At 58.5% G+C, this 57,671-nt stretch carries 54 protein-coding genes and 1 pseudogene (1 of these 55 only partly in view); 39 read left to right on the top strand and 16 right to left on the bottom strand.

The features are described 5' to 3' along the window. From katE to A4E19_14165, 8 genes and pseudogenes are all read left to right on the top strand, one after another. Positions 1-278, top strand: the 3' portion of a protein-coding gene (gene katE / locus A4E19_14200; protein OQW37355.1) for a catalase HPII. Its footprint begins 1,729 nt before the window's first position; the window shows 278 of its 2,007 coding nt (coding positions 1,730-2,007); its start codon lies off the left edge, out of view; it ends in the stop codon at positions 276-278. Positions 279-484: 206 nt separating this feature from the next. Then, positions 485-1,558 (top strand): annotated as a pseudogene (locus A4E19_14195) (hypothetical protein). A 137-nt stretch (positions 1,559-1,695) separates the two neighbouring features. After that, positions 1,696-2,214, top strand: a complete 519-nt coding sequence (locus A4E19_14190) for a hypothetical protein (protein ID OQW37306.1) — start codon at positions 1,696-1,698, stop codon at positions 2,212-2,214. 81 nt (positions 2,215-2,295) lie between these two features. Beyond that, entirely contained in the window at positions 2,296-2,544 is a 249-nt protein-coding gene (locus tag A4E19_14185; protein OQW37305.1) for a hypothetical protein, read from the top strand. 65 nt (positions 2,545-2,609) lie between these two features. After that, positions 2,610-3,059, top strand: coding sequence for a cyclase (locus tag A4E19_14180; GenBank protein OQW37354.1), 450 nt, complete (start codon positions 2,610-2,612; stop codon positions 3,057-3,059). Between the two features lie 8 nt (positions 3,060-3,067). Continuing rightward, positions 3,068-3,607, top strand: coding sequence for a hypothetical protein (locus A4E19_14175; GenBank protein OQW37304.1), 540 nt, complete (start codon positions 3,068-3,070; stop codon positions 3,605-3,607). 589 nt (positions 3,608-4,196) lie between these two features. Continuing rightward, a complete protein-coding gene (locus tag A4E19_14170) occupies positions 4,197-5,285 on the top strand; it encodes a hypothetical protein (protein ID OQW37303.1) in 1,089 nt (362 codons plus the stop codon). A gap of 265 nt (positions 5,286-5,550) precedes the next feature. Then, positions 5,551-7,830: a hypothetical protein gene (locus A4E19_14165; protein OQW37302.1), complete on the top strand. Its 2,280-nt coding sequence runs from the start codon at positions 5,551-5,553 to the stop codon at positions 7,828-7,830. 249 nt (positions 7,831-8,079) lie between these two features. Here the strand turns inward: A4E19_14165 and A4E19_14160 are convergent, their stop codons facing one another. The 3 genes from A4E19_14160 to A4E19_14150 form a co-directional block, all read right to left on the bottom strand. Then, entirely contained in the window at positions 8,080-8,463 is a 384-nt protein-coding gene (locus A4E19_14160; protein OQW37301.1) for a hypothetical protein, read from the bottom strand. A gap of 160 nt (positions 8,464-8,623) precedes the next feature. Then, positions 8,624-9,616: a hypothetical protein gene (locus A4E19_14155; protein ID OQW37300.1), complete on the bottom strand. Its 993-nt coding sequence runs from the start codon at positions 9,614-9,616 to the stop codon at positions 8,624-8,626. An 11-nt stretch (positions 9,617-9,627) separates the two neighbouring features. Then, a complete protein-coding gene (locus A4E19_14150; protein OQW37299.1) occupies positions 9,628-11,007 on the bottom strand; it encodes a hypothetical protein in 1,380 nt (459 codons plus the stop codon). Between the two features lie 534 nt (positions 11,008-11,541). Between A4E19_14150 and A4E19_14145 the strand changes: the two genes are divergently transcribed. The 21 genes from A4E19_14145 to A4E19_14045 all read left to right on the top strand — a co-directional run bounded on the left by A4E19_14145 (position 11,542) and on the right by A4E19_14045 (position 30,432). After that, positions 11,542-12,039, top strand: a complete 498-nt coding sequence (locus A4E19_14145) for a hypothetical protein (protein ID OQW37298.1) — start codon at positions 11,542-11,544, stop codon at positions 12,037-12,039. 145 nt (positions 12,040-12,184) lie between these two features. Then, positions 12,185-12,463 carry a hypothetical protein gene (locus A4E19_14140; protein OQW37353.1) on the top strand — a complete coding sequence of 93 codons (279 nt, stop codon included), beginning with the start codon at positions 12,185-12,187 and terminating at the stop codon, positions 12,461-12,463. Between the two features lie 100 nt (positions 12,464-12,563). Next, on the top strand, positions 12,564-12,770 hold the full coding sequence (locus A4E19_14135; protein ID OQW37297.1) for a hypothetical protein: 207 nt from the start codon (positions 12,564-12,566) through the stop codon (positions 12,768-12,770). 111 nt (positions 12,771-12,881) lie between these two features. Beyond that, entirely contained in the window at positions 12,882-13,400 is a 519-nt protein-coding gene (locus tag A4E19_14130) for a hypothetical protein (GenBank protein ID OQW37296.1), read from the top strand. 55 nt (positions 13,401-13,455) lie between these two features. Then, positions 13,456-13,941, top strand: coding sequence for a hypothetical protein (locus A4E19_14125; protein ID OQW37295.1), 486 nt, complete (start codon positions 13,456-13,458; stop codon positions 13,939-13,941). 18 nt (positions 13,942-13,959) lie between these two features. Next, on the top strand, positions 13,960-14,793 hold the full coding sequence (locus A4E19_14120; protein OQW37294.1) for an oxidoreductase: 834 nt from the start codon (positions 13,960-13,962) through the stop codon (positions 14,791-14,793). Continuing rightward, the gene (locus tag A4E19_14115; GenBank protein OQW37293.1) at positions 14,783-15,811 is read left to right on the top strand and encodes a hypothetical protein; all 1,029 of its coding nucleotides are present in this window, start codon (positions 14,783-14,785) and stop codon (positions 15,809-15,811) included. Before A4E19_14120 ends, A4E19_14115 begins: the two co-directional genes overlap by 11 nt. A gap of 88 nt (positions 15,812-15,899) precedes the next feature. Further along, a complete protein-coding gene (locus tag A4E19_14110) occupies positions 15,900-17,066 on the top strand; it encodes a glutathione-dependent formaldehyde dehydrogenase (GenBank protein ID OQW37292.1) in 1,167 nt (388 codons plus the stop codon). 265 nt (positions 17,067-17,331) lie between these two features. Beyond that, complete coding sequence (locus A4E19_14105) at positions 17,332-17,832, top strand: hypothetical protein (GenBank protein OQW37291.1); 501 nt, start codon at positions 17,332-17,334, stop codon at positions 17,830-17,832. Positions 17,833-17,916: 84 nt separating this feature from the next. After that, positions 17,917-18,444, top strand: a complete 528-nt coding sequence (locus A4E19_14100; protein ID OQW37290.1) for a hypothetical protein — start codon at positions 17,917-17,919, stop codon at positions 18,442-18,444. A 60-nt stretch (positions 18,445-18,504) separates the two neighbouring features. After that, positions 18,505-19,302, top strand: coding sequence for an oxidoreductase (locus A4E19_14095; protein OQW37289.1), 798 nt, complete (start codon positions 18,505-18,507; stop codon positions 19,300-19,302). An 83-nt stretch (positions 19,303-19,385) separates the two neighbouring features. After that, positions 19,386-19,814 carry a hypothetical protein gene (locus A4E19_14090; protein ID OQW37288.1) on the top strand — a complete coding sequence of 143 codons (429 nt, stop codon included), beginning with the start codon at positions 19,386-19,388 and terminating at the stop codon, positions 19,812-19,814. Between the two features lie 239 nt (positions 19,815-20,053). Continuing rightward, complete coding sequence (locus A4E19_14085) at positions 20,054-20,557, top strand: hypothetical protein (protein ID OQW37287.1); 504 nt, start codon at positions 20,054-20,056, stop codon at positions 20,555-20,557. Positions 20,558-20,671: 114 nt separating this feature from the next. Next, complete coding sequence (locus A4E19_14080; protein ID OQW37286.1) at positions 20,672-22,858, top strand: hypothetical protein; 2,187 nt, start codon at positions 20,672-20,674, stop codon at positions 22,856-22,858. A gap of 72 nt (positions 22,859-22,930) precedes the next feature. Further along, positions 22,931-23,638, top strand: coding sequence for a 4Fe-4S ferredoxin (locus A4E19_14075; GenBank protein OQW37285.1), 708 nt, complete (start codon positions 22,931-22,933; stop codon positions 23,636-23,638). 11 nt (positions 23,639-23,649) lie between these two features. Then, the gene (locus tag A4E19_14070; protein ID OQW37284.1) at positions 23,650-24,984 is read left to right on the top strand and encodes a hypothetical protein; all 1,335 of its coding nucleotides are present in this window, start codon (positions 23,650-23,652) and stop codon (positions 24,982-24,984) included. After that, positions 24,962-25,981, top strand: a complete 1,020-nt coding sequence (locus A4E19_14065) for a hypothetical protein (protein OQW37283.1) — start codon at positions 24,962-24,964, stop codon at positions 25,979-25,981. Before A4E19_14070 ends, A4E19_14065 begins: the two co-directional genes overlap by 23 nt. A 119-nt stretch (positions 25,982-26,100) precedes the next feature. After that, entirely contained in the window at positions 26,101-27,351 is a 1,251-nt protein-coding gene (locus tag A4E19_14060; GenBank protein OQW37282.1) for a hypothetical protein, read from the top strand. 37 nt (positions 27,352-27,388) lie between these two features. Next, positions 27,389-28,708, top strand: coding sequence for a hypothetical protein (locus tag A4E19_14055; GenBank protein OQW37281.1), 1,320 nt, complete (start codon positions 27,389-27,391; stop codon positions 28,706-28,708). 30 nt (positions 28,709-28,738) lie between these two features. Then, positions 28,739-28,933, top strand: coding sequence for a hypothetical protein (locus tag A4E19_14050; GenBank protein OQW37280.1), 195 nt, complete (start codon positions 28,739-28,741; stop codon positions 28,931-28,933). A gap of 200 nt (positions 28,934-29,133) precedes the next feature. Next, the gene (locus A4E19_14045; protein OQW37279.1) at positions 29,134-30,432 is read left to right on the top strand and encodes a hypothetical protein; all 1,299 of its coding nucleotides are present in this window, start codon (positions 29,134-29,136) and stop codon (positions 30,430-30,432) included. Between the two features lie 48 nt (positions 30,433-30,480). Here A4E19_14045 and A4E19_14040 read toward each other — a convergent pair whose 3' ends face one another. From A4E19_14040 to A4E19_14030, 3 genes are read right to left on the bottom strand one after another with little or no spacing between them, the layout of a single operon-like run. Beyond that, on the bottom strand, positions 30,481-33,606 hold the full coding sequence (locus tag A4E19_14040; GenBank protein ID OQW37278.1) for a cytochrome-c peroxidase: 3,126 nt from the start codon (positions 33,604-33,606) through the stop codon (positions 30,481-30,483). 3 nt (positions 33,607-33,609) lie between these two features. After that, positions 33,610-34,866 (bottom strand): hypothetical protein, encoded by a 1,257-nt coding sequence (locus A4E19_14035; GenBank protein OQW37277.1) that lies wholly within the window; start codon positions 34,864-34,866, stop codon positions 33,610-33,612. Next, on the bottom strand, positions 34,856-36,169 hold the full coding sequence (locus A4E19_14030) for a hypothetical protein (GenBank protein ID OQW37276.1): 1,314 nt from the start codon (positions 36,167-36,169) through the stop codon (positions 34,856-34,858). The genes A4E19_14035 and A4E19_14030 overlap by 11 nt, the downstream gene beginning before the upstream one ends. A 592-nt stretch (positions 36,170-36,761) precedes the next feature. Between A4E19_14030 and A4E19_14025 the strand changes: the two genes are divergently transcribed. Then, on the top strand, positions 36,762-37,889 hold the full coding sequence (locus tag A4E19_14025; protein OQW37352.1) for an oxidoreductase: 1,128 nt from the start codon (positions 36,762-36,764) through the stop codon (positions 37,887-37,889). A 77-nt stretch (positions 37,890-37,966) separates the two neighbouring features. Here the strand turns inward: A4E19_14025 and A4E19_14020 are convergent, their stop codons facing one another. Further along, entirely contained in the window at positions 37,967-38,329 is a 363-nt protein-coding gene (locus A4E19_14020; protein OQW37275.1) for a hypothetical protein, read from the bottom strand. Positions 38,330-38,436: 107 nt separating this feature from the next. Next, positions 38,437-40,572 carry a glycogen debranching enzyme gene (locus A4E19_14015; protein OQW37351.1) on the bottom strand — a complete coding sequence of 712 codons (2,136 nt, stop codon included), beginning with the start codon at positions 40,570-40,572 and terminating at the stop codon, positions 38,437-38,439. A 214-nt stretch (positions 40,573-40,786) separates the two neighbouring features. Between A4E19_14015 and A4E19_14010 the strand changes: the two genes are divergently transcribed. After that, the gene (locus tag A4E19_14010) at positions 40,787-41,950 is read left to right on the top strand and encodes a hypothetical protein (GenBank protein ID OQW37274.1); all 1,164 of its coding nucleotides are present in this window, start codon (positions 40,787-40,789) and stop codon (positions 41,948-41,950) included. A gap of 20 nt (positions 41,951-41,970) precedes the next feature. Here the strand turns inward: A4E19_14010 and A4E19_14005 are convergent, their stop codons facing one another. Then, positions 41,971-43,059 carry a hypothetical protein gene (locus A4E19_14005; GenBank protein ID OQW37273.1) on the bottom strand — a complete coding sequence of 363 codons (1,089 nt, stop codon included), beginning with the start codon at positions 43,057-43,059 and terminating at the stop codon, positions 41,971-41,973. A 131-nt stretch (positions 43,060-43,190) separates the two neighbouring features. On the opposite strand from A4E19_14005, the gene A4E19_14000 reads away from it, so the two are divergent. From A4E19_14000 to A4E19_13980, 5 genes are all read left to right on the top strand, one after another. Next, positions 43,191-43,565 (top strand): hypothetical protein, encoded by a 375-nt coding sequence (locus tag A4E19_14000; GenBank protein ID OQW37272.1) that lies wholly within the window; start codon positions 43,191-43,193, stop codon positions 43,563-43,565. Positions 43,566-43,568: 3 nt separating this feature from the next. Continuing rightward, complete coding sequence (locus A4E19_13995; protein OQW37271.1) at positions 43,569-44,936, top strand: deoxyribodipyrimidine photolyase; 1,368 nt, start codon at positions 43,569-43,571, stop codon at positions 44,934-44,936. Between the two features lie 29 nt (positions 44,937-44,965). Continuing rightward, the gene (locus A4E19_13990; protein ID OQW37270.1) at positions 44,966-46,168 is read left to right on the top strand and encodes a hypothetical protein; all 1,203 of its coding nucleotides are present in this window, start codon (positions 44,966-44,968) and stop codon (positions 46,166-46,168) included. Positions 46,169-46,638: 470 nt separating this feature from the next. After that, on the top strand, positions 46,639-46,881 hold the full coding sequence (locus tag A4E19_13985) for a hypothetical protein (protein OQW37269.1): 243 nt from the start codon (positions 46,639-46,641) through the stop codon (positions 46,879-46,881). A 35-nt stretch (positions 46,882-46,916) separates the two neighbouring features. Further along, positions 46,917-47,336: a cupin gene (locus A4E19_13980; GenBank protein ID OQW37350.1), complete on the top strand. Its 420-nt coding sequence runs from the start codon at positions 46,917-46,919 to the stop codon at positions 47,334-47,336. Positions 47,337-47,469: 133 nt separating this feature from the next. Here the strand turns inward: A4E19_13980 and A4E19_13975 are convergent, their stop codons facing one another. The 4 genes from A4E19_13975 to A4E19_13960 form a co-directional block, all read right to left on the bottom strand. Next, entirely contained in the window at positions 47,470-50,343 is a 2,874-nt protein-coding gene (locus A4E19_13975; GenBank protein ID OQW37268.1) for a hypothetical protein, read from the bottom strand. Positions 50,344-50,694: 351 nt separating this feature from the next. Beyond that, entirely contained in the window at positions 50,695-50,895 is a 201-nt protein-coding gene (locus tag A4E19_13970) for a hypothetical protein (protein OQW37267.1), read from the bottom strand. A gap of 207 nt (positions 50,896-51,102) precedes the next feature. Next, positions 51,103-51,918 carry a hypothetical protein gene (locus A4E19_13965; protein ID OQW37266.1) on the bottom strand — a complete coding sequence of 272 codons (816 nt, stop codon included), beginning with the start codon at positions 51,916-51,918 and terminating at the stop codon, positions 51,103-51,105. A gap of 96 nt (positions 51,919-52,014) precedes the next feature. Continuing rightward, entirely contained in the window at positions 52,015-52,371 is a 357-nt protein-coding gene (locus A4E19_13960; GenBank protein ID OQW37265.1) for a hypothetical protein, read from the bottom strand. Positions 52,372-52,673: 302 nt separating this feature from the next. Here A4E19_13960 and A4E19_13955 point away from each other — a divergent pair, with 302 nt between their 5' ends. The 3 genes from A4E19_13955 to A4E19_13945 all read left to right on the top strand — a co-directional run bounded on the left by A4E19_13955 (position 52,674) and on the right by A4E19_13945 (position 54,892). After that, positions 52,674-53,138, top strand: coding sequence for a hypothetical protein (locus tag A4E19_13955; GenBank protein ID OQW37264.1), 465 nt, complete (start codon positions 52,674-52,676; stop codon positions 53,136-53,138). Positions 53,139-53,183: 45 nt separating this feature from the next. Then, a complete protein-coding gene (locus tag A4E19_13950) occupies positions 53,184-53,627 on the top strand; it encodes a thiol reductase thioredoxin (GenBank protein ID OQW37263.1) in 444 nt (147 codons plus the stop codon). 188 nt (positions 53,628-53,815) lie between these two features. Continuing rightward, positions 53,816-54,892: a hypothetical protein gene (locus A4E19_13945; protein ID OQW37262.1), complete on the top strand. Its 1,077-nt coding sequence runs from the start codon at positions 53,816-53,818 to the stop codon at positions 54,890-54,892. A gap of 46 nt (positions 54,893-54,938) precedes the next feature. On the opposite strand, the gene A4E19_13940 is transcribed toward A4E19_13945, so the two are convergent. The 3 genes from A4E19_13940 to A4E19_13930 form a co-directional block, all read right to left on the bottom strand. Next, a complete protein-coding gene (locus tag A4E19_13940) occupies positions 54,939-55,274 on the bottom strand; it encodes a hypothetical protein (GenBank protein ID OQW37261.1) in 336 nt (111 codons plus the stop codon). A 129-nt stretch (positions 55,275-55,403) separates the two neighbouring features. Further along, positions 55,404-56,636, bottom strand: a complete 1,233-nt coding sequence (locus A4E19_13935) for a glutathione-dependent formaldehyde dehydrogenase (protein ID OQW37260.1) — start codon at positions 56,634-56,636, stop codon at positions 55,404-55,406. An 85-nt stretch (positions 56,637-56,721) separates the two neighbouring features. Next, on the bottom strand, positions 56,722-57,249 hold the full coding sequence (locus A4E19_13930; protein OQW37259.1) for a hypothetical protein: 528 nt from the start codon (positions 57,247-57,249) through the stop codon (positions 56,722-56,724). Positions 57,250-57,671: the final 422 nt, after the last annotated feature.

The following is a 57,671-nucleotide window of genomic DNA, read 5'->3' as shown; positions in this document are numbered from 1 at the left end:
TGGCGATCGTGGATTCCGTCATGTATGACGCGGTGTACGTTCCAGGCGGCAAGGAAAGCGTCACGACGCTGCTGGGTGATTACGAGGCCCGGCATTTCGTGCGCGACGCTTACAACCATGGAAAGGCGATCGCCGCCAGCGGGGAGGGTCAGGAACTCCTTCAAGCTGTCGGCATCAAGGAGGCCTCGGGAGTCGTGACCGACAAGAGCGGAGGCGCGGGCAAATCCTTTGTGGAGGCGATCGGTCGCCACCGCCATTGGAATCGCCCGAAACCATAAATGCCGTTAGAGCCGACCATTCCAACACCAGTGAGGACCACCCGCACGGCGAAGCCGTGCGGGTGGTCTTGAGTGCTCCTTGTCCCTGCATCCATTTCTTTTCTCCGTACAGAGTATTTCTGGGGCATTTGCTAGTCGCCTGTGCCCGCTGTTGACGGTACATGTAAAGAGTCATGGCTTGGAAATTCAGTCTTATCAAGTCACGCTTGCCGGTAGCCATGCTCTTGAGCCTGCAGACTCTAACCGGTTGTCAAACCTCGCAAACCGAGACGTTCGGAGGACAGCGAAAAGCCGCCGTCGCGTCCGCAGAAGAACGGAAGCGGGCGACGGCTGACACGATGTCTCGCGCGGATAAAGACATGGCGGCCGTACTCACGAAGTTACAGAATCTCGACCCCAAGCCTATCCCTTCGCTCACGGCCGAGGAAGCACGGGTCCAACCGATGCCGGCCGACGCGGTGGCAGCGCTACTGGAGGAGAAGAGCCGGAGCGCGGTTCCGCTGGCGATCGGAAAGACGAAGAATCACATGATCCCCGGTCCTGGCGGACAACTGCCCATTCGAATTTATACGCCTCAAGGAACCGGTCCGTTTCCCGTCATCGTGTACTATCCGGGCGGGGGGTGGGTGATCGGAACGCTCGATACGTACGATGCCTCTGCAAGGGCGCTCGCGAAGACTGTGAACGCCATCGTGGTATCCGTTGAGTACCGTAAAGCTCCGGAGCATAAATTCCCGGCGGCTCACGAGGACGCCTACGCGGCCTATCGGTGGGTGCTCCGCAATGCCGAGAGCTTCGGCGGAGATCCTTCAATGGTCGCCGTGGCGGGTGAGAGCGCCGGGGGAAATCTGGCGGCGGCGGTGTGCCTGATGGCGAGGGCGCGCGGCGAAATATTGCCCGTGCATCAAGCGCTGATTTACCCCGTCGCCGGATACGACTTCAACACGCCGTCGTATCGCGAACATGCTCAGGCCAAACCATTGGACAAGTCAATGATGGCTTGGTTCTTCGAAAAGTATTTGAGAGAGCCGGCGGACGGAAAACATCCGTGGATCGATCTCGTGAACGTCCGTAACCTCAGTGGAATGCCGCCTGCCACCATCATTACCGCTGAAATCGACCCCTTGCGATCGGAGGGGAAACGTTATGCCGAACGACTCATCGAGGCCGGCGTGCCGGTCACGTACCAAAACTTTCGGGGGGTGACACACGAGTTTTTCGGGATGGGGGCCGTTGTCGATGACGCAACACAAGCGGTGCGGTTGGTGGCCAACGGCATGAACGGATCGTTCGACGAACCCGTCTTTTCCCGTCCGAATGACCAAGAGGGGCGCTCGAGGAGCTCGGCACAGATCGAATCGCTGCAGGAATAAGGCACGCAGGTCGGAGGAGCAAGTAACATTTAAGGGAGATTCATATGTCGAGGTTCCTTTCATTATGTCTGGCGATGTGCGGAGCTGCGGGGTTGGTTTCGTCTGTGCTCGCGCAGGCGTCGAAAACCGACGCCCACTCGATTCTCGAGAAGGCGGCGGAAGGACAACAAATAGAAATATCATTAGGCCAACTTGCCGCTCAACGTGCGGTGAATGAACGCGTGAAAGAGTTCGGGCAGCAGATGGTGGAGGATCACAAAAAGGCGAGCCAACAAGTCGAGCAACTGGCCATGAAGCAAGGCGTGCAACTGTCCCCCGGACTCAGCCGAGAACGGAGGGAGAAAGTGAATAAACTCTCTCAACTATCCGGCCATGCCTTCGACCGTGCCTACATGGACTACATATTAGAAGACCATGAAACCATCGTGGAAGAATTTCAGCGGCTGGTGAAGACGGTGCAAGATCAAGACATCCAACAATGGATCACTGCGATGTTGCCGACGTTACAGACGCATCGGGAAAAGGCGCACAAAGTAAAATATTCGCTGCAGACGAGCCCGTAATATGAAACACGCGGAGCCTTCGGGTGGCGGAGGCGGCTGACTGACCAGACAGACCGGACGGACCACGGACGAGACAGACACATGAACGAAAAGACGACGACCGATCAATCAGTGCTTCAGCGAATCAACGACCTTGTCGGCCAGGAACACCAGATGCTGGCTCGTGAAACGAGGAGCGAGGAAGATCTGGAGCAGTTACGGGCCCTGCAAGTCGAGCTGGATCAATGCTGGGATCTCCTTCGTCAACGACGCGCGCGACGGACTGTGGGACAGGATGCCGACCAAGCGCAGGTGCGGCCGCCGGAGATCGTCGAGAGATATGAACAATGAAACAAGCGATCGAACATCAATCGGGTTCCAATGAATCAGTTGGCACATCACACAAGGAGGTAATCATGTCCGTCATAGAAAAATCCATCGAACTCAATGTGCCGGTCAAGACCGCCTACAATCAATGGACCCAGTTCGAAGAATTTCCGCGGTTCATGGAAGGCGTCGAACAAGTTCACCAGATCGACGACAAACATCTGCACTGGAAGGCCAGCATCGGGGGGAAGCAAAAAGAATGGGATGCGGTCATCACCGAGCAGATCCCCGATCAACGGATCACCTGGATGAGCCAGGGAGGCGCCAAGAACGGCGGAACGGTCACATTTACCAGGATTGCGGAGAACAAATCGAAGCTCAGCCTTCGTCTGGAATATGAGCCGGATGGTGCCGTTGAGAAGACCGGTGATGCGGTGGGGGTCGTATCGGGACGAGTGGAAGGCGATCTCCAGCGATTCAAGGAGTTCATTGAATCACGAGGTCAGGAGACCGGCGCTTGGCGCGGCAAGGTGGCCTGAGGGAATACATGAGCGAAGCCTGGAAACGACTATGGTTCGATGGTTTCACGAGCAGCGCCGCCGTCGCAGTGACGGCGGCGCTGCGGAGTCGGATCGAAGGACGCTCGGTCTGGAAGCCGATCAATGCCATCAGCCATATTGTCTGGGGACGGCATGCTGCAAGGCGAGGAGAACGCACGTTCCGTTACACCGGCACGGGTCTTGTCCTGAATCTGGCGGCTTGTGTATTTTGGGCCGCCTGCTACCAAGCTTGGCGTCGAACGATGCCAAGGCCGGATTCGTTCCTCACCACAGCTGCTATCGGTGCCGGGACTTCGGCGATAGCCTATATCACCGATTATCATCTGGTGTCGCATCGATTCACGCCTGGGTTCGAATTAAGCCTCTCGCGGCGTAGTTTCCCCTGGATCTATGGAGCACTTGCGGCCGGGCTGTTTCTGTCGGAATGGCTCGGCATTGCTTCGGCAACCGGATATTTGCAACCAAAGAGACACCAGGGCGCATCTTTGCCCCATCCTCGCAAGAGCGCCGGTTCGGACGCCGACTAAACCATATTTACGAAATGGTGTCAGTGGTGAGGGAACAAGCTACAGATCGATGGACGATCGAAAGGTGCGTCGTAGCCTGTAGGTGGATCAGTCTGTTCACCCTGTTGATGATCGCCCCGGCATGGGGTGACGAGGAACAAACTGCGGCCCCCGGCGGCATAGTCAACGGTGTGTCGTCAGAGGAGAATATATCCACTGGGTCTAAGCAACCTGAGCTGACCGGTTTGGACAACACGCCTGAAGGAGGCGCTCTACCTGGCGGCACAGTACCCGGCGGGACCTGGCCTAATGTCACTCCTCCCGGTGGGATGGTTCCCGGCGGAACCTGGCCTGAGGTCACTCCTCCGGGTGGGACGGTGCCAGGCGGGACCTGGCCCAATGTCACGCTTCCCGGTGGGACGGTGCCCGGCGGGACTCTACCGAGTGCGAATCTTCCAGGCGAAGACCCATGACGAGCTGCGGTGGTGGCTTATACAGAGCAGGAAATCTTCATGAAGAAGCGACCGTCGAGCGGATAGGGAACGGCAGATGTACGCGGAGCGGTGACCGGCTGTCCTGAATGCCGTATCGAGACCAGGGAAGAAAAACCATGCGCGAGCCGGCGAAGGTTTCAGGTCCGGCAGCTGAACGCGTAGTTCGGCCCACGGTCATTGTGATCGGAGTCGCGCTGGCGCTGCTCGTTCCTCTGGCGCTGTTGGGCTATGCCGCGACCGCATTGTTTCTCGTGTTCGGCGGGGTCCTCTTCGCCATCTTGTTGCGAATGTTGGCGGACCGCCTTGCCGCGCTTTTGCCGAGTTCACTCGAAGGGGGAGCGCTCGCCATCGCTGTATCGCTCTTCGTGGCCGTAATCTGGCTTGCCGCTCTACTGTATGCGCCAAGAATCTCGGATCAGCTCGATCAGCTCGTCGATCAGCTTCCCGCCAGCATCGACCACTTCCGGAAGCAGCTTGAAGGGCAGCCCTGGGGTGCATGGCTGGTCGCCAAAAGCCAAGCCGCTCTATCGGAAGAGTCCAAGGCTATCGATATCGGAGGCCGGCTGTTTGCCTATCTCTTGCAAGGAACCGGGGCGGTCCTCATCGTGGTGTTTCTTGGAGTCTATTTCGCCGCGTCCCCCCGCCTGTATCTGGACGGGCTCGTGCGGTTGCTGCCCTTTCAATCGCGGAGTCTCGCGCGAAACGCGCTGGTCACGGCAGGCCGTGATCTTGAGCGGTGGCTTGTAGGCCGTCTCCTGGCGATGGCCTTCGTCGGTACGGCGACCGGCGCCGCGCTTGCGGTGATGGACATTCCCTTGGCCTTGTTGCTGGGACTCTTGGCCGGCCTCTTCGGGTTCATCCCGTATGTCGGTCCGCTGTTGTCGGCCATTCCGGCCGTCCTGATCGCTCTTCAACAGCAGGGCGTCTCCAGCGCCATGGGAATCGTTGGCTTGTATGTCGCTGTTCAGATCGTCCAGGACTATGTGTTGACGCCGCTGATCCAACAACGCACGGTGTCGCTTCCGCCGGTGCTCACGCTGGCCTCGCAGATGTTCGCCGGCATCTGGGTGGGACCGATCGGCGTCACGTTCGCGATGCCGCTGACCGTGGTCCTGAAGGCCTTCGTGCGCAAACTGTATCTGGAGGCGTACCTCGGCGATCATGGCGCTGACACGGATGAGCCCCGCTCGCGAGCAGCGGCCTGAAGGCACGCATGACTCGATCAAGACAGACAAAACTAACACGACGGCAAAAGAATAGGAGTCCGGATGAATGCGGCCATCGGACCCTCGCGAAAGTGGAATCGAAAATAAACGAAGCGGACGTTGATGTACAGATCTACACCTGCACGGACTGTGGGAAATCTTTCGTGATCAATGCCTGGTAGATGCGTCGTGAAGACGGCGAGCCGGAAGTTCTAGGAAGCTGAGGCTAGCCAGACAGACAAACAACGAGACAAACCGGACAAACATGATTCCTCGACGCGCATTTTTGCGATGGTCTCTGGCATGGCCGTTTGCGCTTCCGGCGGTCCCAAGTGGATTGCTGCAGGCGGCCGATCGTAAAGACGGACAGCGGGATGAGACGCTGACAAAAGGACGGCCGACGACCGCCGAGGGCCTGTCCGAGGCGATCGTCATGAAGCACGAGAATCTCTTCTTTGTCGCGCAACCAGACGGCAACGTGCCGTTCACGGATTCCCACGGCTTGGGGCTGTACTATCATGACTGCCGCTATGTGAACGGCTATGAGATGGAGTTGGCGGGAATGAAGCCGGCTCACCTGTCCGCCTCGTCGGTCCAGGGGGCCGTGGGTGTGTTTACCTTGACGAATCCCACCATCGAGCTGCTTGACGGGACCGTGATCGAGAAAGAGCAAATCGGCATCACGTGGCGGCGGCTGGTCGATAATGAGATTCCGGCCTTGCGCGACCGCGTGCTGTTCCAGAACTTTACGCTTCGCCCCATCGAGCTGCCCGTCACACTGGCGATTCGATCCGCCTTCGAAGATTTATTCGCCGTGCGAGGCTTGCTCCACAAACAGTTCGGTCGATTGCGTCCGCCGTCCTGGGACGGCGACACCCTACGGTTGTCCTACGACGGCAAAGACGGCATCGTCCGCACGCTGGCGGTTCACTACGATCCGTCCCCCCGTCAGCGCAGCGGCACGAGGGCGGATTTTCTCGTGCGACTGGATCCGCGGGGACGGCGGCAACTCGATCTCGCGTTGGTCATCGCAGAATCGAACGACCGGCCGGCACGTACAGGAAAACCACATCTCTCCGAGCTGACCGCGGTGGAGACCGATCTTGAACGGGATGCTCAAGCCTGGATACGGCATGTCGCCAAGGTGTCCGGTAACGGGTCGTCCCTGGACGAACTCATGGATCGATCTTTCCGTGGCCTGCGGGTCTTGCGCTCGCATCTGGGCGATGAAACCTATTTCGCGGCGGGGGTGCCCTGGTTCGTCACGCTCTTCGGCCGGGACAGCCTGATCACCGCATGGCAAATGCTGGCCTATCACCCGCGGATCGCCGAGCAGACGCTGCGTCTGTTGGCTCAATATCAAGGCACGCGGGAAGACGCCTGGCGAGACGAGGAGCCGGGGAAGATTCCGCACGAGTTGCGGGTCGGCGAAATGGCCAACATCGATGCCATTCCGCACACCCCGTTTTACGGCACCGTGGACGCCACGCCGCTGTTCCTCATGCTGCTGGCGGAACACGCGGCCTGGACCGGCTCGTTGAATCTGTTCCAAGAACTGCGAGATTCCGTGGAGCGGGCCTTGTCCTGGATGGACCGCTACGGTGATCGCCATGGCGAAGGCTATCTCACCTATGACAGCCGCGCGAAGGACAAGGTCATCAACAAAGGATGGAAAGATTCGGGCGATGCCATCGTGAATGCCGACGGTCGCTTGGCGCAGCCGCCTATCGCGCTCGTGGAAGTGCAGGGCTATGCCTATGCCGCCAAACTCGGGATGGCCCGGCTCTTCGAGCGGGCCGGGGATCCCGAACGGGGCGCGAGTCTCAGACGCGACGCTCAACGCCTACGCGAGCGGTTCAACCGGGACTTTTGGATGGAGGCACAGGGTTGTTACGCACTCGCGCTGCAGGCCGACGGAAAGCCGGCCGCCGTCATCTCATCGAATCCCGGCCACGCTCTCTGGACCGGTATTGCCGATCAGGACAAGGCCGAACGGACGATCCGGCGACTGATGGCCGAGGACATGTACAGCGGATGGGGCGTGCGGACCTTATCCTCACGAGAGCGCGGCTACAATCCCATCGGCTATCATCTCGGCACGGTATGGCCGCACGATAATTCGATCATCGCGGCCGGTTGTCGCCGTTACGGTTCGGATGACGCCGCGCTGCGCATCTTTCATGGGTTGTTCGATGCCGCGTTTCATTTCCGCGCGCACCAGTTGCCGGAAGTCTTCTGCGGCTTCGGACGGGCGGAGTACGAGATACCGATCAATTATCCCGTGGCCTGCCATCCGCAGGCTTGGGCCTCCGGGGCGATCCCGTTTCTTTTGACGACGCTGCTCGGCGTGACGCCGGATGCGTTCGCCGAGCGGCTGCGCATCGTCAGGCCTCTCTTGCCTGATTCTCTCGATCGTTTGGATCTCCGCAATCTGGAGGTGGGGCCCGCGACCGTCGATCTCCATTTTCAGCGGGGCAAGCAGGGGATTCACGTCGATGTGGTCAAGCTGGACGGAGAGCTGGACATTCAGGTGGATAAAGGCTAGTGGAGAGTGGGGTGACGGGACAGACCAGACAGACCAGACAGACGAGATAGACCGATAGACAGAATAGTATGTCGCCACGAAGACGCAGGCCGCGGCGGGCCCCGATCAAAGAACCGCCGCGACCTAGGCCGATCAAAAAAGATCCCCCGCCGCAAAAGCCGCCGGTGGAAGAGCCGCCGCCGCGTCCGTCCGACGCGCCGCCGATCGGCGATCCCGCCTTCGACAGACCGAAGAACACTAATCAACCAGTTATCCGCCGCAGGTGACGGTCATCGATTCGATGTCGTCGCTTAGGTTGTACTCACTGAGTTCCGCGACTCGCTTATTGGGAGTCAGGACCAGCTCGGTCCCAGCGTAATCCTTTTTTGAATACGCCTTCACAGTTGCATTCGGACCGACGATGATGCTTTGAATCTCATCGTTCCAATTCCGGCCCTTGTAATCTTTCAGCGTGGGAATTTGCGCAGGGCCTTGGATCTTGAGGTGGGGATCATTCTTATCGAAGTCACTGTCCTCAAAGATTTCTGCCCAACACTGGTTGTCCACGACCTGCAACTCTTTCTCGGCCAAGACCGGCGCGGTGACGAGCAACGATCCCACCAAACCAGTCGACAACCAAAACGCATATTTCATAGTGACCTCCTTGTGGTTAATGGAAAGACTCTCATTCGTGATGTGGCAATCAAAAATGCAAGCTCTATACCTTCGCCGCGGTTCTTATTGTAGGCTCTGGACTCTGTGCTGGGACCGGATGTGGCGGACTGAACGACCATCCTGCTCTCTTGTCGGATTGTTACTCAAGCACCGCAATGGGGCGGCGCTTCATTGTCTCGCGCGCGAAGTGCTCCAGTTCCTCGTAAAAGAGATCTATCGTTGTTCCCAGGTCATCGAGCATTTCAGTGCGAGCTCGTAAATCCTTGATGCCGTATGTCCCGCCCTCGCCGAACAGCAGGGCGATGTGCTTGTGTTCGTTCTCGGAGCCTTGGTCGCCGAGGCGACCCTTGCCCTTCCAATCATCGATCAATTGTTCACGCAGGCTTTTCTCGTCGGCGCCGCCGACTCGACGGTTTAGAAACCGCCAGACTACGTCGGGAAACAATTCAGAGCGGTCCGGCCCTTCCCAGATGTCTTTGAGGTGGTTGCGACGATGATGAAACTTATGGTCTCTGATATCCCAGAGCGCGAGACCGCCGAACATTCCTCCCAGGGCGCCTCCGGTCACCGCCACCACGCCGTCGGCAACGGACTCGCCCACCAAGGTGAGCCCGCCGGTCACAACAGAAGTGAGGGTTGTGAGGAGGATCGACGTGAGGGTGAGCCGGGCAAAGCGCCGACTCTGGGCCTCCTCCATCTCGTCCGCCAAGCGGTCGGCGCGCGCCTGTTCGCACCGCACTTCGACGGCGACGCTGGAAGTTTCCAGCGAGGCCAGCAAGATTGCCTGCATGATTTCCTGCCGGAGAATCATCAGGCGTAGTACCGCCCCGACGCGCTTCTGTTCGACCTCAGCTTCCGTGAGAGGTATCCGTCCCACGAGCGGGCCGATGTCGAGCAATCCGGCGAATGCAAGGGATTCGCGCGAGAACCCTTCCACTTGAGTGTCCTGAGTCACTGTAGGCCAGATGGGCTGAGGGGTAGCGTACGGCGGAGCTGCACGTGGGGCGGCCTTGCATCGCGCGGCATAGCGCTGGTCGCGTTCATCCGTGGGGACTCCGCCGACCGATGCGCAGGAGGCCGAGGCGATCATGCAAGCCAGCAGAGCGCCTGGAAGATTGAATCGTGGACTCATAGGTCACGGGGTCACGCGGACGAGGTATCCGATCGCTCACGTGCGACAGGCGTTGGTGAATAACGCGAGGCGGCGGAGCGGCCTCCGTCCTCCAACACAGCCATGGCCTCCTGGAATTCCCGCTCGACTACTTCGATGCCGATGCGATCACTCAAGCGCTTGCGGCTCTCTTCATGGACCGCCACAACATGGCGGCGCAGGGACGCTCGGTCCGCCGGACGGCGGGTATGGACCGCCACGGTGCGCATGGTCTGCAACATACGCGCGGCGATAACCGTCGTTTCACCCCCGAAGGAATGGATCTGTTCGAACGACCGGTCGACCAGGTCGGCGAACGTGACTGGCCGAGTCACCAGCCGCGGCCGCCCTTCACCGTCGCGCTGGACGGCGGGCGGAAATCGTCGTTCGGCCAGCAGGCTCAGGGCGGCTCCGAGGCGATCGAGGCACAGCATGGTGGCGAAGGTGTCGTTGCGTCCGGGAGAAAGACCTCGAATCGCGACTTGCACCAGTTGATTGAGACCCAATTCAATATCCTCTTCCAACGTGCGTTTGGATTCCATGGGCACGGCTTTTCGCACGGCATGCGCCGGAACGCCAATGCTCGAAGGTCCGCCGATCGTGGCCAGGTTGTCTCCCTGTCGGACGAAGTGACCGACGCCGAATTCCAGACGGATGACGGCGCCGTGGCGCCGGGCGAGCGCCAGCAACCGTTCGTGGTCGATCATCCGTACATATCCCGTCGAGTCCGCCGTCACGATGGAGGAGCCGATCATCTGCGGCGCCGGTGAATCCTCCTTGTCCGCCTCTCCGTCCAGTGGCTCGGTGGTCCGATGGATCACTCGTTCAAGATTCCATCCGATGGCGGCGACGAGATTCGGGGCATCCATGTTTTCCGACATGTGATAGAGAAAGTAGACCAGCATGCCGAAGGAAACCAAGGCGAGGAGGATGCCGAGCGTGACCGCGATCCGGGGAACCGCCTCGTCGTTGCCCGCGCTGTGGACCAACCGGAGGACAAGAAGCGAGTACACGAGCGTGGCGAGGAAGGAACCCATGACGAATTGAGTGGTGAGATTGCGCATGAAGGTGCGGATGGCGAGGGTCCCGTAATGCTGAGCGATGAACGTGACCGCCGTCACGGTGATCGAGAAGGACATGGTCACAATGGCCACCATGGCGGCCGCGGTGGCGGAGAGCAGCTGCCGGGCGGTGGTTTGACCTCCGCTGAACAGCCACCACATCGGTCTCAAGCGGCTATCCACCAACCGATCCAATGCATCCATTGAAAAGGCGAGGATGACGGCCGACAGGACCATCGCGAAGGGGACGATCCAGTCGTGTCTCTGCACACGGTCCAGCAGGCGATCGACTTGTCTCCGGAGATTCGTCATCGCAATCCTTCGTTGCTGAGGGTGATTCGCTGCCGATCATCCTCGGCCGGTTATGAGCGGGAGTTCATGATGGCATGGTTAGCAAACCCTAGACCTGATACTCACGTTCGGTCCGCCGATTTGACCGACGTTGTCGGCATTGCCCGACAGATGTCCCGATGTGGCGGTGAGACATCGGTGTTCGAGAATATCGGTTCAAAGGAATAAAAAGACGCTGCCTCGTGCAGTACACAAAGCTGAGACTAGAAATCTTCAGTCCATTCTGTCCGTCCCAAGACAGGTTGTCGCCCTCGTTCCACCATTCCGATAGAGAGTCCACGAGAGAACCTGTTCTCTCTATTGCCAAAAAATCTCTCTTTCCGAACTTAAAACCGTCGGCCCGCAAGTTGCTTGACAACCTAGCATTACACAATGGGCTGGAGGGAATGCGAGCGAAGCATGTCCTCCTGTCAGGCCGTCCATGCCGTGGAAAATTGTTCCAGTTAGCCTATCAATTCAATCAATCAAAAGGCGATGAGACGAGTTATCGGACATATGATCTCCGTCTTTGCCTGTGGCGCACTCTTGCCTGTCTTTGTCTGTGCCCAAGAGGCCATTCTGCCGCAAGGGGATCCTCGGCTTCAGGGACCTGAGGCAACGGAACAAGACCGGCGGGAGGAGATTCGGAGAAACCGGCTGAAACAACAAGGGCAGGGAGAAAATTACCGGATTGAAGGAGAGCCACAAGGCGGAACCAGTCGTCCAACACCCGGTCGAACACCCGACTCCGGTCGCCAAGATACAGGACTTGCCGACCCCAGTGTGAACCCCGGCCAGGCCGCCGGCATGAAAAGCATACGCGGAGAGATCGTCAAATCCGAGAACAATACGCACACGGTAAGGCAGAAGTCGGGCGACGATACGATCTTCGTCGTTGACGACTATACGAGAGGCGACACAGACCTTCGTCCTGGGGATCTCATCAGTGGCTCTCTGACGCAACAGGGTCGGGCGGTCATCGTGAAGAAAGAACCTCGATCAGAGCGGCGATGATCCGATGAAAAAGCTCAAGTCCGGTCACAAAGGCCCATCGCTCAAGCGTTCGCCACGTCGCGTGGATAAACCGTCAACGTCCAGCGATAACCTGTCGGTGCCTAAGCCACAATATGTTGAAAGGAGTATACCAATGGCCGAATCAATGACGAGTTGGAAACAAGATACGGATGCTCAGGAAGCTCAAGAGCACGGCGAAGGGAGAGTCGCGCGGACCATCGAAGAACAGACGGCCAAGCTCCCCTCAGACGCCTGGCTGTGGGCGGCGTTCGCGTCGATCGGCATTTCCATGGTTTTGCACGCCAGTGGAAGAAGGCAAGACGGCCTTTTTGTCGGCCAATGGGTGGCTCCGTTCTTATTGTTCGGCGTGTACAACAAGATCGTCAAAGTGGCGGGATACGATCGCACGACTCGGGGGTCGTGAGCCGTTGTCGTCCAGTGCCGATGATGATGACAGCCGTCACGGAGGGACGCGGAGGCGGCGAGGCGCAAACAATGGGTGCTGATCTCGAAGATCGCATAGCATGAAACAGCTGAAGTCCGGCGACAAGGTGCGATGGAATACACCACAAGGGGAGACGGCGGGGCGAGTCGTGAAAAAACTGACTTCGCCGACCAAGGTGAACGGCCACAAGGCGGCTGCCTCGCGTGAACAGCCGGAATATCTTGTGCGCAGCGGGAAAAGCGGAAAGAAGGCGGCTCATAAACCGGGGACGTTGAAAAAGATGTAGTGGAAGCCCGACACCATGTCGCCGAAGCCCGACACCATGTCGCCATGGACCAGGAAGTAAGAGAAACGTCTCCCGTCCGACGCGACCCGGACAGGATTAATACCATCACAGGTGAACAACGAAAAAGAAAAAGGATCGGTGAAGAACATGAAGAACAAGAACACTCCCATGAGTATGAAGATGGTTTGTGTCGCGACCGGTTTGGGGATGATCCTGTTGATGTCGGGTACGGTTCTGGCGGATCAATCAACCGGGCAGATCCCTCCGGCATATGGACATGGAGATGATCTCAAACTGCCGAATGGAGTGATCGGGGTGATCATACAAGTGGCCGCCGACCGCATCGGTGAGCCGGCGGCTCTCTACGTCATGAAGGTTCGCCAAGATGGCCCCGCCCAGCAAGCTGGATTGAGGCATGGGGATGAGATCGTGGCGGTGAACGGGATCCCTGTGAGGGGAAAGAGTTACGAGCAGGTCGTCTCGATGATACGAGGAGAAGCGGGGACGCCCGTGAAACTGGAGGTCAAGGGCATCCGAGACCTGTCCATCGTGCGCGTGGACGGCGACAAGCTCATGGCGGAGGGTCAGTCTGAATCGCCCGGCGGCCAAAGCGGGAAGAATCGACCATAAGCCATGTGACGAACAGCCGGTTCAGATGACGATCGGTACACATACAGGAGGATCCATGATGAACTCCATCAACAAACTCTGCCGGGTCGTTGCCATTGTCCTTGCCGTGTTACCTGCCTGCACCGGTCGTTCGTCGGACTCACCTAAAGCCGACTTGACCGGGGAATATCGCATCGTCAGCGGAGAGCGGGACGGCGCTCCGATCGATCAGAAAGAGTTGGATGACGCCGCAATCTATATCAACGACAAGACCATCATCGCCTACGATAAGGAACGGAAGGAAATGTTTGCCGCGACCTATACGCTGGAAACGAAACAATCTCCGTGGCGGATCACGATGGTCAGTACCAAGGCGCCCGATGTCGGCGTGGTCGCCAAAGGGTTGGTCGAGTCGGACCAAGATCGGGTCAAGCTGATCTACGCGCTGCCGAACGGCCAGCCTCCGACGGACTTCAAGGCCGGAGCACAGCAGCAGATGTTCGTGCTCGCGAAGACGAGCGCCGCCACTCCGGATGTCGCAACGAATCCGGCCGGCACGTAAAGCTCGGAAGGATCGACAATGGATGAGGCACCACGATCCCTTGCGCTCGTCACCGGTGCTTCGACGGGTATCGGCTACGGACTCGCTCAGTGCTGCGCTGAAGCCGGGTTCGACCTCTTTATCGCCGCCGATGAACCGGCCATCGAACACGCCGCAGAAGACTTCCGGGCCCTGGGCGCATCAGTCACGGCGGTCCAGGCCGATTTGGCCACCCACGACGGTGTGGCGCAAGTCTGCGAGGCCGCGAAGGGGCGACCGATCGATGCGCTGTTGGCCAATGCCGGTCGAGGTCTCGGAGGAGCGTTTCTCGATCAACGCCTTGACTCGATCCGCCATGTTCTCGACACCAATATCTACGGAACGATCCTGCTGCTCCACCAAGTCGGCGCGCAGATGCGCGCCCGAAAGCGCGGCCGCATATTGATCGTGGGGTCCATCGCCGGCTTTGTGCCGGGTTCGTTTCAGGCGGTGTACTGCAGCACCAAGGCCTTCCTCGATTCCTTTTCCATCGCCCTTCGCAATGAATTGAAGTGCAGCGGAGTGACAGTCACCTGTCTGATGCCGGGACCGACCGACACGGAGTTCTTCAGACGCGCCGGCATGATGGACACCAGAGTGGCTCAAGAAGAAAAGGATGACCCGATCGAGGTGGCAAGGATCGGATTTCGGGCCATGATGCGCGGAGACGCCGATGTGGTCAGCGAATGGAAAAACAAGCTTCGGTCGGCGGCGGTCCTTCTGACGCCGTCCACCGTGCTGGCCGAAATGCATCGACGATGGTCCGAACCGGGCTCCGGTGAGCCTGCGGCCATACTTACCGTGGAACAAGAGGGAAGAAGTCATGGTCACTAGGGAACAAGCACAAGCGACGCCATCGGACGAACAACAAGTCGGAGAGGATTCGAAATCGACGACACCTCCGCGACGCAAGACGAGCCCTCGCAGCCATCCGGACCGCAACGGCGCCGTGACGAACGGCGGTCCGACTCAGGAGCAACGACTGGCAGGCGGCATGGGCTTGTTCGGCATTGGACTGGGCCTTGCGGAACTTCTTGCGCCGGGACGAGTGGCGGCGATGGTCGGGGTCAGCTCCGAACATCGGACCCTGATCCGACTGATGGGGTTGCGCGAATTTGCCAGCAGCGCAGGAATCCTGACGGACCGGTCTTCGGCCGGTGCCGTCTGGTCCAGAGTCGTGGGCGATGTTCTGGACTTAGCCCTGTTGGGTGCGGCCTTCACCTCGAGTCGATCCAATCGAGCCAGGCTCGCCGCGGCGACGGCCTCTGTCGCCGGCGCCATGGTGATGGATGTCATCACCGCGCAGCAATTGAGTCGCGGCGTTGAAACGAGAAATGGGGTGATTCCGGTCACCGCGGCGCTCATCATCGATCGCCCGCGAGAAGAGCTGTACCGCCATTGGCGTGAGCTGAGCCATCTACCGCAATTCATGAAGCACTTGGAGCGTATCCAGGTGATGGATGCCAGCCGATCCCACTGGGTCGCCAAAGGGCCGGCAGGTTCAACGATCGAGTGGGATGCCGAGATTATCGAAGATCGGCCGAGCGAGTTCATTGCATGGCGTTCCGATGCAGGGTCGGCAATCGACTATGCCGGTTCCGTCCGGTTTGATCAGGCTGTCGGAGGTCGGGGCACGATCGTGAAGGTGAACATGCAGTATCGACCACCTCTTGGAACGGTCGGCGCGGCGGTCGCGGCCTGGTTCGGCAAGGATCCGAATCAAACCGTGAAGATGGATCTGCGCCGTTTCAAGCAAGTGATGGAAACGGGAGAAGTCATCACGACCGAAAGGCAGCCGGCGGGACGGCCGGAGAGCACCTCGTGGAAATACGATCAAGCCGTGAGGCGCTGAAACCCTGCGGTTACGAGTGGCGACCTTCACGTCTCTCCCCGAACTCGAAACACGGTACTCGAAATCCAAAACTCGATACGGAGTCACCATGAAAGCCAACTGTTGGTACGGCAAACAGGACATGCGTGTGGTCGAGGTGCCTGAGCCGAAAATTCTCAACAAGCACGATGCGATCATTGAAGTCACCTCGACCGCGATCTGTGGGTCGGAGTTGCATCTCTACAACGGCTTCGTGCCGACCATGGAACAGGGCGACATCATGGGCCATGAGTTCATGGGCGAGGTCGTCGAGGTCGGTCCAGACGTCAAGCATCGGCGTGTCGGCGATCGTGTCGTCGTGGCGTTTCCGATCTCTTGTGGGCAGTGCTTCTTTTGCAAAAAGGAACTCTACTCGCTCTGTGAAAATACGAACCCCAATGCGTGGATGGCGGAAAAATTCTTCGGCCATTCTCCGGCCGGGATCTACGGCTACTCGCATTTGACCGGCGGCTTCGCCGGAGGCCAGGCCGAATATGTTCGAGTGCCGTTCGCAGACGTCGGGACGGTGAAAATAGAAAACGGCTTCACCGACGAGCAGGTGCTGTTTCTTTCTGACATTTTCCCGACGGGCTATATGGCCGCCGAACAGTGCAACATTCAACCGGGAGATACGGTTGCCGTCTGGGGGTGCGGACCGGTCGGTCAGTTCGCGATCCGCAGCGCCTTCATGCTCGGTGCCGAGCGTGTGATCGCCATCGATCGCTTTCCGGAGCGGCTTCGAATGGCGCGCGACGGAGGAGCGGAAACCGTCGACTACGAAAAAACGGACGTCTACGACACGCTCATGCAGCTGACCGGCGGGCGCGGGCCCGACTCCTGTATGGATGCCGTCGGCTTGGAGGCCCACATGCCCGGGCCGTTGTATTACTACGATCGGATCAAACAGACCTTGATGTCCGAGTCGGATCGCCCCATTGCATTACGGCAAGCCATCATGGCCTGTCGCAACGGAGGAACGGTGTCCGTACCGGGCGTGTATGGCGGGTTGATCGACAAAATGCCGATGGGGGCCGTCATGAACAAGGCGCTCACCATCAAAACCGGTCAAACCCATGCTCAACGGTATTTCAGGCCGTTGCTCGATCGGATTGTAAACGGGGACATCGATCCGAGCTTCGTCGTGACGCATCGGATGAAGCTGTCGGAGGCATCGGAAGGATTCGCCATGTTCAACCAAAAGGAAGATGGCTGCATCAAAATCGTGATGACGCCGTAAGCCGATGGCGTATGGCATGCGACGTTCGTTTAGAAAGCTCCCACACCTCCCGCCCGTTCAGACTATTCAGGGTGCTCCTTGCACTTGCGTCACGCGTAATACATGAAGGCATGTAATACACATGTAAAAAGCGAATGCATTCAGTCATCTAACTAGGGGGTGCGCTAGGTCAAAAACGTCCCTCCGCGGACTAGCTTGAGAACGCGCGTATGGACTTCTCGATGGAGAAGCTTGTGTGGTGGACACCATAAACCAGGAGGGATTCATGAAGTTCAAGACCGCCGTCGTCGGCTTTGCGTGTGTGGCTCTTTGCTCCCAGGCAGGAATCGGCCTCGCTGCGTGGGGAGACGGTCCCGGCTGTGGGCTTGGGAAGATGTTGTTCGACAGAGAACCCAAGTCCATTATCATGCAGCACCTTGGATCCACATCGAACGTGCCTTCCCAACCGTTCGCGATCAGCAGCGGAACATCCGGCTGCACGAACAACGGGATGATCGTCAAAGAAGACCGGGCGACCGTGTTTGCAAGCATCAATTTTGATCATCTCGCACAGGAGATGGCGCAAGGGTATGGGGAACATCTGGTCTCGTTGGCGACGCTGCTGGGAGTGTCAGCGGAGCGTCAACCGGAATTCTTTTCGTTGGCACAGGACCGATATCTCAGTTTGATGCGAGCGGGAGATGCTTCACCGAAGGCCATGTTGGAAGCATTACAGGCTGCCATGGCCGGGCGATCCATCCTGGCCCAAGCTTCCACGAATCGTTAAGGCCGTGCGCTGGCTCCCTACCTTGTGGTCGGGAGCCGGCCGGCCGTGAGGAGTCATCATGCATGATCGTGCAGGAAGAACATGATGCATCCACGATCGATGGGGACAGAGATCTATAGCGCCGAGGAACGGAAGAATATCGATCTGGTGAAAGAGTACATGGGAATCGCCTATGACCCGAACCGGGCGAGTGCTCAAGCGGTGGCGCACTTGTGCGCTGCCAACAACCGCTTTATCGCTCCAACGACGTTCCCGGACCTCCATACCCTGGAAGAGTATGCCGACGACCATGGCCGTCTCATGAAGCAGGTGAACGACTTACACCTCGTCAGTTTCGACGTCCTGTTCGCGAAGGACGATCGAGTATGCATGCGATATACGGCTCAGGGGACGCACGGCGGTGAACCACATCAGGGCATCCCTCCCACCGGGAAAAAGTCGCGATGGACCGCTTGTGCCTTGTTTCGGGTGGAAAACGGAAAACTGGTCGAGTTCATCAAAGAGTGGAACAAGCTGGCGATGTGGGAACAGTTCGGCTGGCCTGCCGAGGAATGCTTGATATCCGGGCACGAAAGAGGTCAAAGGGTAGGGTCCAAGAAGCCGACTGGATAATCTATAAGTTGTTGTTCACGACCCTTGGATCCGGCGGTGTCGCGGACAAGGAAAAGATGTATGACTGCACAACCAAACCAGGGTTTCGCGCTGGTGACCGGTGCATCCACCGGTATCGGATACGAACTCGCTAAGCGCTGCGCGGAAGACGGATTCGATCTGCTCATTGCCGCAGATGAGGCGGCCGTTCACGAGGCTGCCGACAAGCTCCGAGAAATCGGCGGAATGGTGGAAGCCGTCGAAGCGGATCTTTCCACCGTCGAAGGCGTCGATCGATTCTACAACGCGGCGAATGGCCGTCCGATCGACGTGCTCATGGCCAACGCGGGGCATGGACTAGGGGGAGCATTTCTCGATCAGGACTTCACTGAAGCGAGGCACGTCCTCGATACGAACATCACCGGCACCATCTACTTGATTCAGAAGGTCGGGCGAGAGATGAGGGTCAGGCGGAAAGGGCGCATCCTGATCGTCGGCTCCATCGCCGGGTTCATACCCGGCACGTACCAGGCGGTCTACCACGGGACGAAGGCCTTTCTCGATTCATTCTCATTTGCGTTGCGGCATGAACTCAAAGATACGGGAGCGACCGTGACGTGCTTGATGCCCGGTGCGACCGACACGGAATTTTTCGAGCGGGCCGACATGCAGGACACGAAGATCGGACAAGGAAAGAAAGATGATCCGGCCGAGGTGGCGAAACAAGGTTACGACGCCATGATGCGCGGTGAAGGGGATATCGTCACCGGATGGAAAAATAAACTTCAATCGGCCATGGCGGCCGTCATTCCGTCGGACATGCTGGCGGAGATCAATCGGCGCATGGCAGAGCCTGGAACGGGCAAGAAGGCGGCCTAGGGCCGTGTGATGGAATCGAAGGGGATCGAATCGATGGGACTTCCAGCTCACCCGTAGAGATGTGGGCTCAAGAGGAGGGACGTATGCCGACTCAAAGGACCACGCGACGCGCGGCTCGAACAAACCGTTCCCGCAGCGGCAGAAGTACCGGTCAAAGAAGTACCGGCCGTTCGAGAGGTTCAAAGCCGAAGCATGTAAAATATTCAAAATGGATCGATTCGCCGGACGACCATGAAGACCGCAAGGGGCAGTCGTTGGCGACGCGCAATCACGAGGTGATTCGGCAATGGGCCGAGTCGCGAAAGGCCAGGCCATCGGTCGTCGGCGATACTGAAGGGCGAGACGGTGCCGGCGTGCTGCGCATCGACTTTCCCGGTTACGGCGGAAAGCGCTTGAAGAAGGTCGAATGGAAGGAATGGTTCGACACGTTCGACAAGCGGAAGCTCGTATTTCTGTACCAGGAGCACAAGCGGGATGGATCTACGAGTACCTTCTTCAAGCTGGCGGCCTGAGAGGTCCGGTCATGCTCGACACAGGAGCCGGTGAGAACTGAAAATTCGGCCGCATTGCAGAACCGGGAGCTGCCGTTTCCTTTAAAATCGCCCTCCTCTGCGGATTCATCTGATTGGATAGCTTGTCTGAGAAGCGGACAGGTTGTCCGCCTGTTTGACGCATTCGGCTTTGCCACCACGGCATCCGTGGTAGGTCTGTTCTTTGCAATTCCGCAGGTGTGACGAGTCACTGCTCGATCATGCCAGCCCTGCTCGTGCTGCTGTTGACCGGTGTGGTAGCCGCCGGCGGGGGCTTCCTGTATTCCGCCGGCAGCTCCGACTCGAGCGGCCAGGACATGCAGCCTGTCGCGTTCAGCCATGCGCGGCATGCCGGGCAACTGCAAGTGGATTGTTTGTACTGCCATCGTTTTGCCGCCGTCTCCGCGACGGCCGGGGTGCCGTCCGTGCAACTGTGCATGAGCTGCCATCATAATCTGATCGACGAAAACGAGCAGGCCAAAACACTATCGAGGTACTGGGACAGCCAAGAGCCGATACCATGGACGAGACTGCAGCGGCTGCCGGACTTTGTTTATTTCACGCATGAAATGCATCTGAGGACCGGGTTGCAGTGCGCCGATTGCCATGGTCACGTGGAACGCATGTCACGGACTCCGCGCGCCGCGAGTTACGAAATGGGTTGGTGTCTGACTTGTCATCAACAGCGTGGCGCACCCTTGGACTGTTTGGCATGCCACAAGTAAGAACCGTGAAGCGTGAAGGGACGGTCATTCCGCTTTGGTGGAATCCTAGGACCAATGGCAATGATCGTTGATGTCAGACTTAAGCAATACGTTTCATGAACGACGAGAGACGAGATGGATCTAAGACGACGTACCTTCCTCAAGGCGGCTGGTCTGGCCGCGGCAGGATCGCTGCTTCCCGGCTGCGAGCGCGAGATGCATCGCTTAGTCCCGTACGTTCTGCCCGACGACGAGATCGTGCCGGGAGTCGCCGATTGGTATGCCTCGACTTGCCGTGAGTGTTCCGCCGGATGCGGGACGATCATTCGGGTTCGTGAAGGCCGAGCCAAGAAAATCGAAGGCAATCCCGACCATCCGTTGAATCGCGGGAAGCTGTGCGCAAGGGGACAAGCCTCGTTGCAAGGTCTCTACAACCCCGATCGGCTCAGGCGACCGTTTCAACGAGAGGGCCGTCGAGGTGAGGGAACGTTCGTTCCGATAGAGTGGGAAGAAGGCCTGCGTCGTTGTGCGCAGGCATTGCAAGATTCGCCAGTTCCGCCGCTGATGGTGACGCGGCCTCTATCCGGAACCCTTGCCCGATTGTTGTCCGACTTTATGGATTCCGTGGGAGGCACGCTCTACTTCTATGCTCCGGATGCCGAATTGCCTTTGCATGCCGCATGGCGAGAGAGCATGGGTTCCGACGTCGTGCCGTTTTACGACCTGGCCGAGGCGGATTATCTGCTTTCTTTCGGTGCTCCTTTTCTCGAACACTGGCTGTCACCGGTCGCCATGGGGATCGCCTTCGGCCGGATGCGGCAGGGGCGCTCGACGGTACGTGGCCGGTACATCCATATCGAGCCACGGATGTCGCTGACAGCCGCGAATGCGGACCAATGGCTTCCCATTCGACCTGGCACGGAAGGGGTGCTCGCCCTGGGCATCGGGCGGATCATTCTCGATACGCATCGACCCATGTCGGCAGGGAAGGCGCTCGACCGATTTCACAAGTTTTATGGCTCTGTTCGGCTGAGCGAGGTGGAGAGCGCCACGGGCCTCTCGCGAGACGTGATCGATCGTCTGGCTCGTGACTTCGCGTCCGCGCGGGCCCCGCTCGCCATCGGAGGCGGCACGAGCTGCGCTCAGACGAACGGCACGGTCTCGCTGATCGCGATCAACGGCTTGAATGCGCTGATCGAGAGTTTGGGCCGGGAGTCCGTGGCACGTGGCTTTCGGCGCGATCATCCCGGTCGTTCGATTCCCTGGTTGACCGAACGTACGGTATTCGAGTTGGTCAGCGAGCAGGAGAAAGCCGGCTCGCAGCCCGTACTCATGCTGTACGGGTGCAATCCGGTCTTCACGATGCCGCCGTCGATCCCGATCAAGCCATTGTTCGAGCGTGCCTCGTTCATCGTGAGCTTCAGTTCATTCCTCGATGAGTCCACCGAGTGGGCCGATCTCCTCCTGCCGGATCGGGACGCGCTGGAGTCCTGGGGCGACCATGTCGTCGAGACCGACACACAGGCGATTGGATTGTCGCAGCCGGCTGTCATGCCGTTGTATGACACCAGACAGATCGGCGACACGATTCTGGATGTGGGTCGCCGGCTGAATCTTGGTCACGCTCACGCAGGGACGTTCCACGATTTGCTGCGCGAACGGTGGAAAACGTTTCTTGCAGGGAAGCCTCACGAAGAGGCGCCCGATTGGTTCGAGAGGGCTTGGATCGATCATCTTCAGCTAGGAGGATGGTGGCCGGAATCGAACAGAAGCGCGCGACCACCGAGCTTCGTTCCCTCGCGAGGGTTCGAGACGGCGCGGTTTTCCGGCGAAGAGCGCGAATTTCCATTCGTTCTCCATCCCTATCCCTCGATGGCTGTCGGCCATGGCGAAGGAGCCAATCGGCCATGGCTACAAGAATTACCCGACACGTTGACGACCGTGGTGTGGGGCTCTTGGGTGGAAGTCAATCCCGCGACAGCGAAGGAGCTGGGCATCGGCCAAGGCGATCTCGTGCGGGTAATTTCGCCAGTCGGATCGCTCACCGCGCCGGTCGTTCTCTTTCCGGGCATCCGCCCGGATGTCGTGGCCATGCCACTCGGACAGGGGCATTCGAGCTATGGTCGGTACGCGAAGCACCGCGGTGTGAACCCTGTGGGATTGCTGGCCCCGGCCCTGGACACGGTGACCGGAACTTTGGCAGCGGGCGCCACCAGGGTTCGCATCGAGTCCACCGGAAAAAAAGGACGTCTGGTGACGCTCGAACAACCCGCGATGGAACAGAGCGACTTGATCACGGTTGAACGGCGACATGGAGCGTGAAGCGTATCTCGTGAAGCGTCGTTCGCTTGCTAGATACGAGAGACGAACGACGAGTGACAACAGAGAGGTCATATGAGCGATTCACAAAATAATAAACCCCATAAATGGGAGATGGTCATCGATCTCGATCGCTGCACCGGCTGCGAAGCCTGTGTCGTGGCTTGTCATGCGGAGAACAACATTCGCATTTCGGGAGAAGACGAGGCGGCACAGGGCCGTGCGATCAATTGGATCAGGGTGGAGCGTTACTGGGAAGGGGAGTACCCCAACGTCCAGGCTCGATTCATGCCGGTGCTCTGCCAACATTGCGATGATGCCCCTTGCGAGCCGGTCTGTCCCGTGTACGCTTCGTACCACACTCCTGAGGGGCTGAATGCGCAGGTCTACAATCGCTGTATCGGGGTCCGCTATTGCGGCAACAATTGTCCCTACACGGCGCGGCAGTTCAACTGGTTCGACCCGCACTGGGATGAACCGCTTGCGGAACAGCTCAACCCCGACGTGACGGTACGGCAGAACGGCATCATGGAAAAATGCACGTTTTGCGTGCAGCGCATCCGGCAAGGCAAAGAGCAGGCGGAAAAAGAAGGCCGGCCGGTCCGCGACGGAGACATCCTTCCGGCCTGCGTGCAGACCTGTCCCACCTCGGCATTGGTGTTCGGCGACCGCAACGATCCCGACAGCCGTGTCTCGAAATTGGCGCGCCGAGACCGCGCCTTTCATCTGCTCGAATCGCTCGGGACGCATCCGGCCATCACCTATTTGAAACGGCTGACATAAGACATCCGAAGATGGAACGAGAGAAAAGACATTGGGAACAAATTCCGAAGATCAATCACGATCTATTGGCGCCCCTGCTCGGGACCCATTGGACCTACTTTCTCTTGGTCGCGGCGCTGGCCTGTCTTGTGGCGGCCGGCGCGGGCGCATGGGCCTATCAAGTCCAAACCGGCATCGGACAAACCAATATGCATCCGCCGATCTTTTGGGCGGTCTATATCGCGTCGTTCATCTTCTGGGTGGGCGCAAGCCACTCAGGCACGTTCATCTCAGGCGTACTGCGCCTTACCAACGCGGAATGGCGCAGACCGGTCACACGGATCGCCGAATTGATGACGTTTATTTCATTGGTGATCGCCACCTTGTTCGTCTTCTTCCATCTGGGGCGCGTCTGGCGCTGGTACTACCTGATTCCCGTCCCCAATCAGCGGGAGCTGTGGCCGAATTTTCGGTCGCCGCTCATGTGGGATGCGACCGCGGTCTTCACCTATGCAACCGCCAGCACCATCTACCTCTATCTGCCGCTCATTCCCGATTTCGCGCTGCTGCGGGAGCGCATCGGCGGCTGGCGCAAACCGCTGTACCGAGTGCTCTCGCTCGGATGGACCGGCACGCAGAATCAATGGCAGGCCCTGGAAACGGCCCTCCGGATCATCACGCCGTTGATCGTCATGGTGATGGTGTCCGTCCATTCGATCGTCGGATGGGATTTCGGCGTGTCGCTGGTTCCCGCATGGCACTCCACGATCTTCGCGCCCTATTTCGTCGTGGGGGCGGTGCATTCCGGCGTGGGATTGGTCGTGATCGGCCTGTACGTGCTTCGCAAGATCTATCGCCTTGAAGACTACATCGGGCTCGAGCATTTCGACAAAATCGGCAAGTTGCTGATCGTGACGACGCTGTGCCTGGCCTATCTGTATTTCGCCGAATTGCTCACCATCTGGTACGGGAACATTCCGGATCACATGTGGGTGGTGGATGCGTTGTTGAGCGGCCCCTTTGCCGTGCCCTTTTGGTTCATGGCGACCTGTATCTACCTCATCCCGCTGGCCACGCTGACGAGCCCGACCTTTCGCCGCTGGCCGTTGGGCGTCATGATCGTCGGCGTTCTCATCAACATCGGCATGTACATCGAGCGCGTGTTGATCCTGGTTCCGCCGTTGTCCTATCCCCGCTTGCCGTTCAATTGGGGAAGTTATTTTCCCTCCTGGGTGGAAATGACCATCATCGCCGGATCGTTGGCGTTGGCGGTCCTGCTCTATGTCTTGGCCGTCAAGGTCGTCCCGGTGATTTCCATTTGGGAAGAAAAGGAAGGACTCCTCCATGGCAGCCGTCACGGAGAATGAAATGGCGGTGTCGGCTCTCTTCGAGCCGGCCGGCTATCCGGACTCACTTCTCGAAAACCTTCGGAAGGCGGGCGTGCCGGAGGAGGCGGTGGAGGTCCTGTCGCCGTTGCCGCTCCCTGAGGCGGCCGTGTTGCGTCCTGGGCCTGCTCCGCTGCACGTCATCACCATCATCGCGGGTCTGGTGGGCATCTGCATCGGTGTCTTCTTTGCCGGCGGCACGGCGCTTCTCTATCCCATCGCGACGGGAGGAAAACCGATCGTGGCCCCCCCGGTCGTCGGCATTATCGCCTTTGAAACCATGATGCTCCTGGCGATCGTCACGACATTTGTGGCGATGCTCATCCGGCTTCGTTCGGGAAACCGGTCCGCCGCCGAGCGTGATCCGCGCGTCGATGATGGGCTCATTGAGGTGATCCTCTCTTTGCCGCCGGATTCGCCTCTGGCCGAGAGGGTAGACGCTCTCTTGCAGCAGGCCGGCGCGCAGGACATCAGGCATCGCCGGCCGACGACGTCGGCGCTGCCCGCAGGGGAACGAGAAGGACAGGCCGCCACCGCCATCCTCGCCGCGCTCTGTCTCTTGTGCACAGTGCAAGCTTGTTCGCGCGACATGCAAGAGCAGCCGTCCTATCAGCCCCAGGAAGTGCCGCGCCTCCATTCGCCGGTGGGAAGTGTGCCGCGCGACAGCCGGTCGGTCATTCGGCGCCACGATGCCCCTGCGACGCTCCATGAGGGAGGTAGACTCTTTCGCATCAATTGTTCCCATTGTCATGGAATGGATGGAATGGGCCATAGTCCTGTTGTCCCATTTCTAAAGGAAAAACCGGCGAACCTGCTTGACCCGGAGGTACAGGAATTATCCGAAGAAGCGCTCTACGACACGGTGACGAATGGACTCGCAGTCGAGGGGAGGGATGTGATGCCGCCCTTTAAAGGCGAGCTGTCCGCCGAAGAACGGCGTTCCGTAGTCAGGTACGTCGAATCATTGTCCCAATCTTAACCGTCGCGCGTGGTTCGTGAAGCGTGGATCGCCGAAAGCGGTCATTGGTCAATGGGTCATTAGTGAGGCAAATGACCAATGACTGATGAGCAGTGACTCGATCGACCCACATATCCATCATGCCGACACTTCCTGCCATCGAATTTCCTCTGATCGGAAACAGCCTCGCGGTCGGCCTGTTCGCGCTCCTGCACATCCTGCTCGCCGGGTTGGGGGTCGGTTTCATGATGCTCGCCCCGCTGGCCGAATCACTGGGAGAAACGCGCCCGTGGTTGCTCGAGGCCGCCCGTTCGATGACCAGGTTTACAGTCGTCACCTATACGGCGAGCATGGTGTTGGCGGTCGTCATGGTGGATCTGTTCATCGGTTTGTTCCCATTGACGAACCAGCACCTGTTCAACCGATTCCGATACCCCATCTTCGTCGCGATGATCGCCTTTCTCTTGCAGCTCTTCGCGCTCTATCCCTACTACCACTATTGGGATGCGCTGCGCGCGAGGAGCCCGGGCGTCCATCGCGCACTCGGATTCCTCGCGGCCGCGCTCATGTTTATCTGGGTCGCCGTGCTCGACGGAATCGGGTCGTACATGCTGACTCCGGCGGAGTCCGACGGCGCGTGGAGTCGTCTTTCGAATCCGACCTGGGTTCCACTGGTCGTGCATCGATTTTTTGGGAATCTCGTCATGGCCGGATATGTGATGGCGGGATATGCCGCCTGGCGGCTCGTCGTCGCGCGAAGGGAGGACGCCGATTACTATGTGCGGCTCTTGAAGATAGGCCTGCTGATCGGATTCATCATGTTGATGATTCAGCCGCTGAGCGGATTGCTCTATGCCCAGGCAATCAGCTCATCCACGCCTGACGCCTATCGACAACTGACGCAGGGACCCTATCAACCATGGGTCTATGCGCAGTTTGTGCTGATCGGTTCGTTATTCCTCGGCAGTCATCTGTGGCTTCAGAACGCACCTTCGAGGGGGAAGGCGGCGCGATGGATCGTTATGGCTGCCGGCTTGCTCGCGCTTGCGATGGTACTGTCGGTCGGCCATCCGGATCTTCGGCGCGTCTGGACGTTTGCCCTGGTGATTCTGAGCGCCGTGGCGCTATACCGAGCCCGCGGCCTGTTCACGGAAGTTGCGCCCGCTCAACAATATCAAAGGCCGTTCATTCGATATCTTTCAACCGCGCTGGCGATCATCGCCGCGTTGACGTACTTGACGATGGGTACTATCAGGGAGACCGCGCGCCGTCCGGATACAGTGCGAACGATCATCTCACTGCACGATGAAGCCAGGCAACCGGCGCTGGATCGACCAGGGAAGGCCGAGGGCCAGGCTAAGGGTAAGGCTGAGAGTAAGTTTCCTGATTAGTCTCAACCTGAGCCTCACCCGTAACCTTTTAGACACGATGGATTTCGATCCGCTCAACATACCAATGCTCTACGGCCGCATCGCCATTGCCGTGGCGGCGCTGAGCCATAGCCTGTTCGCCACGCTGGTCGTCGGGAGCGCGGTGATCGGCGCCGTGGTGGCCACGCTGGCGCACGTGACGGATCAGCCCCGCTACCGGCGGCTGGCGCACATGATCGCGTTCGCCTTGGTGGTGAGCACCGCTACGATCTCGTTTTTCGGGGTATCCTTCATCTTTGCGCTCAACATTTTCTGGCCTCGGTTTTGGCACAAGATCTTTCGGATCATGTTCTGGCCGTTCGTGCTGGAAGCGGGATTGTTCCTGGGCGAGGCCGTCTTCGCCTATGCCTGGTACTACCTCTGGGCCTGGTCGGCCGCCGTGGGATGGCGCAGGAACACCCACCTCGCGTTCGGCTGGCTCGCTGCCGTCTGCGCGGTTGTCGCGATGTTTTTTATCGACATCACCGCCTCCTATATGTTGACGCCCCACCCGACCGACTCGTCGTGGGCCAATATCTTGAATCCGACCATGATCGATCTCGACCTTCACCGTTGGTTCGGAAATTTGACCTGGGCCGGATTTGTCCTTGCGGCATTGTGCAGCCTCGCGTTCCTACGCTCGCATGTAGAGGAAGACCGCCGATTCTATCGCTGGGCCGGAGGCTGGTGCTTCGCCGTCGGCTTCGCGGCGCTGCTCGTGATGCCGGTGATCGGCTACCAATATTTGCTCCACGTTCGGTACGCCGAACCGCAGGCTTTCCATACGCTCATGCTCGGCGCCCGCTCATGGCTGTTCGATTTGGTCGCACTGCTCTACGGGCTGATCGCCGTGCTCGGGTCCTTGTTCATTCTCCGTACCGTCCGTTCGAGCAGCAAGCCAGACAGCGCCGCCCGCCTGATCCTTCCGGTGTCGTTGGCCGTGCTCATTGTTGCCTGGCTCGTCTTCGCCATGCCGTATTATCTGCAACACGTTCCCGTCCTCTCCCGACTCACGAACATCGAGATCAATCCTCTCGGCAAAATGCAGCCGAACAAATATTTCGCGATCGCGGCGCTCGTGTTCTTCGGTCTGCTGAATTGGATTCTGTTCCTGCGTTCCTTCGTCGGTCCCGCCTCCTGGTGGAAGACCGGCGTCACGATCGGCCAAGATCGCGGAAGCCAAAAGATCCTCATCGCGGTCGCCCTGTGTGCCATGCTGACGATGCTCAGCATGGGTTGGGTGCGGGAAACGGCCCGCGCCTACAACGGATACCTCGTCTACGGCGTCATGACCCTTGAGGACGAACGGGCGACGTACGAAGGGCGGGCGGTTCCTTGAGCGGCTGTTACCCCGGCGCTATTCAAGACTGTGGGTAATGAAACCGCATGGCTATCGACGGAGATCCAGAGCTACAAGAGCAAATCGACCAAGGATCCGTCGTCGGGCATGTTGGGGCGCGTTTACAACGGGACTCTTGTGCTGGTTCGTCTACGGATTGATGGTCGGCTCTTGCCGATCATCTTCACCAACGCCGTCACGTTCCTGCTCGCAGGCACAACGTGATACTTAGACTGCGCTATGGGTAAGCCGTAGGGTGCCATGGCCCTTCAAACGAACAATCGGATGAGCGGGGTATCTATGAACAACGGACGATCAGATGGTCATCGAACGAGGCAACGACACAGAGGCGCGACATGACAGCTCCGGCACGCACAAGAGGAAGCACGTCGGTGATGGCGGAACGTTCGCCGCTCGCGCGTAGGATGCTGTTGCCGGCTCAGTCCATGATCCACAGTCAGGTCGTGCGCGGAGCCGTCCTCTTCGCGGCATCCTTTATTGCCCTGATCTGGGCGAATTCCCCTTGGTCGGCGAGCTATCTCGATTTGCGAGAAACCGAATTATCGATCGATTTCGGAGTCGTCGGTGTTTCGCTCTCCTTCCATCACTGGATCAACGACGGACTCATGACGATCTTTTTCTTCGCCGTTGGGCTGGAGATCAAGAAAGAAATTCTGCACGGCGAACTGCACGGCTGGATGAAAGCCGCTCTGCCCGTATGTGCCGCGCTGGGCGGGATGGTGCTGCCCGCGTCGCTTTATCTGGCCGTGACGTTCGGAAGCGACGCCAGTAGTGGGTGGGGTATACCCATGGCGACCGACATCGCATTCGCGCTCGGCTTATTGGCATTGCTTGGCGACCGCATTTCACCGCAACTTCGTGTATTCTTACTCGCGCTAGCCGTGGTGGACGACATCGGCGCCATTCTCGTGATCGCTCTGTTCTACACGGACTCATTGTCCATCTGGGCGTTGGGGCTGGCGGTAGCGCTGCTTTCCAGTGTCTTGCTCATGCAGTGGGTCGGCGTTCGAGGCATCCAGTACTATGCGTTCGTCGGCGCCGCGTTTTGGCTCGCGTTGCAGCACGCGGGCGTCCATCCGACCATCGGGGGTGTTCTGTTGGGATTGGTGACGCCGGCGACCGCCTGGTTTTCCTATCGCCGATTCGCCGACTCCGCCGGAGAGTTGATCAATGAATTTACTCGACAGCTTGAATGTTGCGACGAAAACAGGGCCGAGGCCTTGTTGGGCGAGATCGAACAGTTGGTTCATGAAACCGAATCCCCGCTCGAGCGGCTGGAGCGGCTGCTGCAACCGTGGGTCAGTTTCCTGGTGCTGCCGCTCTTCGCGCTGGCTAACGCGGGTGTCGCCTTGTCGGGTTCGATGCTGCAGGAGGCGGCGGCTAGTCCGGTGACGCTCGGCGTCGTCGGTGGACTGGTGATCGGAAAATTCGCGGGGATCGCCGGGTTCTCCTGGCTCGCTGTCCGGACCGGCATGGCCACCTTCTCAAAAGGTATCACCTGGCCGCGTCTCATCGGCGTCGCGATGCTCGGAGGGATCGGCTTCACGGTGTCGTTGTTTATCGCCGACTTGGCGTTTGACGACGCGTCGCTGCTCGCGGAGGCCAAAGTTGGCATATTGGCAGCCTCGCTGATGGCGGGAGTGGCGGGATACGGATGGTTGTATTGGGCCACAAAGAATGAGAATCGGAAAACACAGGGATAAGCGGTGTCGCAGGCATTGTCCCCCAAAAGCCGACGACAAATGCTCGGCCTATCCTTCTTTATTCTTCCTGTGTTTCGGTTCGAACCAGGGGAATAGGGTAGGCAGAACCAACAGCGTGAGTAATGTCGATGTTAAAAGGCCGCTGATGACGACGACCGCAAGCGGACGTTGCACCTCCGATCCCACGCCGGTGGCCAACGCGAGCGGTGTCAGCGCGAGCAGCGCGACCGTGGCGGTCATGAGCACGGGACGCAAGCGCAACATGCAGCCCTGGACGGCCGCCTCCTTGGCGGATTCTGTCTTCTCTCTCAGTTGGGCGATGTACGAGACCAGCACGATGCCGTTGAGCACCGCGATGCCGAATAGATTGATGAATCCGACCGAGGCCGGCACACTGAGATACTCTCCGGTCACCCATAGCCCGACGATGCCCCCGATCAATGCCAACGGCAGATTGAGCATGATCAAGGTCGCATAACGGAATGAATTGAACGAGACATAGAGCAAGAGGAACATGATGCCGATCGTGATCGGGACGATGATCTTCAAGCGGGCCATGGCCCGCTGCATGTTCTCGAACGATCCTCCCCAGACGATGTGATAGTTCGGGGGAAGCTTTATTTTGTCGATTTTCTTCTGGGCCTCCGCGACGATGCTCTCGATGTCCCGTCCGTAGGTATTGAATCCGATATAGATGCGCCGCTGCAATTGCTCCCGGCTGATGAGGGCGGGGCCTTCACGCAGTTCGACCTGCGCGAGGTCGCCCAAGGGTATCAGGGTGCCGGTAGCGCCGCGCAGCAGAATATTGCGGATGGTTTCGACACTGTTCCGAAACGGCTCCGGATAGCGCAACGTCAGATCAAAACGTTTTTGGCCTTCATACACTTGTGTGGCCGGTTCCATGCCGATCGCCGTCGAGACGATGTCCTGGATATGCGCCACATTGATGCCGCGCCGGGCGATCTTCTCGCGATCGATATCGATCGCCAAGTACACCTGGCCGAACAGTTGCTCGACGCGGATATCGGCGACCCCGCGCGTCTCGCTCATGATGGCGCGGATTTGCTCGGCGGTTTTACGCAGCACGTTCAGATCATCTCCCAAGACCTTGACGGTGGCCTCCGATCGAACACCAGACAGCAGCTCATCGACGCGCTGTTGAATGGGTTGGCTCAGCAAGAACGTGGCCCCTGGGATCCGTTCGAGGCGTTTGCGCACCGCTTGATCCAACTCCGGCTTGGTCTCCGCCGTGGTCCATTCGTCCATCGGCTTCAACGAGACGACGGGATCGCTCGCGTTCGGCTCCTGCGGATCGTTGCCGATCTCGGAACGGCCGATCTTCGAGAGCACCTTGGTGACCTCGGGGAATTCCATGACCGCCCGCTGCATTTCCATTTCGATTTGTATCGACTCCTCAAGGGAGATGCTCGGATGGCGGATGGTTTGAGGAGTGATGGCGACCTCGTTCAGGATTGGAATGAATTCTCCACCCAGGAATGGAAACAGGGCCAAACTGCCTGCCAGCATCGCGACGGCGACGCCGAGCAGAAGGATGCGGTGTGCGAACGCCCAGTCCAACATGGGGCGATAGCCCTTCTTCGCCCATCGCACGAGGAACGGATCCCCATGATGGCCGCCTTTCAACAACAACAGGCACAAGGCCGGCGAAAGGGTAAAGGACAGCAGCAGGGACACAAACAATGCCATCATGATCGTCAAGGCCAACGGACCGAACATTTTGCCTTCCATCCCCACGAGTCCCAGGATCGGCACAAAGGTCAGGGCAATGATCAATTCCCCGAACAGGCTGGGACCGCGGACCTCCGCCACGCCCTTCAGCACGATCGGGAGTCGGCGTTCCACGGACCGACGATCTTCCTCCGAGGCTTCCGACAGATGCCGCGCGACATTCTCCACTTGGATGATCGCGGCGTCGGTGATCATGCCCAACGAGATGGCCAACCCGCCGAGCGACATCAAATTGGCCGACAACCCGTAGTACCACATCACGATGAAAGTACAGAGCGGCGCGACGATCAGCACGATCGTCACGGCCAAGGCGCTGCGGATGTCTCCGAGGTACAAGTACAGGACGATCACCACGAAGATGATGCCTTCGATGAGCGCCTTGTAGACCGTATGCAAGGCGGCATTGACCAATTCCATGCGGTCATAGTACGGCACGATGCGCAGACCGTTCGGAAGAATATGTTTGTCATGGATCTCGTCGATTTTCTCCTTGACGGCCTGCACCACCTCCCGCGCATTGCCGCCGCGCAGCATGAGCACCAGGCCGGACACGACTTCACGCGAACCGTTGAGCACGGTCGCGCCATGCCGCACGGCGTGGCCGAACCGCACCTCGGCCACATCCCGGACGTACACCGGCGTGCCCTCGACTTCGCGCAAGACGATGTTGCCGATATCGTTCAGCGTGCGGATCAGTCCGATGCCGCGGACGATGTACTTCTCTTCCTCCTTTTCGAGGAGACTTCCTCCGGCATTGGCGTTGTTCTTGGCGACCGCATCGAAGACGTCATGCAGGGCCAGATCGTATTTGCGGAGGAGGCCCGGATGCACGACGACCTGATACTGTTTCACGTAGCCGCCCATCGAGTTGACATCCACGACGTCCGGCAGTCCTTTGAGCAGGGGACGAATCACCCAATCCACCAAGGTTCGTCGCTCGGTCAACTCCTCCACGGTCATCCGGTGGTCCGGCTCGTTGTCGTGCGGACCCTCCAGGTAGAATTGATACACCTCTCCCAGACCGGTGTAGTTCGGCACTAGCTGCGAGGTGGCGCCCGGGGGCAGTCTAGCTTGAACCTCCAAGGTTCTCTCCAAGACGATTTGTCGGGCCAAATAGATATCGACGTCGTCGCGAAAGACGGCCGTGATGATGGAGGCGCCCACCTTGGAAAAGGAGCGGATTTCCGTCAACCCCGGAGCGCCCCGCAATTGCAATTCGAGCGGAAAGGTGATGAACCGTTCGATTTCCGCCGGCGACAATCCCTCGGCTTTGGTGACCACCTGTACCAGGATCGTGGTGACGTCCGGAAAGGCGTCGATCGGAATCGTCTGGAATGCGTAGAGCCCTCCCGCGGCCAGGCCTGCGGAAAAAATCAGCACGAGGATCCGTTGCCGCAGGGAAAACTCAAGGAGCTTGGTGAGCATGAACTATAGTTCTTCGCCCGTTAACTCAGATTTGAGCGTGAATCCGCCGTTCGTCACGACCTGTTCTCCCTCACGAAGGCCATCGAGGACCATGACCTGTTTGCCGTTGGAGTCGCCCAGCTTGACGTCCCGAGCTACGAACGTCCCGGAGTCGATTCGCACGAACACGAATCGCCTCTCCCTATCGCGTTGAATCGCGTTCTCCGGTACGGCGAGCGCGTCGCTCGTCGGCTGGGAGTACATCCGAATGGTCGCGTACATGTCGGGTTTCAATTTCAGGTTCGGATTCGGCAATTCGAGGCGGAGGTCCATCGTCCTGGTGGCCACATCCAAGACAGCGCCGACGTAGGTCACCGTGCCGCGGAAGATCTCGTCCGGATAGGCATGGACGTGCACCTCGCCGATTTGGCGGCCTTCCGTTCGCTCGGAATTCAGAATGAACGAAATGTCTTTTTCGGGAATGTTCGCGAATACCCACACTTCCGACAGGTCGGCCACCACAAACATGGTTTCGGTCACTTCCACGACCTCGCCGACCACGATGTTACGCGCAATGACGAACCCATGGAACGGCGCTGTGATGTAAATGCGGGGGTGGATGGATCGGCTTTGAGCAAGTTCTTTGATCTGCTCATCGCTCATGCCCATGAGGCGAAGATGCTGGTACGATTCCCGCAGCTCGGCCTGCGCGCGAACCATGTCGCCCTCGCGTCTTTGTCCCTCGGCCACGGAAATGATTTCTTCCTTTAATAACGCCTGCGCCCGCTCGTACGCGCGGGTGACCACGTATAATGTGGCCTTCGCTTTGAGATAGGCCGACTGGGCATCCCCGAATTCTCGACTCTCCAGCGTGGCGAGCAAGGTTCCCTGCGTAACCTCTTGCCCAAGATCCGCGTACACTCCGATCGCGCGCCCGCGGACGAGTGTCGTGAGATTCGCCACTTTGCGCCGGTTCAATTCGATGGTTCCTGGAAAATCGCGATGGCTGCGAAAGGGTTGGCGCTTGACCGGTTCGACTGTGATTCCCCTCTCCGCCATCGCTTTTTGATCGAGGTTGACGGTCTTGAGGGACTCTTCCTTCGCCGCCTGTTCGGATGTCTCGGCGGGCGTATCTTTTGATCCGGCATCGCACCCGTGGGCCAAGCTCACAAGGGAGAGGAGAGCGATAAGGCGGTACAGCTTCTCTGTTACCCTCCACGGCAGCCGATTCATGGAAGATCCAGGCAGCGAATGCCGGCCTCGATCCTCTTTATCGAACATACAAACTCCGCCCGACGAACCGTTCCAACTGAGTCGTCGCCGCGGAGAGGTCATGACGGGCCTGCCAGTAATCCAGCATGATTTCGCGGTGCACTCGTTGCGCATCCAGCACTTGAAGCAAACTGCTTTCTCCCCGCTTGAAACTGAACTGCGCCATGTGGAGCGCGACCTGAGTCTTGCGCAGCAGGCCTTTTTCGAAAACCCCGACAAGACGACCAGCCGTGACCGTGTCGCGGAAATGTTGATTGACATGCCGAACAAGATCGTAATGGACCCGCAAGAGATTGGCCTCCTCGCGCCGCAATGTTCCCAGGGCCGAGGCGATCTCCCCCTGCCGTTGGTACCAAATGGGGACGGGTATGCTGATGCCCCCTTGCACCGCTTCGCGCCCGACTTCGCGCCAATAGCCCCCTTCCACCGTCAGGTTGGGCACACGGGCCTGGCGCTGAAAGTCCACCGTCCTGCCGGATTCTTCGATCACTTTTCGCAAACGGCGAATCGTGGGATGTTGTTGAAGGGCGTCCTCTACCAATTGATTTCGTTCGAGCGCCGGCGGTAAACGCTCGAACTCGCCCTCAATCCGATACCGAGGGCCGAGCGATCCGGCCGTCAAGGTATCGAGCACGACGCGGTTGACTTCGACGTTGTTCTCCTCTCGAGTGACCCGTTGCTCCGCTTTGAGAACTTCCACTTCCGCCTTGATCGCCTCAAATCGCGGAGACTCTCCCAGCTCCACTCTCCGGTCGACCGTTTGACGGACATCTTGGATGATGGCCAGGTTTTCTTTTGCCAGTTGAAGGCTTCGCTGAGCAAAAAGGAGCGTCCAAAATGCCAGTTTCACATCGGCACGAAGATGAAGCAGGGTTTCATCATACCCGACAATGGCTCCTTCCAGGCCGGCTCGGGCGGCATCCTTGCGCGCCTCTCGTTTCGCCGGCCACTCCAAGGGCTGAAAGACTCGGCCGGTGTATTCGGTCACCGCAGTGGGTGGCAGCTCCGAGAAAGCCCCCGGCACAAAGACACCGCCGTCCCTAAGCAGGCCTCGACCGCCACGAGCCTCGATAGTGGGATTGGGATACGCGCCGGCCTGGACGAGCAACCCTTCCTGGAGATCGATCACGCCGATCGCCCCGGCAGGTCGGGGGTTGTGGTCAATCGCCAACACTATGACTTCCGACAAAGAGTACGAACGGTCCTCATCCTGCGCCAGCGACAGTTGACCGTTTCCGCTGATAAGCAGCGGCACGAACGCGAGCGTCATGATTGGGTTTGGCGTGAAGAAAGTCAGCCACGAAGCAGCCATGGAATACCATCCTTTCTCTTTTTATGCTCAGGCCTTCATACACCCAAACTACCGCCGTAGACCCTGGGCAAAGTCCTAGGAGGTGGTAAGAAACCCCTAATTGAGCGTGCCGGTAAAGAGGTTCGCTATTTCTGCATTTCCGCACAGCGGCCGCTCCTCGACGACGGAGTGATCCCGCGAAGGCGAGGAACCGTCGACGAGCGTGTTCCAACGGCTGTCCTTGCAGAGCAACCTCCGAGGTTTCCCGATAACCGAGGATCTCCTCGATTCGCTTTGGCGCGATCCATCTCGGATTAGCCGATATACCGCCCGCTGCGAACTGGCGTCACATTTTCGGCGTCGGGATTCGTGGCGGGAATCAGTTTCATCCCGTCGTGGATCATCGAGGAACTTGCTTTATCGGCTCTCGCAAACGGGGAGGCAAAGATCGGCATCAACTTCGTGATGGAAGCGCACGACCATGGGGCATGACACGTCCGTGTTGGAGACTAGGGAAATCGTTAGGTGCCTGGATGGATTAAGCAATGCTACCTTCGTCATTATTGTTGTCGGTGAGATGCTGATGGCTCGTTCTGTCTCGACTAAAACCTCCATCGTACGACGCACCAAGTCGCCTCCACAAGCAACTCCGGTTCGTTATGCCGTCGTGGGTCTTGGGCACATAGCCCAGGTCGCCGTCGTGCCGGCCTTCAGTCACGCAAAAAGGAACTCGGAGCTGACGGCGCTGGTCTCCGATGATCCCCGAAAACTGAAGCGGTTGTCCCGCAGATATGATGTACCCTATTGCTATTCGTACCGGGAATACGATCAATGCCTGCGGGAAGGTCACATCGACGCGGTGTACATTGCTCTACCGAACAGTTTGCATTGCGACTTCGCGGTCCGGGCTGCCAAGGCCGGCATCCATGTCCTCTGCGAAAAACCGATGGCGGTGACCGAACAGGAATGCTGGCGCATGATCCGGGCTGCCGATAAGACCGACACCAAACTGATGGTCGCCTACCGTCTGCACTTCGAACAGGCGAACGTGAACACGGCAGAGCTGGCGAAGGCCGGCAAACTCGGCAAGCTTCGGTTTTTCAATTCGGTGTTCACCATGCAGGTGCGCGAAGACAACATCCGTGTGAATGCGGAATTGGGGGGCGGGTCGCTCTACGATATCGGCGTGTATTGCATCAATGCCGCTCGGTACGTCTTTCAAGCCAACCCGACGAAGGTGAGTGCTTGTATGGTCAAGGGAACCGACCGCCGTTTTAGGGACGTCGATGAGATGACGACGGCCTGGCTGGAATTTCCGGATAACCGCCTTGCGACCTTCGTCTGTAGTTTCGGTGCGGACGATCTCTCCGCCTATGAAGTGGTCGGCACGAACGGGCATGTCCGGATGGACCCGGCCTACGAGTATGTCGGCGAACTCCGGCAGAACGTCCGCCTTAATGGGAAAAGCCGTTCGCAGCGGTACGGAGGCGGGGATCAATTTGCACCGGAGCTTCTGTATTTCTCCGACTGTATTCTCAACGACCGCGACCCGGAACCGTCGGGGTTGGAGGGCCTGATCGATGTGGCGATTATCGAGGCCTTGTATCGATCGGCAAAGACGGGCCGCCCCGTTTCACTTTCACTGCCGGGCAAGACGCAGTGGCCTTCTCATGATCAGGTTATCAAACGGCCTCCGATTCGGAACCCCACGCTCGTTCGCGTGAAGTCGCCCTCGCGGTAAAGATGACTTCCTGCCGTCGCAGGAACCATCAATGGTGATGCCCGCCGCCGTCACTGTTTTGGGGACGGTTCACGTGGTTACATCGTTTCGCGGTCTTCCCGCCGTTCGATCTGTTCGATGAACTCCGCCTGCTCTTGGCAGTCCCGGCACCGCAGTGCGAAGGGAATCGCTTTCAAGCGTCCTTTCTGAAGTTGACGCCCGCAATGTTGACAGCGCCCAGAGAATTCTTCATCGAGTCGCCTGAGCGCCTCATCGAACTGTTGTCTCGTACGATTCCGAGCTTCCACGAGCGACAACCGTTGATGCCCCGTGCTGTCGCGGATCGGCCGGTCTTCGGCATTCGGCCTCCATTCTTCGCGCAGCCGCTTGTGGACCATCCAGTAGGATGTGAGTGACTCGTCGATTTCACGCTGAAGGGCTTGTCGCTGTTCCAGCAGCATCCGACGCAGGGCTTCTCGCCGAATTGTAGAAGTAGATTGGTCGGGCATGGCCACTGTTCACGTTCTCCGAGGTGGTGGTTCATCCAGACTTCATGTGCTTGCGGAGTCTAGCGTGTTCTATGCAACCGCAGGACGACAATCGAGCGAGTTTTCAGGTCAAAGGCGTCTCCCCCCCGGAATTGTTTGTGATCTTCCGGCTTTTCTGGATCACTCGTGTCGAGGAGCAATTCCCAACGTACGCCACGCTGGTGGGCGGGGAGCACGAAGGGGAGCGGCTCGTGATGGGCGTTGAACAGCAGCAATAAAGTATCGCCATGAATGGGCCGTCCCTTGTAGTCTTTCTCTTGAATGGCATCACCGGCGAGCCGCACCCCCAATGAACGCGCATGCTCATTCTGCCAGTCCTGATCGGTCATTTCGTGGCCATCGGGTCGGAACCACGAGATATCTTTGATTTCAGACCCACGGATGCGCCGTCCCTGAAAAAACTGGCGGCGGCGCAACACCGGTTGATCACGCCGCAATTGAATGAGGCGCCGCACGAAATTCAATAATTCGCGGTCGCGATCCTTCAACTTCCAGTCGAACCAACTGATCTCATTGTCCTGACAGTAGGCGTTGTTGTTGCCTCCCTGAGTGCGGCCCAATTCATCCCCGCCGCAGAGCATGGGGACTCCCTGAGAAAGGAAAAGGGTCGCCAGAAAATTGCGTTTCTGTTGCTCGCGCAACGCGATGATCGCCGGATCGTTGGTCGGACCTTCCACGCCGCAGTTCCAGCTTTGATTATTGTCGTTGCCGTCTCGATTATCTTCTTGGTTTGCTTCGTTGTGCTTCTGGTTGTACGAGACCAGATCGTTGAGCGTGAAGCCGTCGTGGGCGGTCACGAAGTTAATGCTGGCGTAAGGATGTTTTCCACTGCGCTCGTACAGGTCGCTGCTGCCCGACAGGCGGTAGCCGAACTCGGACACTTGCCCGCCGTCGCCCTTCACGTAACGGCGGATGGTATCGCGGTATTTGTCGTTCCATTCGGCCCAGCCCAAGGGGAAGTTGCCGACCTGGTAGCCGCCCGACGCCAAGTCCCATGGCTCCGCGATCAGTTTCACGCGGGACAGGATCGGATCCTGGTGGATGATATCGAAGAAGGCCCCCAGGCGGTTCACGTCGTGCAGTTCCCGCGCAAGGGTGGATGCGAGATCGAAACGGAATCCGTCCACGTGCATCTCTTCGACCCAATAGCGCAGGCTGTCCATGATCAACTGCAGCACGCGGGGGTGGTTCATGTTGAGCGTGTTGCCGCATCCCGTGTAGTCCATGTAATAGCGTTTATTGTCGTCGACCAAACGATAGTATGACGCGTTGTCGATCCCGCGGAAACACAGGGTCGGGCCGAGATGATTGCCTTCTGCCGTATGGTTGTAGACCACATCCAGAATGACTTCGATGCCTTCGCTGTGCAGGGTCTTCACCATCGTCTTGAATTCGCGCACTTGTTCGCCGCGTTTCTGTGAATGCGCGTACCGAATATCCGGCGCGAAAAACCCGATCGAGTTGTAACCCCAATAGTTCGTCAAGCCGCGATCGTGCAGATGCTGGTCGCGGACAAAGTGATGGACGGGCAATAATTCGACGGCGGTCACACCGAGGCTTTTCAGGTGATCCAGAACGGCGGGCGACGTCATGCCCAAGTAGGTTCCGCGCAGAGCTTCCGGCACCTCGGGATGTCGAGCGGTGAACCCTTTCACATGGACTTCGTAGATGACGGTCTCATCCCACGGTGTGACCAGAAGTTTATCCGCCCCCCATGTGAACGAGGAATCCACGACGACGCTTTTGGGGACATCCGCCGCATTGTCCTGGTCGTCCATCGACAAGTCCGCTTCAGGATCACCGATTCGATAGCCAAACATGCGATTGCCCGCCCATTGTACGTTGCCGGCCACGGCCTTCGCGTAGGGATCAATGAGGAGTTTGGTCGGATTGAATCGATGGCCTTGTGCTGGATCATAAGAACCATGGACACGATAGCCATAGTGTTGTCCGGGAGACACTTCCGGCAAATACACGTGCCATACTTGATTGGTTTGTTCCTCCAGCGGCAGACACATGGACGGGTGTGGATCATCGGCACGATCGAACAGACAGAGCTCGACTTTGGTCGCATTTTCGGAAAACAACGCGAAATTGACACCTTGCCCGTCCCACGTGGCGCCGAGTGGGAATGGACTTCCAGGCCACATACGCATGATACGCATGCCGGCACGATGAGCAAAAGAAATGCCGGATATCATAGAGAACTCCTTCGATATCAGCATACGCTGAAATGAAGTCCCACGGCCAGTGGAGACAATTTGTCCTACGGCGGACAGGTTGCACTCGACGGCACTTCGGTTCCCTCCTACATCGATGCTGCGGATGTCCCCAGTGGGGAGATACAGGTTCCGTTGATATGACAACAGAGTGAATCTCCATGCCGTCGGATATGAGACCGTGCTTCACGTGGCGATTGCAATGGGAGTAGGGTCCTCTGTCACCGGCTGTCTCGCGCCGATTGCTCTACATCATGCGGTACTGGCCTACGATCGAAATGTAGAACGGGTGACAAGCGAAGAATTGCTGCTCAATATCGTCCGTGCTCGGTTCTACCAGCCGTTGCATTTCACGAAGGTCTCCAGCATCGCAGCGACCTTCGACTTCCGTGTGAGCGCCGGGATTGTTCCGCCGGAGGGAGACGCTCGAGGGTTGGTCGGTCCGCTGTTCAGCGCGACGGCTGCTGAAAATCCCACCGTGACAATCGTCCCGATCGACGGAGAGGAGTTCACCACGCGATTGCTCACGCCTCTGGATGAAAAACGATTCCTTCGGCTGCTCGAAGTCGGCGAGAATATGGGTATGGCGCTGCAGATGGCGGTCAGCTCCATGCGGATTCAAACAGGTGATGAAACCGCCGTGTATCTGAACCATCCCGGACGTCTGGACGAGTACGAGGAGTTCCAACGGCGTGTGCGTCACATCACGGCGCTCTACGACGAGCACCAGCTGCACATTGCTTCAGTCATGCTGGAAGAAGCCTGGACCGGCCCGTTGCCGGCCGGTATTGCGCCGGACGACGTACTGGCCGCCCTCGACAAGGGCTATAAGTGGAAGACGACCGGAGACCGATTCCGGCTGGATCGCATGCGCGTCCTCATCTCGAATTATCGTCCGCATGAAGTGAAGGAGTCGGCCCGTCAAGCATTGGGAGACCGGCTGAAGGAATGGCCGGCGAATGAGATTCTCGTCGATATTCGTCCGGATTTCCCGGGAGGGGACTTTCCCATCAGGGGTCAGATCACGTTGCGCAGTTTCAACTCCGTGTTGGAGTTCTTTGCGCGGAGCATGCGGGAGGCCGGTCGCCAGCGGGACGCCATACGACTGTTGACGATTGAAGAATCCGACAGAGCGCTGGATGACGCGGCCGTGTCAATCCGGTATGAGGGGCGATACTATGGCATACGAAAGCCGACGCCGGATCGGCCCCAAGATGTTCGCAGCGCCAAGGCTTTCGACATGTTGTATCAATTGTTCCAGATGATGGTGCAACCAGTGAATGCCCCGGTTCCGGGCATAGCCATCGCGAAATAGGCGCTCGGGGGTAAACCACGTCATCCGGATTTGGAGCGTTGTCGCACAATGGCTCGAGGGGTCGTGGTCAAGATTCGGCGCAGTCGTCCGTCATCGTCTTCATCGTACAAATCTCCGACAATCTCCTCCAGTATGTCTTCAACGGTCACGATGCCTAGCAGGGTTTCACCCGCATACACGACGGCCATGTGCATGCGGTGCTCCTGAAGCAGTCTGAGCCCCGCGATCATCCGCACCTCGGCTTGGAGCTTGATGGCCGGTCGAAGAAGCGACGTCCAGTGGTCCATTCCAGACCGCCGGAGCCCCATGAATTCCTTCGTGTGGAGGATGCCTTCGACAGCGAGACCCTCGACGACGGGAATTCGGGTATGGCCGGAGGAAAGGATGACGGCTTCTACCTCCTCGGACGATTGTGACGAGCGGACGCACACGACATGCTCCCACGGCACATAAATCTCGTTCAGGGTTCTGCGTTCCAGGCCGACAAGGTTCATCACGTATTGGCGATGCGGTTCGGAGAGCCTGTCCAACGCGATGCCCGATCCTTCGCCGTCATTCTTCACTTCCTTAGAACCGGACGGAGACGTTCCGGTCAGTCGATGAAACAGGCCGATGACGCGCAACACTTGCCGCGTCGACCATTCGAAGAGCGTCACGATCGGACCCAACAATCTATCAAAGAGCGATAACCACCGCGCGCTTCGCAAGGCGAAGCCGACCGCATTGCGGAGGGCCAGCGACTTCGGCACCAGCTCGCCGATCACGACCGTCGCGTAGGTCAACGGCAGGACCACGAGGCCGATCGCCAGCGTGTCGGCGCTCCCTTCAGACAGACCCAGATGAGCCTCAAGCCCGGGACTCAGCAATTCTTCCGCTCCGGCCCCACCCACCGCGCCCGCAAGCGCGCCGACCAAGGTAATGCCGATTTGCACGACCGATAATGTCCGTTCCGGCTTTTCCCGCAATTGCAATAGAAGGGACGCGCGCCCATGTCCTTGCCGCACCAGTTCCCGAAGATAAGGACGGTGGACGGCGACAAAGGCGATTTCAGCCGCCGCCAACAGACCATTGAGGAGTAGACACAACGCGATGATAAGGATATCCAACATCACACAGCCTTTCTGAACGGCCCGTAGTCAAGCTTCATAACCAACGCTCGCTAGGGAAAGGGCCAGTCTTGCAAATGCGCCATACATGATAGCGTGAATCGGCCGCCCAACTCTTCGGTACCTTGGGTTATATGGGAATCCGTTCCCGGCAGATTCGCATTTCGTTGGGATGCAAAGGACTCGCCAGTGCCGCTCATCTCACGGACGGCATCACATGCCGCCAAGCTAGATGCCATCGGAAATCACAAGGATCATTTCGGAAGATCGGGAGGATCCGCTGGTCCGGGCAGTATTTGTACGAGTCCGTCGTTTTCGAGAAGTTCGATTCCAGTCGTGATCGGGTCGGGATGGCCGAAGTGGAGAAGAAGCCGCCTATGTCGGAACCATACACTCCGACTCGTGGTTCTCTTCAGCGTCATGCGCCACGTTCGCGATTCGCCATGGGAAAAACTCAATCGAGTCTTCGCATGCCGATACTGAGGTCGCATGATCGCACGGAAAGCTAGTTGATGACGATCCAGCCAGAGCGGATACAACATCTCAACGAGAAACCGGCTCGCGAACGAGGCGATGTCTTGTACTGGATGCAGCAGTCGCAGCGAGCGGAGGACAACCATGCGCTGGAATACGCCGTGCGGCTGGCCAACGAAACGAATCGATCGCTGCGCGTGGTGTTCGGGTTAATGCAGGACTATCCCGAGGCGAATCTCCGTCATTACCGATTCATGTTGGAGGGGATACAGGAGACACAAGCCGCGTTGGCCGACCGAGGCATTTCAATGACCGTCCAGTTCGGCCATCCTTCTGATGTCGCGCTGGATATGGGCCGTGCCGCGTCCGTCATCGTCTGTGACCGAGGATACTTGCGACACCAAGAGGCATGGCGGCGACGAGTGGCCGAGGAGGCGGAATGCCGTGTCATTCAAGTGGAAAGCGACGTCGTGGTTCCGGTGGACGTGGCGTCGCGCAAAGCAGAAACGGCGGCCCGAACATTTCGAGGGAAGGTACAGCGCCATCTGGATAAGTATCTGATCGACCTGCGTCAAACACCGCTTCACCGTCCGTCCCGCCCACCGCTTCAACAGGGTGTGCGACTGGATGACATCGACGCCGTGCTGGGCGAGCTGAAAGTCGATCGAACGGTCCGAGCGGTGACGAAGTTCCATCGGGGAGGCACGGCTCAGGCCAAGTCCCGTTTCCATGATTTCATCGGTCATCGACTGGCCGGGTACAAAGATCATCGCAATCAGCCGCAGAACCCTCGTGTCTCGTACATGAGCATGTATCTGCATTTCGGACAGATCTCTCCGTTGTATCTGGCCCTGCAAGTCCGGCAGGCGCCCATGGCATTGCGGGCCGACGTCGCCTCTTTCTTGGACGAACTGGTCGTACGCAGGGAGCTGTCCATGAATTTCTGCCGATTTACCGCCGACTATGATCGGTATGAATGCATCCCTCGGTGGGCCAAGAAGACATTGGAGGCTCATAAGCACGATCGAAGGGAACACCTCTATGCGATCGAACGATTGGAAGCGGCGGAGACCCATGATCCTTACTGGAACGCCGCGTGCCGACAAATGCTCGTCACCGGATACATGCACAACCATATGCGGATGTACTGGGGCAAGAAGATTCTCGAGTGGTCTCGTACGCCCGAAGAAGCCCACGCCGCGACGCTCCATATCATGAATCGGTATTACCTCGACGGCCGAGATGCCAACTCCTATTCGAATACCGCCTGGATATTCGGACTGCATGACAGGCCGTGGGGCGAACGTCCTATCTTCGGAAAGGTGCGGTACATGGCGGCATCGGGCCTTGAACGAAAATTCGACGTCGACGCCTATGTGAGACAGATCAATGATGTGGCGGCCTAACATCGCTCTGTTGATCGATTGGAGGAATCATGCCGGAACCATCCTTGTCGGTTGAACATGGACCCTGGTCTCTCCGTTCAGAAGATCGGCTGAGCGCCGGGGAGTTCCGCGACCTTGTCTGCCACATGGACGGGCCTTGCGCCTCGCTTTTCATGCCCACGCATCGCGGCGGCCCACAAGTTCGACAGGATCCCATTCGGCTGAAGAACTTGGCGCGTGCGGCGGAGCAAAGCTTGATCGACAAGGGATACCGTTCGTCGGACGTGCGCTCATGGCTGGCCTCCCTGAGCGCCCTGGAGACGGATGATGAGTTCTGGCGATATCAAAGTGAAGGATTGGCGGTATTTGTCACGCCGACCTTTGTCCGGTTGTTCCGCCTCCCGTTGAGGTTCGATGAGTCGATCATCGTGTCGGACCGTTTTCACGTGTCGCCGCTCCTGCCCTATTTCACGGAGGATGAACGATTCTATCTCCTCTCCTTGAGTCAGAACGGCTGTCGTCTGTTGCGTTGCACGAGAAACACGGTCACCCGGGTGGATCTTCCCGGCGCACCTCCCAGCATGACCGAGACGCCGGGGTATGAGCGCCGTGAGACCCAATTGCAGTTCGAAGCGCTGGCGCCACGAGGCTCCGGCGGCACGGGCAGCGGCGGAGGCACGGCGCTCTTTCACGGGCACGGATCGAGCAGCGATGTCTCGACCGCCGATGTGGAGCGATACTTCAGGGCGGTGGATCGCGCGGTCTGCGACGTGTTGCATGATCGCCGTGAGCCGCTGGTATTGGCCGGTGTGGACTATCTCCTGCCGCTGTATAAAACCATCAGCCAGTATGGACCGATTGCGTCAGAGGCTCTCACCGGAAACTACGAAGAGCGGCGGGATGAAGAACTGCGTCGAGACGCGTGGCACATCATGGAGTCACGATTGATGCACAACCGACGGGCGACGCTGGAGCAGGTGAACGAGGCGGTGGCGACGGGGCGCGGATCGGACCGGTTGGAAGAAGTGGTGCCCGCGGCCGTGCAAGGGCGGGTGGACATGCTTGTCATCCCTGTCGATCGCCATGCCTGGGGACGTTTTGACCCTGATCGCCAACAAGCCGAAGTGCATGACGAGCCACAAACGGGTGACGAAGACCTCTACGAATTGGCCGTCGTGCAGACCTTCCTTCATCGCGGACAAGTATTTCCGGCCAAGGGAACGGAGTCGTTGGCTGCGCGGTTTCGTTACTGATATCTCGTTGTCCAGTGATGAGTAAAATGCCAAATGAATGGGTATGAGGGGAAGAGGAATAGATCACCTTCTAGAAATGTCTCTTGTTCAAAAGTGATGGTAACGAAAGGACCAGGGAGATGTGGCCTCTGCGCTGAACACCAACTTGACGACCGAACTTACGCCGCTCCTCCCGCGTCTGACGACTCCCACGCTGATCCTGCAGGGAGAAGACGATGTCTTCCCGGCCGGTCCGCTTCGGTGAGCGGTTGACCGCGACATTCCCAACGCGCCGTTCGGAGGATCAAGACTGCCGGGCATTTCGTCATGGTCGATCAGCCGCAGGCCGTGCTTCATGAAGTGGAGATCTTTGTAGGACGTCGCATAGCAAAAGCCGCCTGAACCGTCCCGGGTTCCTATGGAAGGGGGCACGATGCCATGGAAACCATAAGCGATCACGATGAAGACGTGTGTGACGCTATGGAGACGCAATGATCATGACACACCATAAGTCGCCAAAAGCGTTGCGCAAGGAATTACAGGAGGATGACTCGGCTGTCGTGCGCCGCCGCCGCACCATTATCGGTCTGTCCTTGATCGGCATGGGCAGCATGGCCGTCGTGTCCGCGTTCCGAACCGGTCTGCGCAAACACCTACCGGACCTGCCGCTCGGCCGCTTCCGGTCGGACGTCGCCTGCGACAAGCCATTCGTCATGAGTCGAGCAGGGGTATGACCAACAGCGAAACGCAGCCAAAGAAGGAGGCATCCATGGATCACTTCCTCATCGACATCGAGGAATCGACGGTTAAGAACGACAATTTTCGGAAAGTACTCTTTACTGCACGGAACAGTCAACTCGTGCTGATGAGTTTGAAACCGGGAGAGGACATCGGCATGGAGACGCACGACCTCGATCAGTTCATTCGAGTCGAGGCGGGCCGCGGCACGGCCCAATTAAACGGCAAGGACTATCCGATTCAGGACGGCAGTGCCCTGGTCATTCCCGCGGGAACCAGACACAACATCATCAGCAGCGGGAAAGACGAGCCGTTGAAACTGTATACCATTTATAGTCCACCCGAGCACAAAGACGGGACGGTGCATCGGACCAAACAGGACGCGCAGGCCGATCGGGGGGACCACTTCGACGGGAAGACCACCACGATGTTGCAGGAGTCGACGCATTAAGTACGCCCATCCGATCGCGTTTTCGGGCACTTGATTTGGCTGTGGGTTTGTTCTTTGTTGCGCGTGCATGCCCTGTGAGATTCTCAGAGCCTGCGTGGCTTATCGGCGCGGCGGTCTGGCGATTCCGGTAGCTTTACGACACAACCAACGTTTGCGGTGAAGCCTGATCGATCCTTGTCCGGAGCCAGGCGATCTGCCGATCCGTCCTTTCGAGATAGTGCTCGCACGTGTCGGCGAGCGCCTGGTCGTGCAGCGCCTTGGCCGCCTGCTTCACCGCTTCGTAGCCGAGATGCACTTCGTTCGCCGCGAGCCAGAGATCGTGCAGGTCGCGAAGCAAGCCGAGGCCGCCGCTGCGCGGGCCATTGAACAGATTCTTGACCGATCCGTCCGGATCGTCGCTCTTGTTCTTGTGATAGGCCGCGACGAAGGGTCTGAGCCCCTCGGCCTGCTCCCGACTCCAAGAGGCCATGAGCAGACAGGTCACGTGGATGTCCGGCTCGGCCATGTGCTTGTGGCCGACTTGGCGAAACGCTTCGGCCAAGAGGTATTCGCTCTGCAGGGTCATGCCGAGGAACAGGTTGACCGGCCGCTCGTCGCCCGCAGTGGCGACGGCTTTCGAGATCTTCCCGGGCGTCTCCATCAATTCGGTAGCCGCCGCTTTCATCTGGCCCATCGCCAATGAGGCGATCTGCGAAATCTTCTCGACGGTCGGTGAGCCTGAAACCTTCTTCGCCCGAGCGGCGGCGAACTTGAAATAGGGCTGTTTACTGACCGGGTCCCATTCGGTAACGGTCAGCTCGTTGGCCGCGCGCATGCGATCGGGATCGTCCCAATAGCCGTAGTGAAACGGGATGAACAGGTGTCCCGGCAGGATGTCGCCCAGCTTGGCGCGCGCCGTCACGTGGCCCCGCCGCGACTCCACTTGAACCCAATCGCCCTCCGTGATCCCGAGTTTGGCGGCGTCGTCCTCGTGCATTTGCACGAAGGCATCCGGAGCCGCATCGTTCAGTTCCTTCGAACGGCCGGTCTTGGTCCTCGTGTGCCAATGATACACGAGGCGTCCCGTCGTCACCATGAAGGGATAGTCGTCGTCCGGTTCTTCATGCGGCGGCTGATATTCCAACGCGTGGAGGAACGCCTTGCCCTGCGGATCGCGAGCGCGATATTCCTCCGGCGTATGGACCGCGCCGGTTGTGAGATCGTGACCGTAGGTTTCGCAATAATCCGCCTGGGTGTTGAACCGATGATTCGTATAGAGCCGTTCGGTGCCGTCCGGCGCCTGGTCGTTGCAGGGCCATTGAATGGCCCTGCGGCGCAGCGCCGCATAACTCATGCCGCTGTAATCGCAGGGGCGGCCTTTCGAACAGATCTTCCACGCTTCGAAGCACTCTTCCGGCGTCGTCCACTTCACCAGCGGCGCCCCGTCTTTGTCGCTGAACTTCATCCGTTTCGCGTAGTCCACGAAAATATCGAAGTCCGATTTCGCCTGCCCGGGTGGCTCGATCGCCTTTTCGGACAAATGGACGGTGCGGTCCACGTTCGTGTAGCAGCCGGTTTTCTCGCCCCAGAGCGCCGCCGGCAGCACCACGTCGGCATGTTCGGTCGTTTCCGTGCGGAAAGCGTCTTGCACGATCACGAAGAGACCGCTCATGTTGAGGATGCGTCGAATGCGGCTTAATTCGGGGAGAGATACGGCAGGATTGGTCCCGCTGATCCAGAGCATTTTGACGGTGCCCTCTTCGGCATAGCGGTAGATCTGCATCGCATGGGTCGGCGGCGCATAAGTCGGGAGCTTGTGCCGCTCCACGTTCCAGATGCGTGCCATCTCCTGCATGTGGACTTCGTTTTCCCAATTGCGGAACGCCGGCATGTCGCCGTCCGCGCCGCACTCACGGGTATTTTCGGCGGTGGGTTGCCCGTTCATCTGAAGCACCGAACAGCCCGGTTTGCCGATCATCCCGCGCAGCAAGTGAATGTTGTTCACTTGGACCGCGGCCGCCGTGGCCTGCATCGATTGATAGACTCCTTGCAGTACCGTCGAGAGCAATGTCGGACTTTCCCCCATAATCGTCGCGGCCTTCACCAGATCCCGTGCGGGTACGCCGGTCACCCGTTCGACCCGATCCGGCGTCCAGGTCGAGACGAGTTGCGTCAGTTTCTCAAAACCAACCGTATGCGCGTCGATGAACGTGCTGTCGATCCAACCCTGTTTGATCATGAGATGTTGAATCCCATTGAGCAGCGCCACGTTCGTACCGATGCGGAGAGCCAGATGCACGTCGGCTTCCTTGGCGGTATGTGTTCTCCTGGGATCGATCACGACCAGCTTAGGCGCATTGGATCCAGCGCGACGGTCCAAGATGCGCATCCACATGACGGTCTGCTGTTCGGCGATGTTGTGGCCGATTGCCATGATCGTGTCGGTCACGTCAATGTCGCCGTAAGATCCTGGCTGACCGTCGGTGCCGAAGGATTCCTTCAGAGCATAATCAGCGGTCGCCGTGCAAAGTCTCGTGTTGCCGTCCATATGCGGCGTGCCGATGCCGGCTTTGCCGATGACCGCGAGCGTGTAATATTCCTCTAAAAACAACTGCCCGCTCGTGTAGAAGGCGACGGAGTTGGCCGTGTGGCGGTCGATCAATTCTTTTGAGCGCCGCACGATCAGGTCCATCGCTTCGTCCCACGTCGCCGGTTGCAAGTCGCCCTGGCGGCGGATCAGCGGCGTGGTCAGCCGATCGGACGAATGATTGGCCACCCAGCCGTGAAGCCCCTTGGGCCCGAGACGACCGCGATTGACCCGATCGGATTCTCGCCCGCGCACACCCACGATACGGCCGTTTTTCACCCCGATGTCGATCCCGCAGCCGAACGAGCAGAGCAGGCATGCCGACGGCACCCATCGATCCGGTTGTTCCGACGCGTGCTCGTCGACCCGCATGGGCCATTCACCCCGGTAGGGCCGGCGTGGTCCCCATACATCGGCAATGCTGTCGCGCGTCCGGTTCATCGTTGCCTCCATGTGGCTCACAGGGCATAAACATAGTGATGCGATGATGCGGAACGGCAAGCGGAATGCCGACCCCGTCCCTTGGTCATCGCCGACCGTCCTGCTGTTATGTGCGCCATTGTTCCGCGTGGAAGACAAGATGTCCAAGTCCGTGTGGAGTCTCTGACCGGCAGGTCAAGTCGGGCGGCATTCGCGCGGCGTAGCTCAAAGCCTTTCACGCGGTCAGGCTGGCCGGACTTTGGGAGGATTATTCGGTGACATGCAGCCATGGTAGAGCCATGCCGGAAATGGACATTGTCCTTCTCAATGAGGACCACCTGTCGTGAATGCCATACCTCCTCGCAGGTCCGGTTATTGATATTGCCTGCCATCATCATCGCGCTTGCAGTAATCAGATGACTCATCGGGATCCAAGCAGTAGGCACGCTGTCCGCCGACCTGCTGGTATTCGGTGTATGGAGTTTTCTGCCCTTGGTCCACCACATGACAAGAAGATAGGCTGGTGACCAGTAAGAAAGCTCCAAGAACGATCAGCACTACTTGAGATCGCATAAGGGGCTACACCTCCTCCCCATGTCAGAAATGAGCCTGGATTCTCTGCTACTAAGCTCTATTGCAAAAGTCTTTCCATCGTGGAGCGGTACTTGAGACATCGTAGAATGAACAGCGATGGGACTCGGCTTGTCGCGGAACGACCGTCCAGCTGTTCGCCGTCAAGGGGTTTCGCCCGGCCTTCGCGCCGAGCAAAACGATGGACGTTTAACCCCGTAATGTTCTCCTTATTTCTTCAAGCCTGGTCTTCAGCTGCGCAAGTTCTCGTTCTATCCTGGCCAATTGATGGTGTGAGCCGATCTTATCTCCCTCCGTGTCCCGGCCGATGAGGAACCTCGCGATCGTGGCAGTCACGTAACCGAAGATGGCAAAGGCATAGAGGGCGAGGAGAAACGTCAGAATCCGGCCCTCCGGACTTCGGGGCCAATACTCGGATCCCATCGTCGTCATCAGCATACCGGTCCACCACAGCGCGGTTCCAAAATCCTTGATCCCCCGGTCTTCCGTAACATCCTTTTCAAAGGCGTAGATGCCGGCGGCTCCGATGAGAACGACGGTCAAGGTCAGGAGCAACACATAGTGAAAACCGCCGCGCGCGGTGAGACTCTTCAGCGCAAACATCGCTCGATTGATGCTCCCCACCAGACCGGCGAGCTTGAGCCCCCTTGCGGCTCGAAGAGCCGGCATTAAAGAAGTCAACCGCAGCATGCGCAGCGCGGGGACCGCAAGAGATGCGGCTGTGAGGAAGTTGTGCCGTAAATAGACGGATTTACGAGGCGCCAATGTGAAACGGATCACGAAGTCGAGAATGAATATGAACCACAGGGCTCCGACCAGCCACTGAAGCGTCCGATTGGGCGGTCCAATAAGATCGATCAGTATGAGAACGATCCATGCCAGCCCCAACCACTGCATCGGACGCTCCAGCCAGTCTTCCAATTCAGCCAGGACGCGGAGGCGTTCACGGACGACGCGGAACGGTGACACCGGCGTTCCGTCTTGGGTTCCTGAATTCCGTTTCATGACGGTAATGGCGGATAGCGCAGGACGGTAGTTCAAATCAGGGATGGAACATTGCGTCGCCGTGTTTTCCCGAAGAGGTGTTCGGATGAGGTGTTCTTATGTTGCTTTCCTCGAAGCTCGCTTGATCGCCTCATCCGGTCTCTCCCTGTCGCCGAATGCCTTTCGGCTTATGCCCGCGCCCGGCGATTCGGTGTTGGGAACGTCGCCGGGATTTCCCTCAGGGTTCTCGTCCAGGTCCACGCCGACCGGGATGCCGGACGCTCCAGGTTCTTCGCCGTGCACCGGAGCATGGCCTACGAGAATCGGGCCGGAACCGTGATAATCCTCCGGATCATACCCGCCGGTTGCCTGATCGGTCGGGCTTCGCTGGTCGATCGAATGATCCACACGCCGTCCTTTGGGACCGGCACCGGTGTCCGGCATGGAAGATGGTTTGTTTTTCTTGCGAGCCATGGAATACCTCCTCATCCCATGTAGTTCATGTCTTGGGAGCTCAACTATCGATCACATTCATCAAAATTTCATCGTGCAATAGCGGTGCCGAATCTCTTCATGTGTTGTGATCGATCATACGTGCGGGTCGTCGTGGGGTGGCCCAGGAGTCTAGGGTACGAGAGAGTCGTCGCAATCTGCGCAATAAGGCAGAATTACCAGAGGCAAAAGAAAGACGTCCTAGTCTGGTCTTCGGGCAGATTTGTTTAAGAGCTGATGAAGAGGATCGTTATCATTCACTATGACCATAAAAGGTGAGGTCTATGATCCCATCGACGACCACACGAGTCGAGCAACATACTGATGAAGCGATCAACGAGCGAATCCGCCGACAGACGGAGCAAAACATCGCCGCTGTTTCGGGACAAGGACATGAGGCGATCAATCGTCGGTTGGAAGAGCTGGAGCATGAATGGGACATGGAACGAACGTTGGAGGCCAATGCCGCTTCGATCTCTCTCTTGGGGCTCGGACTCGGAGCTCTCGTGAACCGGCGATTTTTCATGCTTCCTGCGATGGTCGCGGGGTTTCTGCTGCAACATGCCATACAGGGGTGGTGTCCCCCTGTGCCCATTTTTCGCCGTTTAGGCTTCCGTACCGCCAGGGAAATCAATATCGAGCGCTGCGCGTTGAAAGCCGTTCGAGGTGACTTTATCGATCTGCCGACAAGGGTGGACGTGGGAGAGCCCAGTCACATCAGCCGCCTTCTCGTGGCCATGGAGCGCTGACGATTTATCGTCGATGAACGCCGTGACCTTCATGTGTCCGCTGTAATGAAAAATCACCTCCAAGTCGCCTGTCCCCATTGCCACAGCCTGAACCGCGTACCCGTTGCCCGCGTGAATGATCGTCCCAAATGCGGGCAATGCCATGCGCCCTTGTTTACAGGCCAACCCCTTACATTGACGTCCGGCAGTTTCGATCTTCACGCGTCGCGCAGCGACATCCCGTTGGCGGTGGATTTCTGGGCCTCGTGGTGCGGGCCATGCCAGGTGATGGCCCCGTCATTTCAGGAGGCGGCCAAGATCCTGGAACCAGATGTCCGTCTCGGAAAGGTCAATTCTGAAGCGGAGCGGAGTCTGGCGGCGAGATTTAGGATCGCCAGTATCCCGACCCTGATCGTTCTTCGAGAAGGGCGTGAATTAGCTCGGCAATCGGGTGTCATGGGAACCCAGGATATCGTGCGTTGGGTACGTCTTCATGCGCAGGATTCGTAATGTGAAAAGGCGCTCTGGCATGGCGCTTAATCCACTTGCCGAATAGACTTCCTCGCTGAAGAGCTCGGGCTATCTCTTCGTCGCCTCCTCAATCGTCCTCCCTATACCCTAGGGAAGATCCCAGTATAATAAACAGTGCGTCGTCAGTTAAGGAATATGTAAGCTCCCTCCCCCTGTGATTGCCTCCAATGGGGAATTCCATCATGGTACGTACACGGACGATCTCACCGCGTCACGCTGGCCTTAGGCTGTGCCATGCCGGCGTCGCCGTCATGCTTTGCTGTGGTCCGGTTTCGTCCATGTCTTTTGCCGATGTGGCGCTTCAAGAAAATCAACCGATGGTGACTTCTCCCACCATCGATACTCTGCTGGGACGCGACCCATATACCAACGTCCCACCGGTCGGCTGGCAGGTGACGTCCGAAGGAAAACGCTCTTGTTTCTGGGGGGACAATCAAGGACAGGTGCGTGGGTCGGAAGGCGAGCGGGAATTGCCAGACCCGTCTCCCTTCTTTTGTGCTCGCTCGGCGGCGGATGTCGATGACATAAGTTGGTCGGGACATGAGGCCAACGGAGACCACGCACGGTCTACCGGGAACTGGTCCGAAGCTGAAAGGGCCTACGCATCGGCGGTCGGATTATTGGACCGCACCGCAGACAAGGATTTCAATCAAGACTTGGCGGCGATCCTCAACAAATTGGGCGCTACTCGATTCAAGCAAAACGACTTCTCCGGCGCGGAAACAGCTTTTCGACGGGCGCTGGCCATTTACACGGCGACCAAAGGAGCCGATGATCTTCATGTGGCCGATACCTTGGACTTGCTCGGCAGCGCGCTTTTGGAACAGCAGCAAGGGCATGCACTGGCCGGACCGCTGTTCTATCGCGCATGGGCGATTCGCGAAGCAACTCTGACGCCGGACCATCCCGCCATCGCGGATAGTCTCCATCATTTGGCCGTCGGTTTATATGCCGATAATTTAGCGATTGCCATCCCGCTCTTCCTTCGTTCCAAGGAGATCCGTGAAAAGGTCTTCGGTGGCAACCACCCGCTGGTCGTGATCTCGCTCAACGCGATGGCGCGCCTGTATGAAGCCCACAATCGGCCGGATCTCGCCATCCCGCTCTATCAAGATGCGCTGAGCATACAGGAAAAGGTTTTTGGGCCGAATGCCTCCGAGACGCTCCACGCCCGTTCCAATCTGGACATGGCCCATCGCCAGAAGGACAACAGTTCCGGCGGTGATCCGAACGCCCGGAAGTAACCACGTCCGTGCGCAAGGCATGGGCGGTCACGTCAACGCCATGGCATCATCTGTCGCGCGCCGGCTTCCGATGCGCAGCGGTCTGCGTCCGTCTTGGTAGCGCCATGAGGGGCGTTGGCGAATGAACGGCAATAACAAATAACAATTGTGTCGGCAGACCGAGGTCACGATCCGAACGATAGGCCGGTACTCCGATGGTGAGTGCTTCCTGCGGCACGTCGAGTGTCAATGTGCCGTGTGCCCAATCCAAGAGCGTGAGACCGCTCGACCGGTTCGAGTCCGTCTCTTTCCGATGAATCGAATGATGGATGCCGTGCATGCGCGGTGTCACGATGATCCACAGCAGCCGGCGTTCCAGCCACATCGGAATCCGTACATACATTGGAGTGATGAAACAACACCGACAGGAGCGTCATCATTTGCCAATGAGACAAGCGCCGCGGCGTCACCGGTTCCGAACACCAGGCAGGGTGCGCCATGAGGGCATTCTCCGACGACTCATCGACGTTCCTTACGCCGCCTTCGCCATGGAGACGTCCGGTTTCAGCTCCACCTTGATCCACCCCGGTTGCCGGCTGTCAAAGGCCCGATAGGCGTCCAACGCCGCACTCAACGGCTCAACTTGTGTCAGGACGTCGGCCGGATCGACAGTCCCGCTGCGGACCAATTCAATCACGATGGGGATATACCGTCTGTGATGGCAGTTGCCCATGTGTAGAGAGAGATTCTTGTTCATCGCGGCGCCCAACGGAAAGAATTGATCGGTCGGAGGATATACCCCGATGACCGAGAGCGTGCCGGCCTTGGCGAGAGCGTCCACGGCCCAGGTGATCGCTTGTGAAGGGGCGTCACCTGGGTGCCAGTTGTCTCGTTGCGGGTTCGCGTCGGGCGCGATCCGCTGAACCTCTTGCCGAAACTGCTGAGCCATCCGCTCAGCCTGCTTGGCGGCCGGCCCCTGCTTTGCGCTCACGGAATCGACTCCCACCGCATCGATGGCTCGATCCACGCCGATCCCGCCGGTCAAACGTTTGATCGCCTCTACCGGGTCATCGGCGTTGAAGTCGATCACCTCCACGCCTTGTTCCCGTGCCATGTCCAGACGCGAAGGGATGCAATCGACTGCGAAGATTCTCCCGGCGTCCATCAACTTGGTGCTGGCGATCGTGAACTGACCCACCGGTCCGCAGCCGAACACGGCGATGGTATCGCCCGGCTTGATTTCGGCGATATCGGCGCCGAAGTAGCCGGTGGGAAAGATGTCGGACAGCATGATCGCGCGGTCGTCGTCGAGGTCATCCGGAAGTCTCACCAGACCGGCATTCGCGAACGGTATACGGGCGTACTCGGCCTGGAGGCCGTTGATCGAGCCGGTTTGTGCGGGTCCGCCGAAGAAACTGGTTCCGGCGGAGGGGCCGTTCGGGTTGGCATTGTCGCACTGTGCGTGGTATCCGCTTCGACAATACGAGCAGTACCCGCAGGCGATCGTCGATGGGACGACGACACGGTCGCCCGCTTTCAAATTGCGCACGTCCTTGCCGACTTCTTGAATGACGCCGACCGCTTCATGGCCGAGTATCGTTCCCGGTTTCATCCCCGGCATGGTGCCGCGCACCATGTGCAAGTCGGTGCCGCAGATGGCGCTGGCTGTGATGCGTACGATGGCGTCGGTCGGTGCTTGAATCTTCGGTTCAGGCACCTCATCCATCCGAATATCGCCGACGCCGTGAAAGACGACAGCTTTCATCGTGTCCTCCCTTATATCTCTTTGATATCTCTTTGAGTCGGGGCAATGAGTCGTCTCCCCCCTTCCGCCTTTCTGTTCCGAGCCGCTACTGTTCGATGGATTGAGCTGAGGCCAAGTGGTCTTGCAGGTTCGGCCTTGCCTGCCGCAGATGCTGCTTAATGTTGAAGTTCTTGACGGAGTCGACTGCATTCTGGACTACGTCGACGGCTTGTCGGTGCATCTTCACTTGGTAGTCCTTGTAGGCTTGATCGAAGTCCGATCCGGATTTGTCGCGGAGTTCTTCCATCGTATCCTGATGCTCATTTTCCATCGTAAAAGCGAGGGCGGGTTTCTGCGGCCGTAGCTCCATGAAGTCGGCCAGCCGGTTGAGGTCCCGCATCATCATCTGGTGCTCGTCTATCATGCGAGTGGCATACGAACGTACCTCCTGACCGGACGCTTTCTGCTTGGCAAGTTGTCCCGCGTCGATCTCACTGCGATTGATGGTCTCGAGCAAGCCCAGAATCTCCGCATTCGACATAGTGGATCCGGGACGCGCCTTTTGCAGTACAGTGCAGCTTGAAACCAGGATGCCGACCGTGATTGTGACGAGGGCTATGAATGATGCGTTCATGGAAAACCTCCTTCGGTGTTCGAATAGCGGGCAGGTGGATGTTCCATTCCGATGTGCCGGTCCCTAGGGCTTGGGCAGTAACTTGTCGGTAGGCCTAAACTCCACCGTTTTCTTATCTCTCTCAGCAGAATATGTGCCAGATTAGGCAAGTACATCAGCCGCGATGTTAAGAAATTATCAAACGGTGCGATTCAGAGTTGGTTCGCGATAGGTAATCCGGCAAGCGTATGTCGCGCCTTTTGTCCGTAACCTGACAGAATGTCGGCTCCGTTCATCAGTTCATTAGTGACGTGGCTGAGCCACGGCCGCATTTCACCGCCGAGGATGTGATGAATCATCAGCTTGCCATGTCCAAAAATAATGCGACCATCGCGCCAGGCTCCTCTTTTGCATTATTCCTTTTTGGGATGTGTCATCACCTA

The organism is Nitrospira sp. SG-bin1 (genome assembly GCA_002083365.1).
Classification (GTDB): domain Bacteria; phylum Nitrospirota; class Nitrospiria; order Nitrospirales; family Nitrospiraceae; genus Nitrospira_D.
This window is presented reverse-complemented; position numbering and strand designations above follow the sequence as displayed.

Coding starts and splice junctions, on each gene's coding strand:
- A4E19_14190 (OQW37306.1), top strand. CDS start 1,696: ATGTCGAGGTTCCTTTCATTATGTCTGGCGATGTGCGGAGCTGCGGGG.
- A4E19_14185 (OQW37305.1), top strand. CDS start 2,296: ATGAACGAAAAGACGACGACCGATCAATCAGTGCTTCAGCGAATCAAC.
- A4E19_14180 (OQW37354.1), top strand. CDS start 2,610: ATGTCCGTCATAGAAAAATCCATCGAACTCAATGTGCCGGTCAAGACC.
- A4E19_14175 (OQW37304.1), top strand. CDS start 3,068: ATGAGCGAAGCCTGGAAACGACTATGGTTCGATGGTTTCACGAGCAGC.
- A4E19_14170 (OQW37303.1), top strand. CDS start 4,197: ATGCGCGAGCCGGCGAAGGTTTCAGGTCCGGCAGCTGAACGCGTAGTT.
- A4E19_14165 (OQW37302.1), top strand. CDS start 5,551: ATGATTCCTCGACGCGCATTTTTGCGATGGTCTCTGGCATGGCCGTTT.
- A4E19_14160 (OQW37301.1), bottom strand. CDS start 8,463: ATGAAATATGCGTTTTGGTTGTCGACTGGTTTGGTGGGATCGTTGCTC.
- A4E19_14155 (OQW37300.1), bottom strand. CDS start 9,616: ATGAGTCCACGATTCAATCTTCCAGGCGCTCTGCTGGCTTGCATGATC.
- A4E19_14150 (OQW37299.1), bottom strand. CDS start 11,007: ATGACGAATCTCCGGAGACAAGTCGATCGCCTGCTGGACCGTGTGCAG.
- A4E19_14145 (OQW37298.1), top strand. CDS start 11,542: ATGATCTCCGTCTTTGCCTGTGGCGCACTCTTGCCTGTCTTTGTCTGT.
- A4E19_14140 (OQW37353.1), top strand. CDS start 12,185: ATGACGAGTTGGAAACAAGATACGGATGCTCAGGAAGCTCAAGAGCAC.
- A4E19_14135 (OQW37297.1), top strand. CDS start 12,564: ATGAAACAGCTGAAGTCCGGCGACAAGGTGCGATGGAATACACCACAA.
- A4E19_14125 (OQW37295.1), top strand. CDS start 13,456: ATGATGAACTCCATCAACAAACTCTGCCGGGTCGTTGCCATTGTCCTT.
- A4E19_14120 (OQW37294.1), top strand. CDS start 13,960: ATGGATGAGGCACCACGATCCCTTGCGCTCGTCACCGGTGCTTCGACG.
- A4E19_14115 (OQW37293.1), top strand. CDS start 14,783: ATGGTCACTAGGGAACAAGCACAAGCGACGCCATCGGACGAACAACAA.
- A4E19_14110 (OQW37292.1), top strand. CDS start 15,900: ATGAAAGCCAACTGTTGGTACGGCAAACAGGACATGCGTGTGGTCGAG.
- A4E19_14105 (OQW37291.1), top strand. CDS start 17,332: ATGAAGTTCAAGACCGCCGTCGTCGGCTTTGCGTGTGTGGCTCTTTGC.
- A4E19_14100 (OQW37290.1), top strand. CDS start 17,917: ATGCATCCACGATCGATGGGGACAGAGATCTATAGCGCCGAGGAACGG.
- A4E19_14095 (OQW37289.1), top strand. CDS start 18,505: ATGACTGCACAACCAAACCAGGGTTTCGCGCTGGTGACCGGTGCATCC.
- A4E19_14090 (OQW37288.1), top strand. CDS start 19,386: ATGCCGACTCAAAGGACCACGCGACGCGCGGCTCGAACAAACCGTTCC.
- A4E19_14085 (OQW37287.1), top strand. CDS start 20,054: ATGCCAGCCCTGCTCGTGCTGCTGTTGACCGGTGTGGTAGCCGCCGGC.
- A4E19_14080 (OQW37286.1), top strand. CDS start 20,672: ATGGATCTAAGACGACGTACCTTCCTCAAGGCGGCTGGTCTGGCCGCG.
- A4E19_14075 (OQW37285.1), top strand. CDS start 22,931: ATGAGCGATTCACAAAATAATAAACCCCATAAATGGGAGATGGTCATC.
- A4E19_14070 (OQW37284.1), top strand. CDS start 23,650: ATGGAACGAGAGAAAAGACATTGGGAACAAATTCCGAAGATCAATCAC.
- A4E19_14065 (OQW37283.1), top strand. CDS start 24,962: ATGGCAGCCGTCACGGAGAATGAAATGGCGGTGTCGGCTCTCTTCGAG.
- A4E19_14060 (OQW37282.1), top strand. CDS start 26,101: ATGCCGACACTTCCTGCCATCGAATTTCCTCTGATCGGAAACAGCCTC.
- A4E19_14055 (OQW37281.1), top strand. CDS start 27,389: ATGGATTTCGATCCGCTCAACATACCAATGCTCTACGGCCGCATCGCC.
- A4E19_14045 (OQW37279.1), top strand. CDS start 29,134: ATGCTGTTGCCGGCTCAGTCCATGATCCACAGTCAGGTCGTGCGCGGA.
- A4E19_14040 (OQW37278.1), bottom strand. CDS start 33,606: ATGCTCACCAAGCTCCTTGAGTTTTCCCTGCGGCAACGGATCCTCGTG.
- A4E19_14035 (OQW37277.1), bottom strand. CDS start 34,866: ATGTTCGATAAAGAGGATCGAGGCCGGCATTCGCTGCCTGGATCTTCC.
- A4E19_14030 (OQW37276.1), bottom strand. CDS start 36,169: ATGGCTGCTTCGTGGCTGACTTTCTTCACGCCAAACCCAATCATGACG.
- A4E19_14020 (OQW37275.1), bottom strand. CDS start 38,329: ATGCTGCTGGAACAGCGACAAGCCCTTCAGCGTGAAATCGACGAGTCA.
- A4E19_14015 (OQW37351.1), bottom strand. CDS start 40,572: ATGCGTATGTGGCCTGGAAGTCCATTCCCACTCGGCGCCACGTGGGAC.
- A4E19_14005 (OQW37273.1), bottom strand. CDS start 43,059: ATGTTGGATATCCTTATCATCGCGTTGTGTCTACTCCTCAATGGTCTG.
- A4E19_14000 (OQW37272.1), top strand. CDS start 43,191: ATGGGAATCCGTTCCCGGCAGATTCGCATTTCGTTGGGATGCAAAGGA.
- A4E19_13995 (OQW37271.1), top strand. CDS start 43,569: ATGACGATCCAGCCAGAGCGGATACAACATCTCAACGAGAAACCGGCT.
- A4E19_13990 (OQW37270.1), top strand. CDS start 44,966: ATGCCGGAACCATCCTTGTCGGTTGAACATGGACCCTGGTCTCTCCGT.
- A4E19_13985 (OQW37269.1), top strand. CDS start 46,639: ATGATCATGACACACCATAAGTCGCCAAAAGCGTTGCGCAAGGAATTA.
- A4E19_13980 (OQW37350.1), top strand. CDS start 46,917: ATGGATCACTTCCTCATCGACATCGAGGAATCGACGGTTAAGAACGAC.
- A4E19_13975 (OQW37268.1), bottom strand. CDS start 50,343: ATGAACCGGACGCGCGACAGCATTGCCGATGTATGGGGACCACGCCGG.
- A4E19_13970 (OQW37267.1), bottom strand. CDS start 50,895: ATGCGATCTCAAGTAGTGCTGATCGTTCTTGGAGCTTTCTTACTGGTC.
- A4E19_13965 (OQW37266.1), bottom strand. CDS start 51,918: ATGAAACGGAATTCAGGAACCCAAGACGGAACGCCGGTGTCACCGTTC.
- A4E19_13960 (OQW37265.1), bottom strand. CDS start 52,371: ATGGCTCGCAAGAAAAACAAACCATCTTCCATGCCGGACACCGGTGCC.
- A4E19_13955 (OQW37264.1), top strand. CDS start 52,674: ATGATCCCATCGACGACCACACGAGTCGAGCAACATACTGATGAAGCG.
- A4E19_13950 (OQW37263.1), top strand. CDS start 53,184: ATGAAAAATCACCTCCAAGTCGCCTGTCCCCATTGCCACAGCCTGAAC.
- A4E19_13945 (OQW37262.1), top strand. CDS start 53,816: ATGGGGAATTCCATCATGGTACGTACACGGACGATCTCACCGCGTCAC.
- A4E19_13940 (OQW37261.1), bottom strand. CDS start 55,274: ATGTATGTACGGATTCCGATGTGGCTGGAACGCCGGCTGCTGTGGATC.
- A4E19_13935 (OQW37260.1), bottom strand. CDS start 56,636: ATGAAAGCTGTCGTCTTTCACGGCGTCGGCGATATTCGGATGGATGAG.
- A4E19_13930 (OQW37259.1), bottom strand. CDS start 57,249: ATGAACGCATCATTCATAGCCCTCGTCACAATCACGGTCGGCATCCTG.